At 65.6% G+C, this 55839-nt stretch carries 52 protein-coding genes, 6 tRNA genes and 1 pseudogene (2 of these 59 only partly in view); 27 read left to right on the forward strand and 32 right to left on the reverse strand.

From position 1 onward, the window contains the following. From trpA to ABT392_RS07275, 14 genes are all read left to right on the forward strand, one after another. Positions 1–171, forward strand: the final stretch of a protein-coding gene (gene trpA, locus ABT392_RS07210) for a tryptophan synthase subunit alpha (protein WP_395386183.1). It extends 630 nt beyond the left edge of the window; 171 of the gene's 801 nt are visible here — the last part of the coding sequence; the start codon falls outside the window, past its left edge; it ends in the stop codon at positions 169–171. Between the two features lie 37 nt (positions 172–208). Beyond that, on the forward strand, positions 209–1081 hold the full coding sequence (accD, locus tag ABT392_RS07215) for an acetyl-CoA carboxylase, carboxyltransferase subunit beta (protein WP_334276901.1): 873 nt from the start codon (positions 209–211) through the stop codon (positions 1079–1081). Between the two features lie 72 nt (positions 1082–1153). Beyond that, a complete protein-coding gene (gene folC / locus ABT392_RS07220; RefSeq protein WP_334276900.1) occupies positions 1154–2461 on the forward strand; it encodes a bifunctional tetrahydrofolate synthase/dihydrofolate synthase in 1308 nt (435 codons plus the stop codon). Positions 2462–2505: 44 nt separating this feature from the next. Continuing rightward, positions 2506–3300, forward strand: coding sequence for an SPOR domain-containing protein (locus ABT392_RS07225; protein WP_395386182.1), 795 nt, complete (start codon positions 2506–2508; stop codon positions 3298–3300). Positions 3301–3315: 15 nt separating this feature from the next. Continuing rightward, positions 3316–3804: a CvpA family protein gene (locus ABT392_RS07230; protein ID WP_334276898.1), complete on the forward strand. Its 489-nt coding sequence runs from the start codon at positions 3316–3318 to the stop codon at positions 3802–3804. 51 nt (positions 3805–3855) lie between these two features. Then, entirely contained in the window at positions 3856–5367 is a 1512-nt protein-coding gene (gene purF / locus ABT392_RS07235; protein WP_395386181.1) for an amidophosphoribosyltransferase, read from the forward strand. Between the two features lie 5 nt (positions 5368–5372). Beyond that, complete coding sequence (locus ABT392_RS07240) at positions 5373–6611, forward strand: O-succinylhomoserine sulfhydrylase (RefSeq protein ID WP_334276896.1); 1239 nt, start codon at positions 5373–5375, stop codon at positions 6609–6611. Further along, entirely contained in the window at positions 6611–8014 is a 1404-nt protein-coding gene (gltX, locus tag ABT392_RS07245; protein ID WP_395386180.1) for a glutamate--tRNA ligase, read from the forward strand. The genes ABT392_RS07240 and gltX overlap by 1 nt, the downstream gene beginning before the upstream one ends. Before the next feature lie 141 nt (positions 8015–8155). Next, positions 8156–8231 (forward strand) — tRNA-Ala (locus ABT392_RS07250). A gap of 46 nt (positions 8232–8277) precedes the next feature. Then, positions 8278–8353: transfer RNA gene (locus tag ABT392_RS07255), tRNA-Glu, on the forward strand. Positions 8354–8453: 100 nt separating this feature from the next. After that, a tRNA-Asp gene (locus tag ABT392_RS07260) sits at positions 8454–8530 on the forward strand. Positions 8531–8631: 101 nt separating this feature from the next. Further along, positions 8632–8707, forward strand: a tRNA-Ala gene (locus tag ABT392_RS07265). 43 nt (positions 8708–8750) lie between these two features. Beyond that, a tRNA-Glu gene (locus tag ABT392_RS07270) sits at positions 8751–8826 on the forward strand. Between the two features lie 139 nt (positions 8827–8965). Then, positions 8966–9042: transfer RNA gene (locus ABT392_RS07275), tRNA-Asp, on the forward strand. Positions 9043–9199: 157 nt separating this feature from the next. On the opposite strand, the gene ABT392_RS07280 is transcribed toward ABT392_RS07275, so the two are convergent. After that, entirely contained in the window at positions 9200–9496 is a 297-nt protein-coding gene (locus ABT392_RS07280; RefSeq protein WP_334276894.1) for a helix-hairpin-helix domain-containing protein, read from the reverse strand. A gap of 13 nt (positions 9497–9509) precedes the next feature. Then, a pseudogene (lexA, locus tag ABT392_RS07285) lies at positions 9510–10189 on the reverse strand (transcriptional repressor LexA). 118 nt (positions 10190–10307) lie between these two features. On the opposite strand from lexA, the gene ABT392_RS07290 reads away from it, so the two are divergent. Then, the gene (locus ABT392_RS07290; RefSeq protein ID WP_395386179.1) at positions 10308–11234 is read left to right on the forward strand and encodes an asparaginase; all 927 of its coding nucleotides are present in this window, start codon (positions 10308–10310) and stop codon (positions 11232–11234) included. A 77-nt stretch (positions 11235–11311) separates the two neighbouring features. Here the strand turns inward: ABT392_RS07290 and ABT392_RS07295 are convergent, their stop codons facing one another. Then, positions 11312–11737 (reverse strand): organic hydroperoxide resistance protein, encoded by a 426-nt coding sequence (locus ABT392_RS07295; protein WP_334277360.1) that lies wholly within the window; start codon positions 11735–11737, stop codon positions 11312–11314. 2 nt (positions 11738–11739) lie between these two features. Then, positions 11740–12237 carry a MarR family winged helix-turn-helix transcriptional regulator gene (locus ABT392_RS07300; protein ID WP_395386178.1) on the reverse strand — a complete coding sequence of 166 codons (498 nt, stop codon included), beginning with the start codon at positions 12235–12237 and terminating at the stop codon, positions 11740–11742. An 87-nt stretch (positions 12238–12324) separates the two neighbouring features. Here ABT392_RS07300 and ABT392_RS07305 point away from each other — a divergent pair, with 87 nt between their 5' ends. Next, the gene (locus tag ABT392_RS07305; RefSeq protein ID WP_334276890.1) at positions 12325–12675 is read left to right on the forward strand and encodes a DUF1304 domain-containing protein; all 351 of its coding nucleotides are present in this window, start codon (positions 12325–12327) and stop codon (positions 12673–12675) included. A gap of 18 nt (positions 12676–12693) precedes the next feature. On the opposite strand, the gene ABT392_RS07310 is transcribed toward ABT392_RS07305, so the two are convergent. From ABT392_RS07310 to queF, 8 genes are all read right to left on the reverse strand, one after another. Next, the gene (locus tag ABT392_RS07310; RefSeq protein ID WP_334276889.1) at positions 12694–14694 is read right to left on the reverse strand and encodes an ATP-binding cassette domain-containing protein; all 2001 of its coding nucleotides are present in this window, start codon (positions 14692–14694) and stop codon (positions 12694–12696) included. A 76-nt stretch (positions 14695–14770) separates the two neighbouring features. Next, a complete protein-coding gene (prmB, locus tag ABT392_RS07315) occupies positions 14771–15643 on the reverse strand; it encodes a 50S ribosomal protein L3 N(5)-glutamine methyltransferase (protein ID WP_334276888.1) in 873 nt (290 codons plus the stop codon). Beyond that, complete coding sequence (gene dapE / locus ABT392_RS07320; RefSeq protein ID WP_395386177.1) at positions 15640–16788, reverse strand: succinyl-diaminopimelate desuccinylase; 1149 nt, start codon at positions 16786–16788, stop codon at positions 15640–15642. Before dapE ends, prmB begins: the two co-directional genes overlap by 4 nt. Then, on the reverse strand, positions 16785–17942 hold the full coding sequence (locus ABT392_RS07325) for a PilT/PilU family type 4a pilus ATPase (RefSeq protein ID WP_334276886.1): 1158 nt from the start codon (positions 17940–17942) through the stop codon (positions 16785–16787). Before ABT392_RS07325 ends, dapE begins: the two co-directional genes overlap by 4 nt. Before the next feature lie 26 nt (positions 17943–17968). Further along, entirely contained in the window at positions 17969–18787 is an 819-nt protein-coding gene (gene dapD, locus ABT392_RS07330; protein ID WP_395386176.1) for a 2,3,4,5-tetrahydropyridine-2,6-dicarboxylate N-succinyltransferase, read from the reverse strand. Between the two features lie 12 nt (positions 18788–18799). Next, positions 18800–19993: a succinyldiaminopimelate transaminase gene (gene dapC, locus ABT392_RS07335; protein WP_395386846.1), complete on the reverse strand. Its 1194-nt coding sequence runs from the start codon at positions 19991–19993 to the stop codon at positions 18800–18802. Between the two features lie 61 nt (positions 19994–20054). After that, positions 20055–20480, reverse strand: a complete 426-nt coding sequence (locus ABT392_RS07340; protein WP_395386175.1) for an SET domain-containing protein — start codon at positions 20478–20480, stop codon at positions 20055–20057. Positions 20481–20497: 17 nt separating this feature from the next. Further along, the gene (gene queF / locus ABT392_RS07345) at positions 20498–20929 is read right to left on the reverse strand and encodes a preQ(1) synthase (RefSeq protein WP_282824921.1); all 432 of its coding nucleotides are present in this window, start codon (positions 20927–20929) and stop codon (positions 20498–20500) included. Positions 20930–21190: 261 nt separating this feature from the next. On the opposite strand from queF, the gene smc reads away from it, so the two are divergent. The 4 genes from smc (at position 21191) to ligA (ending at position 29287) form a co-directional block, all read left to right on the forward strand. Further along, positions 21191–24703 carry a chromosome segregation protein SMC gene (smc, locus tag ABT392_RS07350; RefSeq protein WP_395386174.1) on the forward strand — a complete coding sequence of 1171 codons (3513 nt, stop codon included), beginning with the start codon at positions 21191–21193 and terminating at the stop codon, positions 24701–24703. A gap of 7 nt (positions 24704–24710) precedes the next feature. Next, positions 24711–25763 carry a cell division protein FtsZ gene (locus ABT392_RS07355; protein ID WP_395386173.1) on the forward strand — a complete coding sequence of 351 codons (1053 nt, stop codon included), beginning with the start codon at positions 24711–24713 and terminating at the stop codon, positions 25761–25763. A 166-nt stretch (positions 25764–25929) separates the two neighbouring features. Next, on the forward strand, positions 25930–27225 hold the full coding sequence (paeA, locus tag ABT392_RS07360) for a polyamine export protein PaeA (RefSeq protein ID WP_334276881.1): 1296 nt from the start codon (positions 25930–25932) through the stop codon (positions 27223–27225). 13 nt (positions 27226–27238) lie between these two features. Next, positions 27239–29287 (forward strand): NAD-dependent DNA ligase LigA, encoded by a 2049-nt coding sequence (ligA, locus tag ABT392_RS07365; RefSeq protein ID WP_464970941.1) that lies wholly within the window; start codon positions 27239–27241, stop codon positions 29285–29287. A 22-nt stretch (positions 29288–29309) separates the two neighbouring features. Here ligA and ABT392_RS07370 read toward each other — a convergent pair whose 3' ends face one another. From ABT392_RS07370 to ABT392_RS07395, 6 genes are read right to left on the reverse strand one after another with little or no spacing between them, the layout of a single operon-like run. Beyond that, positions 29310–30200, reverse strand: coding sequence for a DMT family transporter (locus tag ABT392_RS07370; RefSeq protein WP_395386172.1), 891 nt, complete (start codon positions 30198–30200; stop codon positions 29310–29312). Continuing rightward, on the reverse strand, positions 30197–30676 hold the full coding sequence (locus tag ABT392_RS07375) for a methylated-DNA--[protein]-cysteine S-methyltransferase (protein WP_395386171.1): 480 nt from the start codon (positions 30674–30676) through the stop codon (positions 30197–30199). Before ABT392_RS07375 ends, ABT392_RS07370 begins: the two co-directional genes overlap by 4 nt. A 17-nt stretch (positions 30677–30693) precedes the next feature. After that, on the reverse strand, positions 30694–32139 hold the full coding sequence (locus tag ABT392_RS07380) for a DNA-3-methyladenine glycosylase 2 family protein (protein ID WP_395386170.1): 1446 nt from the start codon (positions 32137–32139) through the stop codon (positions 30694–30696). Between the two features lie 28 nt (positions 32140–32167). Beyond that, positions 32168–32950 carry a substrate-binding periplasmic protein gene (locus ABT392_RS07385; protein ID WP_395386169.1) on the reverse strand — a complete coding sequence of 261 codons (783 nt, stop codon included), beginning with the start codon at positions 32948–32950 and terminating at the stop codon, positions 32168–32170. A gap of 26 nt (positions 32951–32976) precedes the next feature. After that, the gene (locus tag ABT392_RS07390; RefSeq protein WP_334276875.1) at positions 32977–33744 is read right to left on the reverse strand and encodes a LytR/AlgR family response regulator transcription factor; all 768 of its coding nucleotides are present in this window, start codon (positions 33742–33744) and stop codon (positions 32977–32979) included. Further along, complete coding sequence (locus ABT392_RS07395) at positions 33741–34877, reverse strand: sensor histidine kinase (protein WP_395386168.1); 1137 nt, start codon at positions 34875–34877, stop codon at positions 33741–33743. Before ABT392_RS07395 ends, ABT392_RS07390 begins: the two co-directional genes overlap by 4 nt. Positions 34878–35075: 198 nt before the next feature. On the opposite strand from ABT392_RS07395, the gene ABT392_RS07400 reads away from it, so the two are divergent. Together ABT392_RS07400 and ABT392_RS07405 are read left to right on the forward strand one after the other, a co-directional pair. Then, positions 35076–36464 carry a phosphomannomutase/phosphoglucomutase gene (locus ABT392_RS07400; RefSeq protein ID WP_334276873.1) on the forward strand — a complete coding sequence of 463 codons (1389 nt, stop codon included), beginning with the start codon at positions 35076–35078 and terminating at the stop codon, positions 36462–36464. Continuing rightward, positions 36461–37729 (forward strand): 3-deoxy-D-manno-octulosonic acid transferase, encoded by a 1269-nt coding sequence (locus tag ABT392_RS07405; protein WP_395386167.1) that lies wholly within the window; start codon positions 36461–36463, stop codon positions 37727–37729. The genes ABT392_RS07400 and ABT392_RS07405 overlap by 4 nt, the downstream gene beginning before the upstream one ends. Before the next feature lie 4 nt (positions 37730–37733). On the opposite strand, the gene ABT392_RS07410 is transcribed toward ABT392_RS07405, so the two are convergent. Further along, complete coding sequence (locus ABT392_RS07410; RefSeq protein ID WP_395386166.1) at positions 37734–38876, reverse strand: sigma-54-dependent Fis family transcriptional regulator; 1143 nt, start codon at positions 38874–38876, stop codon at positions 37734–37736. Between the two features lie 108 nt (positions 38877–38984). Further along, positions 38985–41525, reverse strand: a complete 2541-nt coding sequence (locus ABT392_RS07415; protein ID WP_395386165.1) for a GspE/PulE family protein — start codon at positions 41523–41525, stop codon at positions 38985–38987. 152 nt (positions 41526–41677) lie between these two features. Here ABT392_RS07415 and ABT392_RS07420 point away from each other — a divergent pair, with 152 nt between their 5' ends. After that, on the forward strand, positions 41678–45295 hold the full coding sequence (locus ABT392_RS07420) for a hydantoinase B/oxoprolinase family protein (protein ID WP_395386164.1): 3618 nt from the start codon (positions 41678–41680) through the stop codon (positions 45293–45295). Here ABT392_RS07420 and ABT392_RS07425 read toward each other — a convergent pair. Further along, positions 45232–45522 (reverse strand): anti-sigma factor family protein, encoded by a 291-nt coding sequence (locus ABT392_RS07425; RefSeq protein WP_464970942.1) that lies wholly within the window; start codon positions 45520–45522, stop codon positions 45232–45234. The two genes, ABT392_RS07420 and ABT392_RS07425, sit on opposite strands and share 64 nt — an antisense overlap. Beyond that, positions 45468–46049: a sigma-70 family RNA polymerase sigma factor gene (locus ABT392_RS07430; RefSeq protein ID WP_395386163.1), complete on the reverse strand. Its 582-nt coding sequence runs from the start codon at positions 46047–46049 to the stop codon at positions 45468–45470. Before ABT392_RS07430 ends, ABT392_RS07425 begins: the two co-directional genes overlap by 55 nt. Positions 46050–46142: 93 nt before the next feature. Between ABT392_RS07430 and ABT392_RS07435 the strand changes: the two genes are divergently transcribed. The 4 genes from ABT392_RS07435 to ABT392_RS07450 all read left to right on the forward strand — a co-directional run bounded on the left by ABT392_RS07435 (position 46143) and on the right by ABT392_RS07450 (position 48462). Further along, positions 46143–46436, forward strand: a complete 294-nt coding sequence (locus tag ABT392_RS07435) for a BufA1 family periplasmic bufferin-type metallophore (RefSeq protein ID WP_334276867.1) — start codon at positions 46143–46145, stop codon at positions 46434–46436. A 12-nt stretch (positions 46437–46448) separates the two neighbouring features. After that, a complete protein-coding gene (gene bufB, locus ABT392_RS07440; protein ID WP_334276866.1) occupies positions 46449–47297 on the forward strand; it encodes an MNIO family bufferin maturase in 849 nt (282 codons plus the stop codon). Beyond that, on the forward strand, positions 47294–47977 hold the full coding sequence (locus ABT392_RS07445) for an HvfC/BufC N-terminal domain-containing protein (protein ID WP_395386162.1): 684 nt from the start codon (positions 47294–47296) through the stop codon (positions 47975–47977). Before bufB ends, ABT392_RS07445 begins: the two co-directional genes overlap by 4 nt. 80 nt (positions 47978–48057) lie before the next feature. Then, positions 48058–48462: a DoxX family protein gene (locus ABT392_RS07450; protein ID WP_395386845.1), complete on the forward strand. Its 405-nt coding sequence runs from the start codon at positions 48058–48060 to the stop codon at positions 48460–48462. Positions 48463–48471: 9 nt separating this feature from the next. Here ABT392_RS07450 and tolA read toward each other — a convergent pair whose 3' ends face one another. The 10 genes in view from tolA to ABT392_RS07500 are tightly spaced (at most 40 nt apart) and all read right to left on the reverse strand, a layout consistent with a single transcriptional unit that may run on beyond the window. Continuing rightward, positions 48472–49380 carry a cell envelope integrity protein TolA gene (tolA, locus tag ABT392_RS07455; RefSeq protein ID WP_395386161.1) on the reverse strand — a complete coding sequence of 303 codons (909 nt, stop codon included), beginning with the start codon at positions 49378–49380 and terminating at the stop codon, positions 48472–48474. Between the two features lie 3 nt (positions 49381–49383). Continuing rightward, positions 49384–49818 (reverse strand): protein TolR, encoded by a 435-nt coding sequence (tolR, locus tag ABT392_RS07460; RefSeq protein WP_334276863.1) that lies wholly within the window; start codon positions 49816–49818, stop codon positions 49384–49386. 3 nt (positions 49819–49821) lie between these two features. Continuing rightward, entirely contained in the window at positions 49822–50508 is a 687-nt protein-coding gene (gene tolQ, locus ABT392_RS07465) for a protein TolQ (RefSeq protein ID WP_334276862.1), read from the reverse strand. Then, positions 50505–50912: a tol-pal system-associated acyl-CoA thioesterase gene (ybgC, locus tag ABT392_RS07470; RefSeq protein WP_395386160.1), complete on the reverse strand. Its 408-nt coding sequence runs from the start codon at positions 50910–50912 to the stop codon at positions 50505–50507. The genes tolQ and ybgC overlap by 4 nt, the downstream gene beginning before the upstream one ends. Continuing rightward, the gene (locus ABT392_RS07475; protein ID WP_395386159.1) at positions 50909–52093 is read right to left on the reverse strand and encodes a pyridoxal phosphate-dependent aminotransferase; all 1185 of its coding nucleotides are present in this window, start codon (positions 52091–52093) and stop codon (positions 50909–50911) included. Before ABT392_RS07475 ends, ybgC begins: the two co-directional genes overlap by 4 nt. Beyond that, positions 52090–52572: a transcription antitermination factor NusB gene (gene nusB / locus ABT392_RS07480; protein WP_334277356.1), complete on the reverse strand. Its 483-nt coding sequence runs from the start codon at positions 52570–52572 to the stop codon at positions 52090–52092. Before nusB ends, ABT392_RS07475 begins: the two co-directional genes overlap by 4 nt. Positions 52573–52595: 23 nt before the next feature. Next, positions 52596–53060 (reverse strand): 6,7-dimethyl-8-ribityllumazine synthase, encoded by a 465-nt coding sequence (gene ribH / locus ABT392_RS07485; RefSeq protein ID WP_395386158.1) that lies wholly within the window; start codon positions 53058–53060, stop codon positions 52596–52598. A gap of 6 nt (positions 53061–53066) precedes the next feature. Then, complete coding sequence (gene ribBA / locus ABT392_RS07490; RefSeq protein ID WP_334276858.1) at positions 53067–54158, reverse strand: bifunctional 3,4-dihydroxy-2-butanone-4-phosphate synthase/GTP cyclohydrolase II; 1092 nt, start codon at positions 54156–54158, stop codon at positions 53067–53069. Between the two features lie 40 nt (positions 54159–54198). Beyond that, complete coding sequence (ribD, locus tag ABT392_RS07495) at positions 54199–55374, reverse strand: bifunctional diaminohydroxyphosphoribosylaminopyrimidine deaminase/5-amino-6-(5-phosphoribosylamino)uracil reductase RibD (protein ID WP_395386156.1); 1176 nt, start codon at positions 55372–55374, stop codon at positions 54199–54201. 25 nt (positions 55375–55399) lie between these two features. Then, a protein-coding gene (locus tag ABT392_RS07500; protein WP_395386155.1) for a type IV pilus modification PilV family protein crosses the window boundary here: on the reverse strand, positions 55400–55839 show its 3' end. The gene runs 757 nt beyond the window's last position; only the last 440 of its 1197 coding nucleotides appear in the window; the start codon falls outside the window, past its right edge — the gene reads right to left on this strand; it ends in the stop codon at positions 55400–55402.

Genomic DNA, 55839 nt, shown 5'->3' on the forward strand with positions numbered 1-55839 from the left:
GGTTTCGGCATCCGCGACGCGGCCACGGCGCAGGCGGTGGGGGCGGTTTCGGACGCCGTCGTCATCGGTTCACGCCTGGTTCAGCTGCTGGAGGTCCAGCCACGCGATAATGTGGCCTCCACTGCGGCAGCCTTCATGGCTGAAATCCGCGCGGCCCTGGACAAAATCTAGGCGCCGGCCCCAACAAGACAGAAGGAGCACGCGCATCATGAGTTGGCTTGAGAAACTGCTGCCACCCAAGATCCAGCAAACCGACCCCGCCGAGCGCCGCACGGTGCCCGAAGGTCTCTGGATCAAATGCCCGTCCTGCGAAACGGTGCTCTACAAGACCGACCTGGAGCAGAACGTCAACGTCTGCCCCAAGTGCTCGCACCACCATCGCATCGGCGCGCGTGCCCGCCTGGACGCCTTCCTCGACGGCGAAGGCCGCTACGAGATCGGTCAGGAGGTGCTGCCGACCGACGCCTTGAAGTTCAAGGACAGCAAGAAATATCCCGACCGCCTCAAGGAAGCGCTGGAAAACACCGGCGAGACCGACGCGCTCGTGGTGATTGGTGGCGCCGTGATGAGCGTGCCGGTGGTTGTGGCCTGCTTCGAGTTCGACTTCATGGGCGGTTCCATGGGTTCTGTGGTCGGCGAGCGCTTCGTGCGCGGTGTCGAAACCGCCATCGAGCAGAAGACGCCCTTCATCTGCTACACCGCCACCGGCGGTGCTCGCATGCAGGAGGGCCTGCTCTCGCTGATGCAGATGGCCAAGACCAACGCGGCCCTGACCAAGCTGGCCAAGGCCAAGTTGCCCTATATCAGCGTGCTGACCGATCCGACCATGGGCGGCGTGTCCGCCTCCTTCGCCTTTGTGGGTGACGTGGTGATCGCCGAGCCCAAGGCCCTGATCGGCTTTGCCGGCCCGCGCGTGATCGAGAACACCGTGCGCGAAAAGCTGCCGCCGGGCTTTCAGCGTGCCGAGTTCCTGATGGAGAAGGGTGCCGTCGACATGATCGTCGACCGCCGCCAGTTGCGCGAGACCATCGCCCGCCAACTGGCCATGCTGCAGCGCCAGAGCGCCGACGCTGTCGCCTGAACCTGAAAAGCTCTTGTGACACTGGCGGCCAGGCCCTCAAGCCTGGCCGTCTTCTTTTGCGAATCGAATTCTATGAACCTCGACGACTGGCTGGCCCACTGCGAGCGACTCCATCCAAAGCAGATCGACATGACGCTGGAGCGCGTTGCGCGCGTGCGCGATGCCCTGGGCTTGCGCTTCGAGGCACCGGTCATCATGGTGGCGGGCACCAATGGCAAGGGCTCGACCTGCGCGATGCTGGAGTCCATCGCCCTGCAGGCGGGCTTTCGCGTCGGGCTCTATATCAAGCCGCACCTGGTGCATTTCCAGGAGCGCTGCCGCGTGGGTGGCGCGCCAGTAGAGGCTGATTCGCTGTTGCCGCATTTCGAGGCGGTGGAGAAGGCGCGCGGCGAGGTGTCGCTGAGCTATTTCGAATTCACCACGCTGGCCATCATGCGGCGCCTGAGCCAGGAGCCGCTGGACCTGGTCATCCTCGAAGTGGGACTGGGTGGGCGCCTGGATGCCGTCAACTGCATCGATGCCGACTGCAGCATCATCACCAGCATCGATCTGGATCACACCGAATACCTGGGACCGGACCGCGAGTCGGTGGGCCGCGAGAAGGCCGGCATCATGCGATCGGGCAAGCCGGTGGTGGTGAGCGACCCCATGCCGCCTGCCTCGCTGGCTGCGCGTGCCGCCGAGATCGGCGCCGACCTGCGCCAACTGGGCCGCGATTTTTCATTCAACGGCGACCGCCAGCAATGGCAATGGGTGGGCCGCGAGAAGCGCTTCTCCGGCATGGCCTACCCCTCGCTGCGCGGCGTGAACCAACTGCTCAATGCCTCGGGCGTGCTGGCGGCCTTCGAGGCGCTGTACCAGCAACTGCCGATCAGCGCGCAGGCGGTTCGCACCGGGCTGTCGATGGTCGAGTTGCCGGGTCGTTTCCAGGTCGTGCCGGGCCAGCCGGCCCTGGTGCTGGACGTGGCGCACAACCCGCACGCGGTGTCGGCGCTGGCCCAGAACCTCGATCAGATGGGCTTCTTCCCGCGCACCCACGCGGTGTTCGGTGCCATGGCCGACAAGGACCTGGCGCAGATCTTCGAGCGCATTGCCCACCTGGTCGACGACTGGCATTTCTGCGACCTTGCGATCCCCCGGGCTGCCAAGGCTGACGCCCTGGCAGAGAGTTTTGAAGCACTGCGCCTGGCTGGGCGTTTGAAGACGCCGGGTCAGCCGGCAATTCACAGGCACGCCGACCCGCTTTCAGCCCTGGCCGCCGCGGCGGCCGAGGCGGACCCCGCTGATAGAATTCTGGTCTTCGGCTCCTTCTACACCGTCGGCGGTGTGCTCAAGAACGGAGTGCCGCGGCTGCAGTCGGCCAAGCACCTGCCGACCTGATTGCCCTCCCGATCCAGCCATTCCACCGGAACCTCTCCAAGACCATGGGTTTGATGTCTTTCTTCAAGCGCGGTACGGACAAGCCGGCGGCCAAGCCGGTGGCGGATTCGGCCGATGCGGTGCAGCAACTTCGTCTGCGCGCCCGACGCCGCCTGATCGGTGCCGCGGTGCTGGTGCTGATCGGCGTGATTGGCTTCCCGCTGGTGTTTGAAACCCAGCCGCGGCCCATTCCCGTGGACCTGCCGATCGACATTCCGCGCAAGGAATCTGCCTTGCCGCTGCAGATTCCGGCTGCGCCAGCTTCGCAACTCGTCGCTACGGCGCCCACGCACGCGCTGACACCGTCAGCGGTGGCCGAGCCGCAGTCAACCGTGCCCGCCGAAGCGCAGCCCGTGGTTGAAGACAGTCCGCCGCCTGCCAAGGCCGTTGAAAAGCCGGCGGACAGGCCAGCCGTGAAGCTCGTCGAGAAGGCGGCGGAGAAAGCCGCAGAGAAACATGCCGATCACAAGGCTGCCGACAAGGCAGCCGCAGACAAGGCAGGCCGTGAATCCGCGCGCATCCAGGCGCTGCTTGATGGCAAGCCAGCACCCAAGGCGAGTGAGGCTGCGCCTGGGCGCTTCATCGTCCAGGTCGGCGCCTATGGCGAGGCCAAGGCGGCGCAAGAGGCTCGCATGAAGGTCGAGAAGCTCGGCCTGAAGACCTATACCCAGGCGGTTGAAACTGCGGACGGCAAGCGCATCCGCGTTCGTGTCGGCCCCTACGGTGATCGTGCCGAGGCTGACAAGGTCGCTGCCAAGGTTCGCAGCGCCGGCCTGTCGGTGGTCGTGTTGACGCTTTGAGTCTGTAAGCACCGCATGAGCACGCTCGACTGGATCCTCATCGGCCTCTTGGCCATTTCGGTCGCGGTGGGGCTGTGGCGCGGCCTCGTGTTCGAGATCCTGTCCATCGTCGGCTGGTTCGTCGCCTACTTCGCTGCACCCTATGTGTCGCCCTTCGTCGTGCAGTGGCTGCCCGAAGAGCGCATGAGCCCGGCAACGCTGCAGGTGGCCGGCTTCGTCATCGCCTTTCTGATCGTGCTGCTGGTCTGGAGCCTTGGCGCCAAGCTGGTGCGCATGCTGATCCATGCCACACCGCTGAGCCTGATCGACCGGGTCGGCGGTGCCGGGTTCGGTGTGCTGCGGGGCGTTCTGTTCGCCTTGCTGGCCGTGCTGCTGGTTGGCCTCACGCCGGTGCGCGAGACACCATCCTGGCAGGATTCTGTGCTGGCGCCGCCCCTGCTGGCGCTTCTGCAGGGCATCAAGCCGGTATTGCCGGAGCAACTCGTCAAATTCATCCCGGCCTGAGCGTCACGAGCGCGCGGGCCTGCAAGCTATCCAGGAACAAGGACTTCAATCATGTGCGGCATCGTTGGTGTGCTCTCCAAGCAGCCGGTCAATCAGCTGATCTACGACGCCTTGCTGCTCTTGCAGCATCGTGGCCAGGACGCCGCCGGCATCGTCACGATGCAGGGCAACAAGTGCTTCATGCACAAGGCGCGCGGCATGGTGCGCGACGTGTTCCGCACCCGCAACATGCGTGCCTTGCCCGGCACGGTGGGCCTGGGCCAGGTGCGCTACCCGACGGCCGGCAATGCCTACAACGAAGAGGAGGCGCAGCCCTTCTACGTCAATGCGCCGTTCGGCCTGGTGCTGGTGCACAACGGCAATCTCACGAACGCCCATGCGCTGAAGGATGAGCTGTTCCAGAATGACCGCCGCCACATCAACACCGAAAGCGACACCGAGGTCCTGATCAATGTGCTGGCGCATGAGATCGAGCGCGTGGCGCGCGACCTGCCTCTGACGCCGGACTCGATCTTCGAAGCCGTGCGCGCGGTACAGAAGCGCATCAAGGGCTCCTATGCCGTGATCGCCCTGATTGCCGGCCATGGCCTCCTGGCCTTCCGCGACCCCTTCGGCATCCGGCCTCTGTGCTTCGGCCAGGCTGAAGACGGCGAGTTCATGGTGGCCAGCGAAAGCGTGGCGCTCGAGGGCACGGGCCACAAGCTAGTTCGCGACGTGGCGCCCGGCGAGGCCTTGTTCATCGACACGGCCGGCAGGGTGCATACGCAGCAATGCAATGACAACCCGACGCTGAATCCCTGCATGTTCGAGTTCGTCTACCTGGCCCGTCCGGACTCGGTGATGGACGGCATCTCGGTCTACCAGGCCCGCCTGAACATGGGCGAGACCCTGGCCCAGCGCCTGATCTCGACCATGCCGCCCAGCGACATCGACGTGGTGATCCCGATTCCTGAATCGAGCCGTCCCTCGGCCATGCAATTGGCCCACCGCATCGGCAAGCCCTATCGGGAAGGCTTTGTGAAGAACCGCTATGTTGGCCGTACTTTCATCATGCCGGGGCAGGGCGCGCGCAAAAAGTCGGTGCGCCAGAAGCTGAACGCCATCGGCCTGGAGTTCAAGGGCCGCAATGTGCTGCTGGTGGACGACTCCATCGTGCGCGGCACCACGTCCAAGGAAATCGTGCAGATGGCGCGCGAAGCCGGCGCCCGCAAGGTCTACCTGGCTTCGGCCGCACCGCCGGTGCGCTACCCGAATGTCTACGGCATCGACATGCCCACCAGCGAAGAGCTGATCGCCCACAACCGCACCATCGAAGAGATTCGTGCCTACATCGGTGCCGATGCCCTGATCTATCAGGACGTGGATGCCATGAAGCGCGTGGTGGCTGCGCTGCGCCCGGGTCTCAACGGCTTCGAGGCCTCCTGCTTCGATGGCCAGTACGTGACCGGTGACGTGTCGGTGGAGGACTTCGCCACCATCCAGGCGCAGCGCAAGTCGCAAGGCGACGAGGATGAGGACTCCGCGCGCAGCCGCCTGGCGTTGCAGAGTCGAGCGGAAGGCTGATGGGCATGAGTGACGAAGAACGCCGAATCGCCCGCGCCAAGTTGCCCGAAGGCCTGCGCCCGGAAACTCTGGCCGTGCGCACGGCGCTGGCCCCCAGCCAGCATGGCGAAAACTCCGAAGCGCTGTTCCTGACGAGTGCCTACGTGCAGCCGGATGCGCAGACCTCGGCCGAGCGTTTTGCCGCGTCCGAAGACTTCACCTACTCGCGCACCAGCAACCCGACGGTGCGCAGCCTTGAAGCGCGCCTGGCCGCGATGGAAGGCACGGAAGCAGCGGTTGCCACGGCCAGCGGCATGGGCGCCATCCTGCTGCTCTGCATGGGCCTCTTGAAGGCCGGCGACCATGTGGTCTGCTCGCGCTCGGTGTTCGGCTCGACCATCAACCTGTTTGCCAAGGAGTTCGGCAAGTTCGGAGTCGAGACGACTTTCGTCTCGCAGACCGATCTTCAGGAATGGCGCGACGCAATCAAGCCGACGACCAAGCTCTTCTTCGCCGAGACACCCACCAATCCCCTGACCGAGGTCTGCGATATCGGCGCGCTGGCCGACATCGCTCATGCCGCGGGTGCGCTGCTGGTGGTGGACAACACCTATTCAACGCCTTGCCTGCAACGGCCCACCGAGTTCGGTGCCGACCTGATCATGCATTCGGCCACCAAGTACATGGATGGCCAGGGTCGCGTGATGGCGGGCGCGCTGTGCGGCCCGAGCCGCATCATCAAGGACGTGTTCGGCCCGGTGGTCCGCACGGCCGGCATGGTGTTGTCGCCTTTCAATGCCTGGGTCGTGCTGAAGGGCCTCGAGACACTGAGCCTGCGCATGCGGGCACAAAGCGAGCAGGCACTGGCTGTGGCGAGCTGGCTGGAAGCGCGCCCGGAAGTTGCCCGCGTCCACTACCCATCACTCGCGTCGCATCCTCAGCACGAGCTGGCCATGCGTCAGCAATCGGGGCAGGGCGGTGCCGTCTTGTCCTTTGAACTGCACGGTGCAACACCCGAGGCTGCGCGCGCCGCGGCCTTCCACGTCATCGACAGCACTCGCGTCCTGAGCATCGCGACGAACCTGGGCGATACCAAGTCCATCATCACGCATCCGGCCACGACCTCGCATGGCCGCCTGAGCGAAGAGCAACGTCGCGCAGCCGGCATCAGCCAGGGCTTGATCCGCCTGTCCGTCGGCCTCGAGCATGTCGACGACATCACCGACGATCTGCTGCGCGGCCTTTCCACATTGTTGAAGAACTGATGAGCCAACAAGCTTCCACCACCGTGCGCACCCGCATTGCGCCTTCGCCCACCGGCTTCCTGCACCTGGGTACCGCGCGCACTGCGCTGTATTCCTGGGCCTACGCCCGCCACCACGGTGGCCAGTTCGTGCTGCGCATCGAAGACACCGATGTGGCCCGCTCGACGCAGGATTCGGTCGAGCAGATCCTTGCCTCGATGAAGTGGCTGGGCCTTGAGTACGACGAAGGCCCGATCTATCAGATGCAGCGTCTGGAGCGCTATCAGGCGGTGGTCGATCAGCTGATCGCCGAGGGCAAGGCCTACCGCTGCTACTGCACTCCCGAGCAGCTCGAATCGATGAAGGCGGCGCAAGATGCACGCGGCGAGAAGCGGCGCTACGACGGCACCTGGCGCCCCGAGGCAGGCAAGGAGTTGCCCGCCGTACCTGAAGGTGTGCAGCCGGTCGTGCGCTTCAAGAATCCCGTGGATGGCGACGTGACCTGGAACGATCTGGTCAAGGGTCCGATCACGATCAACAACCGCGAGATCGACGACCTGATCATCGTTCGCCCGGATGGCGTGCCGACCTACAACTTCGCGGTGGTCGTGGACGACTGGGATATGTCGATCACCCATGTCTTCCGTGGTGACGAGCACATCAACAACACGCCCTGGCAGATCAACATCTTCCATGCGTTGGGCGCCAAGCTGCCAGTATTCGGCCATCTGCCCATCATCCTGGGCGACGATGGCCAGAAGCTCTCGAAGCGCCGCGGTGCGGTCAGCGTGACGGCCTATGAAGACGACGGCTACCTGCCCGAGGCGATGCTCAACTACCTCTCGCGCCTGGGCTGGAGTCATGGCGACGACGAGCTGTTCTCCAGCGAACAAATGGTCAGCTGGTTCGACGGCACGCACTTGTCCAAGAGCCCGTCGCAATGGGATCCGGCCAAGTTGGAGTGGGTCAACGGCCAGTACATCAAGCAGATCGACGAAGCTCGCCTGGCATCGTTGGTCTCGGCTCAACTGGCCAAGCGCGGCATTCAGGCCGAAGCGGCGCAGCTGCAGCCGATGTGTGCTCTGTTCAAGGATCGTTGCGCGACCACGGTCGCGCTCGCCGACTGGTTGAGCATGTACTTTGCTGCGGTGACGCCGTCAGCGGAAGAGTTGACCGCTCACGTAACCGACACGGTCAAGCCGGCCTTGACCGCGCTGGCCGACAAGTTCGCCGGCATCGAGTGGCACAAGGCTACCATCCAGGCAGCGATCAAGGAGGTCATTGGTGCCCATGCCCTGAAGATGCCGCAACTCGCGATTCCGGTGCGGGTGCTGGTGTGTGGCCGCGCGCAAACGCCATCGCTCGATGCCGTGCTCGAACTGTTCAGCAAAGAAAAAGTCATCGAACGCTTGCGTGGGGCCTAAAAAACGGTCTATACTCTTGGTCTTGCTTGAACAGCGCGATACATTGAATTGCAAGCGGCGGCTGAGTTTAGATACTCGCGGTAGCTTGAGAATCAAAGTAACCAAGGCTGAACACGAAAGTGCGCAGTCGGCCGTGAAAACGGGGGTATAGCTCAGCTGGGAGAGCGCTTGCATGGCATGCAAGAGGTCAGCGGTTCGATCCCGCTTACCTCCACCAAGTTTCAAAGCTTGAGTGGCGCGCAGTTCAAGTGACAGAAGGATTTGTCCCCTTCGTCTAGAGGCCTAGGACACCACCCTTTCACGGTGGCTACAGGGGTTCGAATCCCCTAGGGGACGCCAGATTTATCTGGTCAATCCGTCGCAAGACGGGCAAGTTTGGTAATACTTGGCAGTCTTTTTGAACGCGAGTTTGAAGAGGTTGTTCAAAATTACCCCACGCGGAGTGGTAGTTCAGTTGGTTAGAATACCGGCCTGTCACGCCGGGGGTCGCGGGTTCGAGCCCCGTCCACTCCGCCAAGGTTTGCTAATATCAGCGGCCATTCAGTTGGCCGCTTGTATTTTGATGGTATAGTTAGTGACACGCTTGAACAGCGCGCCCTGATTGAAGAAATTCAAAAGGGGGTATAGCTCAGCTGGGAGAGCGCTTGCATGGCATGCAAGAGGTCAGCGGTTCGATCCCGCTTACCTCCACCAAGTTTCAAGGCTTGAGTGGCGCGCGTTCAGGTGCAGAAGTTTTGTCCCCTTCGTCTAGAGGCCTAGGACACCACCCTTTCACGGTGGCTACAGGGGTTCGAATCCCCTAGGGGACGCCAGATTTATCTGGGTAATCCCGTCGCATGATGGGAGATTTTGACAATCCCGTCGCAAGACGGGCGAGTTTGGTGAGCTTGGTTGGATTCAAGAAATTGAATTCGGCTTAAATTACCCGGTGATTGAAATATATCCCCGAATGGAGTGGTAGTTCAGTTGGTTAGAATACCGGCCTGTCACGCCGGGGGTCGCGGGTTCGAGCCCCGTCCACTCCGCCAACATTCAAAAGCCCTGGTTGCGAAAGCAGCCGGGGCTTTTTCTTTGGCGCAGTTGTCGGACTCGCCATGCTCGTCAAAATTCCAGCTGGCCCATTAGATTGAACTTGTTCCCGGTAGGGCCTGGTCAATACTCAGCGAGCGCCTGATTCAATGCTGATTAGATAGTTCCGTAAAGTGCCTTGCGTTGCGCCGTGTAATGCCACCACGGGCTGGCAGCAGCGCCGCCCATGAAATCAACGGCCGCCATGAAGGTATCGAGCACGCAGGGGTCATGACGCTGTTCGGTTACTGCGCAAAGCTGCTGATAAAGAACGAAGGCGTCGCGGCCGCGCAGTTCACGCGGCTTCTTGATACCCAGCAGCCTCAAATCGGCCGCAGCGGCCGGACCGATGTTTGGAATCTGCTCCAGCTCCTCGCACTCGTCACGATGCTGAGCCTTGGTCGACTGCGTCATCAAGCGGCCCCGTTCAGAATTGCGAACGGATCAGCCCGACGGCGAGACCCTCCAGGGCAAAGCTCTCATCGTCATTGCTGACGATGATGGGTTCGAAATCCGGGTTCTCTGGCAGTAGCTCGATGCCAGCGCGGCCGCGCTTGAAGCGCTTGACCGTGACTTCATCTCCAAGCCTGGCCACCACGATCTGACCGTTCCTGGCCTCGCTGGCGCGTTGCACGGCCAGCAGGTCGCCATCGACGATGCCGATGTCGCGCATGCTCATGCCCTTGACTCGCAGCAGGTAGTCCGGCTTGCGGGCGAAGAGCGAGGGCTCCACGCTGTAATGCTGCTCGATATGCTCTTGCGCGAGGATCGGGCTGCCGGCCGCCACACGGCCCACCAGGGGCAGGCTCAATTGCGCGATGCCCGGCATGGGCAGTGAAAACTGGCGCTCGCGAGCTTCTCTTGCCTCGTGTAACGCGCGCAATGTGTCAGACTTCAGGCGGATACCTCGCGAGGTGCCGCCCACCAGTTCGATTACGCCCTTGCGGGCCAGTGCTTGCAGGTGCTCCTCGGCCGCATTGGCCGAGCGGTAGCCGAGCTCGTTGGCGATTTCGGCACGGGTGGGGGGGAGCCTGTCTTCGCGATGGACTCGCGCACCAGGTCGAGGATTTGCTGTTGGCGGGCAGTGAGTTTCGGGCTGTCGTCCACAAGATCCTCTTTGTGTTGTTGCGCCAGGCTTGTCGAATGAACTGCAAGCCAGAGCGCAGGATCAGCCGGCGGCTGAGTATTTATCCAGTGGCTGTATTTTCATCCAGGAATTTCCAAATTGCAAAACAAACCTGAGCGCATCGTCATTCTGGGTACCGGCGGCACCATTGCTGGCAAGGCTGCTGATGCGGCCGACAACGTCGGCTACGTGGCCGGGCAGGTGTCGATCGAGCAGCTGGTGGCTGCGGCGCCGCCCTTGGCTGCCTATGAGCTCGAGACGGAGCAGGTCGCGCAGCTGGACAGCAAGGACATGGATTTCGCTACCTGGCAACGCCTGGCGCAGATCGTGGACAGGCATCTCGCACGTCCGGAGGTGGCTGCAGTCGTCATCACGCATGGCACTGACACTCTCGAGGAAAGTGCGTTCTTCCTGCAGCGTGTGCTGGCGCCGGGCAAACCGGTCGTCTTCACGGCTGCCATGCGGCCTTCAACAGCATTGGCGCCGGATGGCCCGCAGAACCTGCTCGATGCAGTGGTGGTGGCGTCGCAAGCGAAATCCGGCGTGCTGGCGGTGATGAGCGGCAAGGTTCACGGCGCTGATCGTCTGCGCAAGGTGCATAGCTATGCGGTCGAGGCCTTCGCGTCTGTCGAGGGCGGGCCATTGGGTGTGGTGGAGGAGGGCAGGCTGCGCTGGCTTGGCGCGCCGCCTGTGCAAGCAGATGCGCTTGGCCTTGCGCGCATCAAAATAGATGCGGATGCCTGGCCCTGGGTCGAGGTGATCCAGAACCACGCTGGAGCAGATGGCCGCGTGGTCGACGCGATGCTGTCGCAAGGCGTGCAAGGCATTGTTGTGGCCGGAACAGGCAACGGCACCTTGTCGGAGCGCCTGACGGCTGCTTTGGTGCGCGCCCAGGCTCAGGGCGTGCGGGTGCTGCGAAGCACACGCTGCGACGCCGGCCCAGTCATTGGCGGCGCTCTGCCCAGCGCGGGAGCGCTGAGCCCGGTCAAGGCGCGGGTCGAGCTGCTGCTGCAGTTGCTGGCCTGAGAAACCAAGAAACCCCGCCGCGGCGGGGTTCAGCGAGAACCGCCGGCGGCGGGTTCACGTGCCTCAGTGCAGTTGTCTCAGACGACGGTCAGTGCCACGTCGATATTGCCGCGCGTGGCGTTCGAGTAAGGGCAGACCTGGTGGGCGGCAGCCACCAGGGCTTCGGCCTGAGCGCGCTCCATGCCTGGCAGGCTGATTGCCATGGCGACCTGAATGCCAAAGCCGGCGGGAATCGGGCCGATGCCGACATCGGCAGTGATCGACAGGTCGGCCGGCAGTGCCAGCTTCATCTTGCCAGCAACGGCCTTCATCGCGCCGATGAAGCAGGCCGAATAGCCGGCAGCAAACAGCTGCTCCGGGTTGGTGCCCGGGCCGCCGGCGCCGCCGAGCTCCTTGGGCGTGGACAGCGCGACGCTCAATGCGCCATCGCTGGATGCAGACTTGCCTTCGCGGCCGCCGGTCGAAGTGGCGCGTGCGGTGTAGAGGACCTTGTCGAGTGCCATATTCATTCCTGTTGAGGTGAGGTGGGGTTTGCAACGGCGTCGCTGAGCTGCTTTCGCAACTCATGCAGGCGCCGGGTGAGGGAACTCAGTTCTTCCAGTGAGCAGGCCGAGGCGCAGGCCAGCTGTGGCGGGATGTCCTGGGCCTGGCGCTTCAGGGCCTGGCCTTCAGGATTCAAGAAGATCTCGACGCGGCGCTCATCGTCGCTGGCGCGCTGGCGCTTGATCAGCCCGGCCGCTTCAAGTCGCTTGAGCAGGGGGGTCAGGGTGCCCGAATCCAGCGACAGCCGCTGGCCCAAGGTGGAAACGCTGATGCCGTCCTGCTCCCAAAGCACCAACATCACGAGGTACTGCGGATAGGTCAGGCCCAGCGGTTCCAGCAAGGGCTTGTAGAGCTTGGTCATGGCCAGCGAGCTGGAATACAGCGCAAAGCAGAGCTGCTGGTCGAGCCTCAGCCAATCTGCTGGAGTGCTTTGTTTGCCGGGAGTGTTGCTGCGTGCCATGGGTGATAATGTAGTTCGCAATTCAATTGCACACAATTGAAATGGTTATTCCGCGAGCCTTGGCTCGCTTCGACGGAGATCAAAGAGATGACGATGCTCGCCAATGTGCTGGTCGGCCTGGTGGCCGCCCTGCATCTGTACTTCCTGGTGCTGGAGATGTTCTTCTGGACCAAGCCGCTGGGTCGCAAGGTCTTCAGGCTGGAGCCGGAGTTCGCTGAAGCCAGCAAGACGCTGGCGGCGAATCAGGGCCTGTACAACGGCTTCCTCGCCGCTGGCCTGGCCTGGGGCCTGGTTGCGGGCAAGGTGGACGTGCAGCTGTTCTTCCTGGGCTGCGTCGTCGTCGCTGGCGTGTATGGCGCAGCGACGGTCGGCAAGAAAATTCTCTACGTGCAGGCGTTGCCGGCAGCCTTGGCAATGGCCGCCGTCTTGGCGAGCTAGGCCCGCATCAAGCCGGAATCAGGCGGCTGCCGCGTGCATCGCGTCGACCTGGCCGCTGAGTTCCAGCCAACGCAGCTCGGCGGCTTCCAGTTCGTCGTGGATGGCCTTCAGTCGCTTGCCCACCTCGGCAATCTGCGGCGGGGTGGCTGAGCCGTTGGCCAGCTGCGCCTCCAATGCCGTGCGCTCGTCCGCCAGCTTGTTCAGCCTGGCGTCGATGCCTTCCATTTCCTTGCGCAAGGGCCTGGTCTGCTCGGCCAGCTTCTGACGGGCCTGGCCGCTGGCCTTGCGGTCCTCGCGCGAGGCGATGGGAGCAGGCGGCGGAGGTGCCGCGACAGCGGGCGCAGGCGCAGGCGCAGCGACCGCAGCGGACGATGTCTTCCTGCTCGCCTCCTTCGCCGCTTCCTTTGCCAGCTTGGCCGCTTCCTTGGACTGGTCGAGCAGCCACTTCTGGTAGTCATCCAGGTCGCCGTCAAACGGCCCCACGCCGCCCTTGGTGACCAGCCAGAACTCATCGCAGACCTCCCGCAGAAGCGCGCGATCATGGCTGACCAGCATCACCGTGCCTTCGAACTCGTTCAAGGCCATCGATAGCGCCTCGCGGGTTTGCAGATCCAGATGGTTGGTCGGCTCGTCCAGCAGCAGCAGGTTGGGGCGCTGCCAGACCAGCATGGCCAGCACCAGGCGCGCCTTCTCGCCACCGGAGAGGCTGCCCACCTGCTGGTTGACCATGTCGCCGACAAAGCGGAACTGGCCCAGGAAGTCGCGCAGCTCCTGCTCGCGTGCCGATGGGCTGACCTCCTTGGCCAGGCGCACCATGTGCATCAGCGGGCCTTCGTCAGGGCGCAAGACATCCATTTCCTGCTGGGCAAAGTAGCCGATCGACAGGCCCTTGCCCTCGGTGATCTTTCCGCCCATGGCGCGCTGCATGCGGGCCACGGTCTTCACCACGGTTGACTTGCCCTGGCCGTTGGCGCCAAGGATGCCGATGCGCTGGCCGGCCAGCACGGAACGGTCGATACCGCGCACGATGATCTTTTCGCCTTCGTCGGTGTCGTAGCCGCAGGCGACTTCGTCGAACATCAGCATTGGATTTGGAAGACTGACTGGCTCGCGGAACTCGAACGAGAAGTCCGAAGCCGTGAGAACGGGCGCCAAGCGTTCCATCCGCTCCAGCGCCTTCACGCGGCTCTGCGCCTGCTTGGCCTTGCTGGCCTTGGCCTTGAAGCGGTCGATGAACTTCTGCAGGTGCGCCATGCGGTCCTGCTGCTTTTCAAAGGCTGCCTGCTGCAAGACCATGCGCTCGGCGCGCATCGCCTCGAAGGCCGTGTAGTTGCCGCCGTAGCGCATCAGCTTGGCTTCATCAAGGTGCAAGGTCACCTTGGTGATCGCATCGAGGAATTCGCGGTCATGGCTGATGATGATCAGCGTGCCTTCATAGCGCTGCAGCCAGGCTTCCAGCCAGACCAGGGCGTCCAGGTCCAAGTGGTTGGTCGGCTCGTCCAGCAGCATCAGGTCAGCCGGGCACATCAGCGCACGAGCGAGTTGCAGACGCATGCGCCAGCCGCCGGAGAAGCTGTTCACTGGCGCATCGACCTGCGCGCCCTTGAAGCCCAGACCCATGAGCAGCGCCTGCGCGCGCGGGCGAGCATCAAAGGCGCCGGCATCCATAAGCAGGCCATGAGCATCAGCCATCGCATGGCCGTCTTCGGCCGCTTCGGCTTCTTCCAGCGCCTTGCGGGCAGCCATCAGGCGGGTGTCGCCTTCCAGCACGAACTCGGTGGCCGGCATGTCGGTTTCGGGCATGTTCTGCGCGACCTCGCCCACCGCCCACTGGCGCGGAATCTCGACCTCGCCCTTGTCGCTTTGCAGCCGGTCGGTCAGCAGCGAAAAGAGGCTGGACTTGCCAGCGCCATTGCGGCCCACCAGGCCGACCTTTTCACCGGGTTGCAGGGTGACGCTGGCGTCGTCGAGGACGACCTTGGTGCCGCGGCGCAGCGTGATATTGCGTAGAGTAATCATTGTGTCGCCTGCAGGGCCGCCCCAAAGGCGACAGCGCCCCCTCGGGGGGCAGCGAGTAAAAGGAGCGTGGGGGTTGTCAACATGCCTGAAGGGCCTCTTTCGTGACCAGCAATACCTGGTCGTCTCCGGCCGATGTCTCCATCCAAGCCACTTCCAGCTGCGGGAATGCAGCCTCGAAAAATTCTCTCTCGTTGCCGATCTCGAGCACCAGCACACCGTGCTCGCTCAAATGTCGCGGTGCGGCAGCCAGCAACTGGCGGACAAAGTCCATGCCATCGCTGCCGCCAGCCAGCGCGAGCTCAGGCTCGGCCAGATATTCGGCCGGCAATCTGGCCATCGAGCCGCTGTTCACATAAGGCGGGTTGCAAAGAATCAGGTCGTACTCGCCGTCGGCAGGCGCCAGGCCATCGCCTTGCAGCAGCCGGATGCGCTCTTGCAGGCCATGCCTGTCCACATTGATGCGGGCAACTTCCAGCGCCTCGGTGCTCAGGTCGATGGCATCCACCTTCACGTCGGGCCAGGCCATCGCGGCCAGCACGGCCAGGCTGCCGTTGCCAGTGCACAAGTCCAGCACGCGCGACGTGTCTTCGGACAACCAGCCGTCGATGCTGGCATCGGCAATCAGCTCGGCGATGAAGCTGCGCGGCACGATGGCGCGCTCGTCCACATAGAAGGGCACGCCTTGAAGCCAGGCTTCGCGGGTCAGGTAGGCGGCAGGCTTGCGGCTGGCAATGCGCTCGCCCACCAGGGCTTCGATCTCGGCCAGCTGCTGCTGGGTCAGGTCTTGCTGGGCGTGCTCATCCAGTGCATCGAGCGGCAGCTGCAGGCGCCACAGCACCAGCCAGGCGGCTTCGTCAAAGGCATTGGTCGTGCCATGCCCAAATGAAACGCCCGCCGTACTCAGGCGGGCGGCTTGTGCCTCGATGCAGGCAATCAGGGTGCTTGTCACAGCAGCAGATTCTCCAGGGTGCGCCGGTAGATGGCGGTCAGCGGTTCGATGTCGGCCACCGGCACGAATTCGTCGATCTTGTGGATGCTTGCGTTGATGGGCCCGAACTCGATCACCTGCGGGCAGATCTTGGCGATGAAACGGCCGTCCGACGTGCCACCGGTCGTCGAGAGTTCCGGCTTGCGGCCGGTTTCAGCCTCGATTGCCGCGGCGAGCGCTTCCGAGAGGCTGCCCACCGGCGTCAGGAAGGGCTCGCCGCCCAAGGTCCATTCCAGGCGGTAGTCCAGGCCATGGCGGTCCAGCAGCGCGTGCACGCGTTGCTTCAGGCTCTCCGGCGTCGATTCGGTCGAGAAGCGGAAATTGAAGTCCAGCACGCAGTCGCCCGGGATCACATTGCCCGCGCCGGTGCCGGATGCGATGTTCGATATCTGGAAGCTCGTGGCCGGGAAATACGCGTTGCCAGCGTCCCATTCGGTGCCCACCAACTCTGCCAAGGCCGGTGCTGCCTGATGAATCGGATTGCGCGCCAATTGGGGATAGGCCACGTGGCCTTGGATGCCGATCACGCGCAGCTTGCCGCTGAGCGTGCCGCGGCGGCCGTTCTTGGCCACATCACCCAATTGCTTCACCGATGTCGGCTCGCCAACGACGCAGAAGTCCAGGCGCTGGCCGCGCTCGCGCAGCTTGGCGCAGCAGACCACGGTGCCATCGCGCGCCGGGCCTTCTTCATCGCTGGTCAACAAGAGTGCGATGCTGCCGCGATGCTTGGGATGCGCCGCGGCAAACTGCTCCGCCGCGACCACCATCGCCGCGACCGAAGTCTTCATGTCAGCCGCGCCACGGCCATACAGGCGGCCATCGCGATAGCTGGGGACGAATGGTGGCGACTGCCAGTCGGCGAGACGCCCAGGCGGCACCACGTCGGTATGGCCGGCCAGCACCAGCACCGGCCCGTCGCTCGCGCTGCCGCGCCGGATCGCCCAGAGATTGCTGACGCGAAAGTCGGCCGGTCCGCTGTCCATGCGCTCGCACTCGAAGCCCGCCGCTGTGAGTCGCGCAGCGATCAGCTCTTGGCAGCCGCCGTCGTCCGGCGTCACCGAAGGCCGCGCGATCAGCGCTTCGACGAGGGCGGCAGTTGAGCTCATTCGCCCCGCACGTCCAACTGGATTTCAGTGAAGCTGGCCTGGTCGCTGGCCGGCTCTTCCTTCTTGGCCACCGGTTTGCCGCCAGGCGCGCTTTCGTTCTGCAGGCGCCAGATCAGGTTGGTCGGCGAATCGGCGTAGAGCAGGCCTTCCTCGCGCGTGATCACGCCGTCGCGGATCAGCTTGGCGAAGTGCTCTTCAAAGGCCTGCGAGCCTTCGGCAATGGACTTCTCCATCGCTTCCTTGACACCGTTGAAGTCGGACTTCTCGATCAGCTCGGACACCAGCTTGGTGTTGAGCAGGATCTCGACAACAGGCACGCGGCCACCTGCGGTGGCGCGCACCAGGCGCTGCGAGACGATGGCTTTCAGGCCTGCGGACAAGTCGTTCAGCAGGGCCGGGCGAGATTCCGGCGTGTAGAAGGAAAGGATGCGGTTCAGCGCGTGATAGCTGTTGTTGCCGTGCAGGGTGGCCAGCACCAGGTGGCCCGAGAGCGCGTACGAGATCGCAGCCGTCATCGTCTCGCGGTCGCGGATTTCGCCGATCAGGATGCAGTCCGGCGACTGGCGCAAGGCATTCTTCAGCGCTACCTGCAGGGAGGCCGTGTCGCGGCCCACCTCGCGCTGGTTGACCACCGAACGCTTGTTGCTGAACAAGAACTCGACCGGGTCCTCGATGGTGAGGATGTGGCCGGCCATGTTCTGGTTGCGCTGCTCCAGCATCGCGGCAAGCGTCGTGCTCTTGCCGGTGCCGGTGGCGCCGACCATCAGGATCAGGCCGCGCTTTTCCTGCACCAGCTTGGCCAGGATGGGCGGCAGGTTGAGGCTGTCCAGCGAAGGGATCTGGTGCGGAATATGGCGGAACACGGCGGCGATCGAGCCGCGCTGGCGGAAGCCCGAAAGCCGGAAGCTGCCGACCTTGGGGACAGACACCGCCATGTTCAGCTCACCGGTCTTGTCCAGCTCTTCCAGCGCTTCCTCGCCCACCACTTCGGCGATCAGCTGCCGCGGCTGCGAGGGCGTCAATTGCTGGTCGGAGAGCTGCAGCATCTGGCCGTTGATGCGGATCAGCACCGGCATGGCCGCCGACAGATAGGCGTCAGAAGCGCCTTTCTCGGCCATCAGGCGCAGGATGCGCTCCATGTTCCCACCACTCATGCGGACTCCCTGTTGCTGGAAGAAATTCAGGCGCGCAGCAGCTCGTTGATCGAGGTCTTGGCGCGGGTGCCGGCGTCGACCTTCTTCACGATGATGGCTGCATAGAGGCTGTACTTGTCGCTCTTGGGCAGCGAACCGCTGATCACCACCGAGCCGGCCGGCACGCGGCCGTAGCTCACCGTGTCGGTTTCGCGGTCATAGATCGGCGTGCTCTGGCCGATGTAGACGCCCATCGAGATGACCGAGTTCTCTTCGACGATCACGCCCTCGACGACTTCCGAGCGGGCGCCGATGAAGCAGTTGTCTTCGATGATGGTCGGGTTGGCCTGCAGGGGCTCGAGCACGCCGCCGATGCCGACGCCTCCACTCAGATGCACATTCTTGCCAATCTGGGCGCAGGAGCCGACGGTGGCCCAGGTGTCGACCATGGCTCCGTCATCCACGTAGGCGCCGATGTTCACGTACGAAGGCATCAAGACCACGTTCTTGCCCTGGAAGCTGCCGCGGCGGGCCACGGCGGGCGGCACCACGCGCACACCCATGGCGCGGATCTCTTCGTCGGACAGGCCTGCGAACTTGGTCGGCACCTTGTCGAAGAAGGTCATGTCGCCCGAGCCCATGATGCGGTTGTCGTTCAGGCGGAACGACAGCAGCACGGCCTTCTTGATCCACTGGTGCACAGTCCACTGGCCCACGCCATGGCGTTCGGCCACGCGCAGGCGGCCGCTGTCGAGCTCATTGATCACATGCTCGACAGCCTCGCGCACTTCTGGTGCATTGGCGGGGTTGAGCGAGGCGCGACCTTCCCAGGCGAGGTCGATGACGGATTGCAGTTCGTGGCTCATGATCGGGGTGGGCTAGAGATAGGTTTCGGTGAAGCGGACGATGCGTTCGGCCGCTTCCAGACATTCGGCTTGATCGGCCACCAGGGCAAGGCGGACCCGTCCGGCGCCCGGGTTGTGCCCGTGCGCCTCGCGGGCCAGAAGGCTGCCCGGCAGGACCGCGACATTGTATTGAGCCAGCAGGCCCTGGGCGAACGCAACATCATCCCCGCCCGGCACGCCTGCCCACAGGTAGAAACCTGCATCCGGCAAGGCCACGTCCAGCACCTGGGCCAGCATCGGCGTGACGGCAGCGAACTTGGCCCGGTACTCGTCGCGATTGGCGCGCACATGGGCCTCGTCATTCCAGGCCGCGATGCTGGCAGCCTGCACCATGGGGCTCATCGCGCTGCCGTGATAGGTGCGGTAGAGCAGGAATTTCTTCAGGATGTCCGCATCGCCCGCCACAAAGCCCGAGCGCATGCCCGGCACATTGCTGCGCTTGGAGAGACTGCTGAACACCACGAGATTGCGGAAATCGCCCCGGCCCAGCTTTTGTGCCGCTTCCAGCGCGCCCAGCGGGGCTTCCTCGCGGAAGTAGATCTCCGAATAGCACTCATCCGAGGCGATCACGAAGCCATGCCGGTCGCTCAGCTCGAACAGCTCGCGCCATTCGTCCAGCGGCATCACCGCGCCGGTCGGGTTGCCCGGTGAGCAGACGTAGAGCAGCTGGGTGCGGGCCCAGGTGGCTCCATCGATCTGGCCCCAGTTGGCGGCGAAGTTGCGCGCCGGGTCGCTGTTGGCAAACGCGGGCTGCGCGCCGGCCAGCAGGGCTGCTCCTTCGTAGATTTGATAGAAGGGGTTCGGGCAGACGACGGTGGCGCCGGGGCGCGTCGGTTCGATCACGGTCTGCGCAAAGGCAAACAAGGCTTCGCGTGAGCCATTGACCGGCAGCACTTGCGTTGCCGCGTCAATCTGAACCCCGTAGCGGCGCCCGACCCAGCCGGCAATGGCGGCTCGCAGCGCCGGGTCGCCGGCCGTCAGCGGATAGCTGGACAGGCCCTTGAGATTGGCCATCAGTGCCTGCTCGACCACAGCCGGCGCAGGATGCTTGGGCTCGCCCATGCCCAGCGAGATGTGCCGCAGCTCGGGGTTGGGCGTGATGCCGGCTGTCAGTGCGCGCAGGCGTTCGAAGGGGTAGGGGTTCAGCCGCTCCAGCAGCGGATTCACAGGGAAATTCATGCCGCGATGATAGGTGAGCAACGGCGGCTTGCCGGGTTCGAAAGTGGCTTCAAAGCCAGCCCGCGCAGGCCGCTGAGCCGCAGCGGCAGGCCAGGCGCCCCTCGTGATGGCTGCTGCCGTAGTCAACCGTCAGTTCCTCGCCAACCGAGATTTCGCGCAAGGCGAAGAACTCGATCTCGCCGCCTTCGACCTGCAGCCGCGCGTTGGGGCTGCAGCCGTGGTTGGTGAAGCGCATCGGGTCGCTGGAGCGCGTGGCGTCGATCGCGCGGCTGGCCGAGATCTCGACCAGCATCAGGCGCTGCCGGCCTTCGGCGCGGCGGCGCGCCTCGGCCACCGTGATGGTCTCTCCGGTCAGCGCGCCGATCTTGGCCGCTGCCGGTATGCCCTCGGCCGCGAACACGCCAAAGCCGTCGATGCGGCTGCGCCGCACGGCAACTTCGTAGTGCTGGTGATCGGAGTTCGAGGCGAAGGCCAAGCGCGGCTCAGAGCGTCTCAGCGCAAGAGGCCCGATTCGAAACCATGCGTCGGCAGGTCGACGCGCGGCTCCGGCTTCCAGCCCTTCTTGCGGTGCTCGACCACCACGTTGGTGTAGATGCCGCCGCGCACGTACCACTTGGCCGTGATGCGGATGAAGCGCGGCTTCGTGACCTTGACGATGTCTTCGAGGATGGTGTTGGTGACCTTCTCGTGGAAGGCGCCTTCATCGCGGTAGCTCCAGAAGTACATTTTCAGGCTCTTCAGCTCGACGCAGTACTGGTCCGCGATCATGTCGATCGTGAAGTGGGCGAAGTCGGGCTGGCCGGTCAGCGGGCAGTGGCAGGTGAACTCGGGCACCTGGAACTGGATCACATAGTCGCGCTCGGGCGCCGGGTTGGGGAAGGCGTGCAACTCCTTGCTGGGGCGCGAGGGCGGGTTGGGCGGCATCTCGCGTTGCTTGGGCGCGGCCGCGGTGCGGGGCTTCTTGGCGGCCGCTTTGACAGCGGGCTTGGCGGCAGTCTTCACTGCGGCGGCGGAGGTGTTCTTGGCCATGGGGGTCAATGCTTGCGCCCGGGTCTTCATGGAGACGCCAAGGCATTTTTGGGGAAGGCCCGATGGTATCATCCCGACCCGAGATCAAGCCCCGCGAAGGGGCTTTTCTTTCGATAAATCAACGGCTTAGCTTCACCCGATTGGTCCAAGACACCGATGCGCCTGAACTCGATCAAGCTCTCGGGCTTCAAGTCCTTTGCCGACCCGACCAACTTCCAGCTGCCCGGGCAGCTGGTCGGCGTGGTCGGACCCAACGGCTGCGGCAAATCCAACATCATGGATGCGGTGCGCTGGGTGCTGGGTGAGAGCAAGGCCAGCGAGCTGCGCGGCGAGTCCATGCAGGACGTGATCTTCAACGGCTCAGGCAACCGCAAGCCGGCCAGCCGTGCCAGCGTGGAGCTGGTGTTCAGCAACGAAGATGCGCGTGCCGGCGGCCAGTGGAACCAGTTCACCGAGATCGCGGTCAAGCGTGTGCTGACCCGCGACGGCACCAGCAGCTACTTCATCAACAACCAGCCGGTGCGCCGCCGTGATGTGCAGGACGTGTTCCTCGGCACGGGCCTCGGGCCGCGCGCCTACGCCATCATCGGCCAGGGCACGATCTCCCGCATCATCGAATCCAAGCCGGAAGAGATGCGCATGTTCCTGGAAGAGGCCGCTGGCGTCTCCAAGTACAAGGAGCGCCGCCGCGAGACCGAGAACCGGCTCAAGGACACGCGCGAGAACCTGACCCGCGTCGAAGACATCCTGCGCGAGCTGAACAACAACCTCGAGAAGCTGGAGCGCCAGGCCGAGGTGGCCGCGAGCTACCGGTCCCTGCAGGAGCAGGGCACGCTGAAGTTGCACCAGCTCTGGTTCCTCAAGCACCGCGATGCGGCCGGAGAGGAGGCGCGGGTCAAGACGGCGCAATCCGAAGCGGTGAATGCACTGGAAGCCCGCATGGCCGAGCTGCGCCATGTGGAAGCCGAGCTGGAAACGGTTCGTCAGGCCCACTACGCCGCTGGCGACGAGCTGCATGCTTCGCAAGGCCGCATGGCCGAAGCCCAGCTGGAGGTGAGCCGCCTGGAAGAGCGCATCCGCTATGTGGTCGAAGGCCGCAACCGTGTTGAGCAGCGCATCGCAGAATTGAAGGCGCAAGATCAGCAATGGCAGGAACGCTCGGCCCTGGCTGCCGAGGAGCTGGACAACATCGCCGCCCAGATTGCGATGGCCGAGGAGCAGAGCGAGATCCTGGCGGCACAGGCCGAGGAGCAATCGCTCAACCTGCCGACGATTGAAGACGGTCTGCGTGCAGCGCAAGGCAAGGCGAACGAACAGCGCGTGCATGTCACGCAGGTGCAGCAGCAGATCCAGGTGCTGGCCGCCGACAGCCGCAACATCGAAGAACAGTCGCGCACCTTGCGCACCCGGCGCGAGCGCCTTGCGACCGAGCGTGCCGGCCTCGCCGCGCCGGATACCGAAAAGCTCGCCGAGCTGAAGACGCAAAGCGCCGCCGCCGACGAGCAACGCGAGCTGGCCGACGCCCGCCTGCATGAGCTCTCCGAGCAAGTGCCGGCGCTGGACGAAGCGCGGGCCGCTGCGCAGTCGGACAGCAATACGCAGCTTGCGCGACAGGCCGACCTTTCGGCTCGCCTGGAAGCCTTGCGCGCCTTGCAAGAGAAGGTGCAGACCGAGGGCAAGTTGAAGCCCTGGCTGGCCAAGCATGGGCTCGATGGCCTGGCTGGTTTGTGGACCAGGCTGCACATCGAAACCGGCTGGGAAAACGCCCTGGAAGCCGCGCTGCGCGAACGCATGGGCGCACTGGAGGTTGGCCGTCTCGACACGGTGCGCGCCTTCGCCGCCGATGCGCCGCCGGCCCGAATGGCCTTCTATTCGCCGCCGCCGGCCGGCATCGCCAACACGCATGAAACGCTGCCCCGTTTGTCGGAGCTGCTGCGCTTGAATGACGCCGGTCTGAAGGCGCTGCTGAACGACTGGCTGGAAGGTGTCTACACGGCTTCCAGCATCGAGGAGGCCCTGGCCGGCCGGTCCAAGCTGACGCACGGCGAGGTCATCATGACCCGCGAGGGCCATGCAGTCAGCCAGTTCGCCGTGGCCTTCTATGCGCCCGATTCCGAGCAGGCCGGCCTGCTGGCCCGCGCCCAGGAAATCGAGAACCTGGAGCGCGAGCTGCGCGCCCAGGGCCTGATCACGGAAGACGCCAAGACCCGCGTCGTGCGGGCAGAAGCGGCCTATTCCGAAGCCGCTCAGCGCCTTGCAGGCGTGCGCCGCGAAGCCAGCGAAGCGCAGACTCGCGCTCATCAACTCCACGTGGAGCTCTTGCGTCTGAGCCAACAGGCCGAAGCCGCCAGCAACCGGCGCAACCAGCTCGAGGAAGAGCTGGCCGAGATCGACGCGCAGGAAGAAGAACTGCAAGAGCGCCGCATGACCGGTGAAGCGCGCTTCGAAGAGCTGGACATGCAGCTCGCCAGCACGCAGGAAAAGCATGCGGAGCTGGAAGAGGGCGTGATCAACGCCGAGCGCAAGCTCGCCGAGGCCCGCGAGCAGTTGCGGGCCCTGGAGCGCCGTTCGCAGGAAGCGCAGTTCAGCGCCCGCGCGCTGGCCGCGCGCCGTGGCGAGTTGCAGCGTTCGATCGAGACGGCTCAAGCGCAAGTCCAGCAGAACCAGGCATCCAGCGAAAGCCTGCAGAACGAGCTGACAACGCTGAACGACGCTGCCGCCCAGGCCGGCCTGCAAGATGCACTGGCCTTGAAGGCCGAGCGCGAGCAGGCTCTCGCTGCCGTGCGCAGCAACTACGACGACCTGAGCCTGCGCCTGCGCAAGGCGGACGAGCAGCGACTCGAGTTCGAACGCAGCCTGGACCCGCTGCGCGAGCGCATCACCAAGCTTCAGCTCGAAGAGCAGGCCGCGCAGCTCGGGGGTGCTCAATACATGGAGCAGCTCACGGCCGCCAATGTGGACATGGCGCTGCTGGCTCAGTCCATCGAAGAAGGCCAGGTCAAGCTCTACGGCCTGCAGGGTGAGATCGACCGAATCAATCGCGAGATCGCAGCACTCGGCGCCGTGAACCTGGCGGCGCTGGACGAGCTGACCTCGGCTCGCGAGCGCAAGACTTTCCTCGATGCGCAGAACGCCGACCTGCAGTCGGCAATGAAGACACTGGAAGACGCGATCCACAAGATCGACCTCGAAACCCGCGACCTGCTGGGCGCGACCTTCGAGCAGGTCAATATGCATTTCGGCCGCATGTTCCCGACCCTGTTCGGTGGCGGCCAGGCTCGGCTCGTGATGACGGGCGACGAGATCCTGGACGCTGGCGTGCAGGTCATGGCACAACCGCCGGGCAAGAAGAACTCGACCATCCACCTGCTCTCCGGTGGCGAGAAGGCGCTCACCGCGATTGCGCTGGTGTTCGCCATCTTCCAGCTGAACCCGGCGCCGTTCTGCCTGCTGGACGAGGTGGATGCGCCGCTGGACGATGCCAATACCGAGCGCTATGCCAAGCTCGTTTCCGAGATGAGTGCGGGCACGCAGTTCCTCTTCATCTCCCACAACAAGATCGCCATGGAAATGGCCAAGCAGCTGATCGGCGTGACGATGCAGGAGCAGGGCGTCTCGCGCATCGTCGCGGTCGACATGGAAGCTGCACTGACCATGGCCGAGGCCTGAGCACCCTATGACCCTCACCGCATTGCTGGCCATTCTCGGTGGCCTGATCCTGGCCGGCGTCATCGCCCATGGTGCCTGGAGCGCCCGCAAGGCCGGCCCGCGCCGCGCCGACCCGCCGATCGAGCCGCAACTGGGTGAAGGCCGCCAGGAACCCAGCCTGGGTGAGGCCCGTGAAGCGGTTGCATCGGAGCTTGACAACACCCTGCCCGCCGCGGCCCGCCTGTTGCCGCGCAAGCCTTCGGCACGTATCGATGCCTTGATCGACATGATCGCCACGATGAGCCTGGAAGCGCCCGTGAGTGGCGAGATGGCTGCTTCGCACCTCCCGCCCAGCCGCCGCGCCGGCACCAAGCCTTTCCATATCGAAGGGCTGAATGCAGGAAGCGGTGAATGGGAGCTGCCTATGCCTGGTCAGCGCTACGGCGAGTTCCAGGCCGGCGTGCAACTGGCCAATCGAAGCGGTGCCCTGAACGAGATCGAGTACTCCGAGTTCGTGCAGAAGGTGCAGGCCTTTGCCGACGGCATCAATGCCTCGGTCGACTTCCCCGACATGCTGGAAGTCGTGGCCCGCGCCCGCGAGCTCGACCAGTTCGCCAGTGCCCATGACGCGCAGCTGGCCGTGCTGCTGCGCGCACGCAATGCCGCCTGGACGCTCGGCTTCGTACAGCAGCTTGCGCTGCGCAACGGCTTTGTGCCGGGCGCCATCCCTGGCCGCCTGGTGCTGTCGGCCGAAGAGGAGGGCGCGCCGCCCATCCTGACCCTGAGCTTCGAATCTCAGGCGGCCCTGGCCGAAGACCCGCAGGCCAGCTCGCTGCGAGAGCTGACGCTGGCGCTGGATGTGCCGCAGACGCCCGAATCGCAAGAACCCTTCGCTGCCTGGCAGGAAGCCGCGCGTGGCCTGGCCCGCGACATCGAGGCCGACATCTGCGACGACCGCGGCCAGATCCTCAATCTGCATGCCTTCGCAGCCATCGACCAGGAACTGGCCACGCTCTACCGCGCGCTGGCGTCGCGCGACCTGGCGGCGGGCTCGCCGGTGGCGCGGCGGCTTTTCAGCTGAACAAGAGGCTCAGTCAGCTTTCTCCATCAGTGCGGCGATTCGTCGCGTCTCGACTCTGCTGTGTTCACTGAGCATGCCGAAACCGCGCAGGTCGTGGGAGTTCATCTTGATCTCGCCAGGGCTGCAGGTCGCCTGAGCGAGCGGGCTCGCAGCTACACTGCCGCGCATGAGCACCAGTCTCCTGCTGATCGCGCTGCTGATCGCGGCCAGCGCCTTCTTCTCCATCGCCGAAATTTCGCTGGCCTCGGCCCGCCGGCTCAAGCTGCAGCAGCTGATCGAAGACGGTGATCCTCGTGCGGCCCGGGTGCTCGCCACGCAGGAGCGGCCTGGCCACTACTTCACGGTCGTGCAGATCGGCGTCAACACCCTGGCCATCCTGGCCGGCATCGTCGGCGAGGGGGTGCTCTCGCCGCACTACGAGGCCGCCATGAAGCTGGTGTTTGGCGACCCCGAGCGTGCCGCTGCCCTGGGTTTTGCCGCCTCGTTTGCCACCATCACCAGCCTCTTCATCGTGCTGGCCGACCTGCTGCCCAAGCGCCTGGGCATGAACGAGCCCGAGCGCATGGCCATGGCCGTGATCGCGCCCATGCTGGCCCTGGTCACAGTGCTCAAGCCGCTGGCCTGGGCCTTCAGTGCCTTGTCTGATCTGCTGACCCGCCTGCTGGGCCTGCCCGCCGGGCGCGATGACAGCATCACCTACAACGACATCCTGGCCCTGACCGAGGCCGGCAACCAGGCCGGCGTGGTGGCCGATGCCGAACAGCAGGTGATTGCCAATGTGTTCGAGCTCGACACCCGCCGGGTTGAAAGCGCGATGACCACGCGCGAACGCATCGTCTACCTCTCGCTCGATGATGAAGAGGCGCTGATACGCACGCGCATCGCCGAGAGCCCGCACTCCACCTACCTGGTCTGCGATGGCGAGATCGATGCCGTGGTCGGCTATGTGGACGCCACCGACCTGTTTCAGCGCGTGCTGCGCGACGAGGGCCTGACGCTGCGCGGCAGCGCCATGGTCAAGAAGGTGCTGATCGTGCCGGACCGGCTGACGCTGTCCGAAGTGCTGATCCAGTTCCGAGAGAAGCTCGAGGACTTTGCCGTCATCGTCAATGAGTACAGCCTGGTCGTCGGTGTGATCACCCTGAACGACGTGATGAGCACGGTGATGGGCAGCCTCGTGGCCTCGCACGACGAGGAACAGATCGTCCGCCGGGACGACGGCAGCTACCTGGCCGACGGCATCACGCCCATCCCCGATGTGCAGCGCGCGCTGGAGCTGGAAGCCTGGCCGCATGCCGGCCAGTACGACACACTCGCCGGCTTCCTGATGGTGATGCTGCGCCGCATACCGAAGCGCACGGACCAGGTCGTCTGGGAAGGTTGGCGCTTCGAGGTGGTGGACGTGGACAGCCACCGGGTCGACCAGGTGATGATCACGCGGCAGCCTGCCGCGTCCGACTGAATTTCGAGTTTCCATGAACGACATTGAATCCGCGCGCCGCCGGGCCGCCGAGCTGCGTGCCACGCTCAACCACCACGCCCATCTCTATTACGTGCTGGATGCGCCGACGCTGCCGGATGCGGAGTACGACAAGCTCTACCAGGAGCTGCAAGCGCTGGAGAGGGCGCACCCGGAACTGCTGACGCCGGACTCGCCGACGCAGCGTGTGATCGGCAAGGTGCTGGACGGTTTCACGCCGGTGCGCCATGCGGTGCCGATGCTGTCGATCTATACCGAGACCGATACCGAAGACAGCGGCGCCGTTGCCTTTGACGAGCGCGTGCGCAAGCGGCTGGAGCTGGACGAATCGGCGCCGCCGCTCGAGTACGCGGCCGAACTGAAGTTCGACGGCCTGGCACTGAACCTGCGCTACGAACACGGACTTCTGGTGCAAGCCGCGACACGCGGTGATGGCGAAACCGGCGAGGACGTGACCCAGAACATCCGCACCATCGGCCAGATCCCCTTGCGGCTGAAGGGCACCGAGGCCGAGGTGATCGAGGTGCGCGGCGAGGTGTACATGCGCCGCGATGATTTCGAGACGCTCAATGAACGCCAGCGCGAGAAGGGTGAGAAGACCTTCGTCAACCCGCGCAATACCGCGGCGGGCGCCGTGCGCCAGCTCGACCCGGCACTGGCCAGGCAGCGGCCCTTGAGTTTCTATGCCTACGGTCTGGGCGAGGTGAAGGGCTGGGCTGAACCTGAAACTCACGCGGGCCTGATGGATGCGCTCGCAGCCATGGACCTGCCCGTCTGCGAGCACCGCGTGGTCACGCAAGGCGCGGCCGGCCTGGTCGCCTTTCATCAGAAGATCGCCGCGCTGCGCGACAGCCTGCCCTTCGACATCGACGGCGTGGTCTACAAGGTCAACAAGCGCGCCTTGCAGCAGCGCCTGGGCTTCATCAGCCGCGAACCGCGCTGGGCGGTGGCGCACAAGTATCCGGCGCAGGAGCAGCTGACGCGCCTGAACGGCATCGAGATCCAGGTCGGCCGCACCGGCAAGCTCACGCCGGTGGCCAAGCTGGAGCCGGTCTTCGTGGGCGGCACGACAGTCAGCAATGCCACCTTGCACAACCTGTTCGAGCTGCGCCGCAAGGGCGTGCGCATCGGCGACCAGGTGATCGTGCGCCGTGCCGGTGACGTGATTCCCGAAGTGGTGGGCGTGCTGGCGGCCCAGCGGCCGGCCTATGTGCCGAACTTCCGCATGCCGCGCGAATGCCCGGTCTGTGGCAGCGCTACGGCGCGCGAGAAGGGAGGCATGGACTACCGCTGCACCGGCGGCCTGTTCTGCCCGGCGCAGCGCAAGCAGGCGCTGCTGCACTTCGCCGGCCGCCGTGCGATGGACGTTGAAGGCCTGGGCGACAAGCTTGTGGACCAACTGGTGGATGGCGGCATCGTCGACAGCCTGCCCGCGCTCTACAAGCTCGGCGTGGCCAAGCTCGCAGCGCTGGAACGCATGGCCGAGAAGAGCGCGCAGAACATCGTCGATGCGCTGGAGAAGAGCAAGAGCACCACGCTACCGCGCTTCCTGTTTGCGCTGGGCATTCGGCAAATTGGCGAAACCACGGCCAAGGACCTGGCCCGACATTTCGGCAATATCGATGCCTTGATGAATGCCTCCATCGAGCAGCTTCTGCAGGTGCGCGATGTGGGGCCCATCGTGGCCCAGAGTATCCACACCTTCTTCGCGCAGCCGCACAACCGCGAGGTCGTAGAACAGCTGCGCGCTGCCGGCGTGACTTGGCCCGAAGGCGAGGGTGCGTCAGCGGCGCAAGGGCCGCAGCCACTGCTGGGCAAGACGCTGGTGTTGACCGGCACGCTGCCTACGCTGGGTCGCGACGCGGCCAAGGACCTGATCGAGGCGGCAGGCGGCAAGGTCAGCGGCTCGGTCTCCAAGAAGACTCACTACGTCGTGGCCGGCGCGGAAGCGGGTTCCAAGCTCGACAAGGCGCGCGAGCTGGGCGTGCCGGTGCTGGATGAAGCCGCACTGCAAGCGCTGCTGGCCGGCGAAACAGCGCCATGACCTGAGGCGCGGCCGCCGCCCCTCAGGGGGCTGCCGTGCTGCCGCGCTGCGCCCGCTTGATCAGGCCCACGACCAACGCCGTGCCCAGAAACACGATGGCGCAGCCCGCCAGCATGTGCATCGTCAGGGCCTCGCCGAGGAAGAGCCCGCCCCACAAGAGCGCGAACACCGGTATCAGAAAGGTCACCGCCAGCGCATTGGTCGGGCCGACCCGCTGCAGCAGCCGGAAATAGAGGATGTAGGCCAGGCCCGAGCACAGCAGGGCCAGGCCGGCCACGCTGATCCAGGCACGGGTCTCAGGCATCTGGCTGGGCCAGAACCAGAGTGCAAACGGCATCAGCCAGACGGCGGCAGCGAGCTGGCTGCCCGCAGCCTGGGTCATCGCCGAAACGCCGCTCAGGTAGCGCTTGGTGAAGCTGGCCGACATGCCATAGCTCAGCGTGGCCGCCAGGCAGGCCAGGATGGCCCAGCCGCTACCGCCGGGCTTGAACGATGCCTGGTCCCAGGCCAGGAAGACCACGCCGCCAAAACCGATGACCAGCCCCAGCAAGCGTATGGCATCCAGCCGCTGACTCAGCCACACGAAGGCCACGAGCGCGCCCCACAGCGGCGTCGTGGCATTGAGGATGCTCGACAGACCAGCCGTGATCGACAGCGCGGCGTACGAGAACAGCACGAAAGGGATGGCGCTGGTCAGGAGGCCCAAACCCATCATCTGCCGCCAGACGCCGCGCAATTCGCCGAGGCCTTGCCGATGCATGAGGATGGGCAAGAGGAACAGCGCGGCACCCAGCACGCGCAGGCCGGCCAGCGTCATCGGGCCAAAGGCCGGGGCGCCCCAGCGCAGGAACAGAAAGCTGGCGCCCCAGACGGCCGCCAGCAGCACCAGCTCGGCAAGGTCAGAGGCCTTCAAGGGCGGTGTCCTTCCAATCTCAGGAGCGCTTCCTTGCGCTCCAGGCCCCCCGCGTAGCCGGTCAGCGAGCCATTGGCACCCAGTACGCGGTGGCAGGGAATCAGGATCGTGACCGGGTTCCGCCCGACGGCAGCACCCACGGCCCGAGCGCTGCCGGGCTTGCCCAGCTGCGCCGCCAGTTCTCCATAGCTGCGGCTCTGGCCAGCGGGAATGGCCAGCAGGGCCTGCCAGACGGCGCGCTGGAAGGGCGTGCCTTGCGGATCAAGAGGCAAGTCCCGAGGCAAGACCTGTCCCTTGAAATAGCCTTGCAGGCATTGCTCGATCTGCATGAACAGCGGGTCCGCCTCGACTTCAGGCGCATCGAGCGTGCCGGGATGGTGCTTCTGGCCGTCGAACCACAGGCCCACGAGGCCCTCGTCATTGCGCAGGGCTGTCAGAGGGCCCAGCGGTGTGTTGATGCGTTGTTGTGCAAGCATGGTGCCTCTTTCATTCCTCACTTGGGTGCGGTGGCGGCTTCGCGCCACAGCTGCAGCACGGCATAGCTGCGGTAGGGCTGCCAGGCGGTGGTATCGGGTACCGGGTCTTTGCTGGCGAGCATTTTCTTCAGGACCACATCGCCCGGCGGAAATGCATCCGGCCAGCTCCAGCCGCGCATCAGCATGTAGCTGGCGGTCCAGGGGCCGATTCCGGGCAGGGCCTCCAGACCGGCCAGGGCCTCGGCCACCCCGCCTTCGCCCTGGGCAAACGCGAGCGTGGGCCAGGCCTGGCCGAGCGCAATCAAGGACTCGGCGCGGCGCCGGATGATGCCCAGCTCGGCGATGGATTCCACGCTCGCCTGGGCGATGCGTTCGGGCCTCGGGAACAAGCGGTCCATGCCGGGTGCCGCTTGCGCTTCGTCCAGCGGCTCGCCAAAGCGTTCGACAAAACGACCGCCTATGGTGCGCGCCGCCGCAACGGTGATCTGCTGCCCGAGCACGGCACGCACCGCGAGTTCGAAGCGGTCGGTGCAGCCTGGCAGGCGCAGCCCCGGCGTGGCTGCGGACAGCGGGCCCAGTTTTTCGTCGATGGCGGCGGGCTCGGCATCCAGGTCCAGCCAGCGGCGCACGATGGGTATCAAGGCTGCGACACCCGACCAGACCGATGAACAGGGCGAGAGCAGGACGACCGGCTGCTTGGCGTCGAAGCGCACGACGATGCGGCCAGCCAGGTCGCGGCCGCCATGGCGCAGTCTCAAGGTACGGCTGACTGTGCGCTCGGCAAAGTCCACGGTCTCGATACCCGGCAGTGCGCGGGCGGCGATGAACTGCAGGATCGCGTCCACGGCGTAGGGCGGCCGGTAGCCCAGGCGCAAGGCGGGCTCGCCGCATGCCGAGACCGGCAATCCGCGCCGCAGGGAAGAGGGCTGCATGCGGTAGTGCTCGACAAAGGCGGCGTTGAAGCGGCGCAAGCTGCCAAAGCCCGAGGCGGCAGCCACTTCGGTGATGGGCATGCTGCTGTCGGCCAGCAGTTGCTTGGCCAGCAGCAGCCGGCGTGTCTGCAGGTATTGCAGGGGGCTCACGCCATGCTCGGCAGCGAAGATGCGTCGCAGGTGGCGGTCGGTGATGCCCAGGCGCTGGGCCAGGGCGTCTACGTTCTCCATCTCGCCTTTGTCCATCAGCTCGGCCGCCTGGCGCGCCAGGGTGCTGGAGGCGTCCATCACGCTCCAGGCCTGCCCTGGCGCCAGCTCGGGCCGGCACTTCAGGCAGGGACGGAAGCGTTGGGCCTCGGCCTGGGCCGCGCTGGCGAAGAATCGGCAGTTGGCGGCCTTGGGCGTGCGCACCCGGCAGACCGGCCGGCAGTAGATGCCGGTGGACGTGACACCGACGAAGAAGCGGCCGTCAAAGCGCGCATCGCGGGCCAGGAGGGCGGGGTAGCAGTGCAAGGCGTCTAGCGTGGACATGCAGCCATCTTAGGCTGCTGCCGGGAACTTACTCGCCGTTTCCGGACATGTGCCCACCAGCTCGCGAGAGCTGATATTTCTTTTGCAGGCGGGCGACGATGCCGTCCTGCTCCAGGGTGCGGTAGGCCTCGATCCAGAGCTGCGCCTCGCCCAGGTCCAGGCGCAGCGAGGTGCCCATGTAGAGGTCGGCATTACCCAGCGTGGCCACCAGCTTGTAGTCGCTCGCCTTGAAGCCAAACTCCTGCATGGCCGACTGCATCATCGGCGCGCCTGCGTAGGCCGCCACGACGACGCCGATGCTGACCATGCGCAGCATGTCGCGGTAGTCCTTGGCCTCGATGATTTGGGTGAAGCCTTGCGCCTGCAGGTTCTTGATGATGGGCGAGCCGCGCAGCACGACGATCTTTTGCGTGCGCAATTGCTCCAGTCCCAGCGGCCCGGTGGTCGAGCTGGCGGCAAAGAAGCTGTAGTGCACATGGGCCAGCGGAATCAGCCAGCGGAATTGGGCCTCGCGGTCCGGCGTGCGGGCCAGCGGGAAAACGCCGTAGTTGTCGCCTTCCATGGTCTGCTTGACCGCGCGCGCCCAGGGGTAGAAGGCCACGTCGGGCTTGCGCCCCAGCTTTTGCGCCATCAGCGTCAGCAACTCATGGGCGTAGCCCTGGGGGCCGTTGCTGGACTGCCAGACAAAGGGCGGCAGGTCGCCGCCCAGCCAGCGCAGTCGCTCATTGCCCTGAGCCTGCGCCGAGCCGCCCAGTGACACGGCGGCGCAGAGGCCAGATACGGCGAGAACAGCAAGAATCGACCGGCGCATGGGCCAACTCTAGCAGCGCCGGCCGGCTACATCGCCTTGAACAGGTGGACGTAAGCCCGGCTGACCGGCAGTTCGCGATCAAAGCCCTTGATGCGCAGGAACAGGCGACTGGCTTCATCCCGCCGCGTGCCGGCCAGGTGGGCGAGGTTGATGACGGTGGAGCGATGGACCTGCCAGAACTCCTCCGGGTCGAGTTGCGACACCAGCTCGGCGATCGGCGTGCGGATCAGGTACTCGGCGTCGGCCGTCTGCACACAGGTGTACTTGTCGTCGGCATGGAAGAATCGCACCTCGCGCACATCGATCTGGTGCATCAGCTCGCCCTGGCTGGCGCGCACGTAGCGCAAGCGATTGACGCTGGGGGCAAGTGTGGCCGGCGTCGAGCTGAGCTTGCGCAAAGCCTCGGCCAGGCCGGCGTCGGGCTCGGGTTCGGGGGCTGCCAGCGCGGCGCGGACACGCTCCACGGTCTTGGCCAGGCGATCGGTCTTGATGGGCTTGAGAACATAGTCGAGTGCCGCATGCTCGAAGGCCTCGACCGCGTACTCGTCGAACGCGGTCACGAAGACCACCCGGGTCGGGCCCTCGATGCCTTCGGCCACCTCGAGACCGGTGAGACCTGGCATCTGGATGTCGAGGAAGGCAATGTCGGGGGACAGCTCTGCGATGCGGGCGGCGGCTTCGGTGCCGTTGCGGGCCAGTGCCACGACCTCGAGCTCGGGCCACAGGGCTTTCAGTTGCTGGCGCAGGTAGTCGGCCAGGTGAACTTCGTCGTCGGCAATCAGGGCGCGTGTCATGGGGTCTTCTTGTCGTCCAGGGGCAGGATGAGCTCGGCCACGCAGCCTTGCTCGCTCGGGGTGACGCTCAGACGGGCTTCCTCGCCATGGCGGGCGGCCAGTCGTTCACGGATGTTCTTCAGGGCGAGGCCATGGCCCGGTCGAGCGCGGCGTTGGCTGGCAGCGAGGCCCAGGCCGTCGTCGACGACGCGCAGGCGCAAGCAACCGTCCACCAGCGCGCCCTCGATGCGCACGTGACCGCCCTCGGCCTTGGCTTCGAGGCCGTGCATCACGGCGTTCTCGACCAGCGGCTGCAGCAGCAGCGGCGGCAGCTTCAGCTTTGCCAGAGCAGCCGGCACCTCGATGCTGAACTGCAGCCTTTCCTCGCCCATGCGAATCTGCATGAGCATGAGATAGCTCTGCACTGCCTGCAGCTCCTGCTCAAGCTGGCAGGTCTCCAGCCGCAGCGTGGCAAGGCTGGCGCGCAGGTAGTCGGTGAAGCATTCCAGCATCTGCTTGGCACGCTCTGGCGCCGGGTCGATCAGGCTTTGCACGGCGGCCAGGCTGTTGAAAAGGAAGTGCGGTTCGATCTGGGCCTGCAGGCGCAGCAACTGGGCCTCGGTGGCCTGCAGTTGCAGGGCCTTGCGCTTGTTGCTCTGCCAGGCCACGTAGATGCTTGCCAGGGCGAACATCAGGCTGATGAACAAAAACTGGCTGGCCGCACGCACCGAGTCGAACGGCGATCCCCGGACCTCGATGTCGGCCACGACGCGCAGCAGCCAGGTGAAGACCGAGAAACTGAGCGCCATGATCACCATGGGCACGCCGGCAAAGAACAGGCTGCCGCCCCAGCCACCCGCGTTGAGCCGGGCCAGTCGCTTTTCAGAGGCCAGCAGTTCGACGGTGCGGTAGGCACCGTGGATCGAGAAGGCGATGAAGAAGCCGAGCAGGAAGGAGACCAGCACGGAGGCAAGGCTGAGCTGCGCCCGGCCGAACACCACGCCGAGGCTCATGAAGAAGCTGGGGAAAAACAGCGCAAAGGCACTGCTGATCAGCAAGCGGGCCCACAGCTTCTCGTCGCGGTGTTTATGCAACTTGAAGTAGCGGCTGCGGGCATAGCCGAAGTCCTGCAGCAGGGAGGTCAGAGGAGGCATGGCGCGAGAGTGTCCGTGTGACGATGGGCGAAGCCTAGAGGGATGGCCCCAGGGCAGAGGCGCCGTTGGCGACGAATCGACAGCCGGCCCGACGAATCGCCAGTTACCAGCCGGGCACAGAAGGGCTCGGTCGGCCTGCCTACAATCCGCGCCTGTCGTATTGTTCACGTCTGCGTTTCACGTCAGAGGAAAGCCTCCATGAAAGTTCAAGCGTCCGCCTTCAAGGCCTATGACATCCGCGGCATCGTCGGCGAGAGTCTGAACGAGGAAATGGCCGAGCACCTGGGCCGGGCCTTCGGCACCGAAGCCAAGCTGATCGGTGAAAAGGCGGTCGCGGTTGGCCGCGATGGTCGCCTGTCGGGCCCCTCCCTGGTGGCAGCCCTGATCCGCGGCCTGGCCTCGACCGGCCTGGACGTGGTAGACATCGGCGCGGTCACGACCCCGATGCTGTACTACGTGGCTGCCACGCGCGGCAAGCATGGCTGCAACTCCGGCATCATGGTCACCGGCAGCCACAACCCCAAGGACTACAACGGCTTCAAGATGGTGCTGGGCGGCGCGGCTGTCTATGGCGAGCAGATCCAGGGCATCCGCCGCCGCATCGAAGCCGAGGACTATGCGACAGGCAAAGGTCGGGTCGGAAAGATGGACGTCGGCGCCGAATACCAGCACCGCGTGGTCTCGGACTGCAAGCTTTCGCGCCCGATGAAGATCGTGGTCGACTCCGGCAACGGCATTCCCGGTGCCAATGCCCCCGCCATCCTGCGCGCGCTGGGTTGCGAGGTGATCGACATCTTCAGCAAGGTCGATGGCGACTTCCCCAACCACCATCCCGATCCTTCGCGGCCCGAGAACCTCGAAGACCTGAAGCGCATCGTGCACGCCTGTGACGCCGAGCTGGGCCTCGCCTTCGACGGCGATGGCGACCGTCTGGGCATTGTTACCAAGGACGGCAAGATGATCATGCCGGACCGCCAGATCATGCTGCTGGCCGCCGACATCCTCAAGCGCAACAAGGGCGCGCAGATCATCTTCGACGTGAAGTGCACGCAGCGCCTGGCGCCGTGGATCCGCGAGCACGGCGGCCAGCCGCTGATGTGGCTGACCGGCCACTCGCTGGCCAAGGCCAAGCTGAAGGAAACCGGCGCACCGATGGCTGGCGAGCTGTCGGGCCACATCTTCTTCAATGAGCGCTGGTATGGCTTCGACGATGCCATGTACACCGCCGGCCGCATGCTGGAGATCCTCTCGCGCTCCAAGGACCCGAGCGCCGTCTTGAACGGCCTGCCGGATAGCTTTGCCACGCCGGAGATCAACGTGCCTTGCGCCGAGGGAGAGCACCATGAGGTCGTGAAGAAGCTCAAGGAGATCGCCGAGTTCCCCGGCTCGCTCGAGGTGATCACCATCGATGGGCTGCGCGTCGAGTACGCCGACGGCTTCGGCCTGATCCGGCCGTCCAACACCACGCCGGTGCTGGTCTTGCGCTTCGAAGGCCACACGCCCGAAGCGCTGGAGCGCATCCAGCATGACGTGGTGGCGCAGCTCAAGCGCGTCAAGCCGGACGCTGTCTTCGCGGCGGGCCATTGAAAGAGCTGATCAGCCGCTGGCTCTATGCGAGCCTTCTGCGGCTGGCCACGCCGCTGTACCTGCTGCGCCTGTGGCGCCGCGGGGCGGCGGAGGCACCGTACCGGCAACACCTGGGCGAGCGCCTGGGCTTGTACGACAAGGCGAGCGAAGCAGGGTGGGTCTGGGTGCATGCCGTGTCGCTCGGTGAGACGCTGGCAGCCAAGGCCCTGGTTCATGAGCTTCGCCTCCTGAAGCCCGGCCTTCGCCTGCTCCTGACCCACAGCACCGCCACCGGTCGCGAGGCCGGTGCGGCACTCCTGCAGGAAGGCGATGCGCAGGCCTGGCTGCCCTACGACACGCCAGGCGCCGTGCGCCGTTTCCTCCGTCATTGGCAGCCCTCGATGGGCGTGCTGATGGAGACCGAGATCTGGCCCGTGCTGCAGCATGAGTCCGCACGGGTCAGGTTGCCATTGGTGCTGGCCAATGCGCGGCTGTCCGAGAAAAGCTTCCGCCAGGGGCGGCGCCTGCGCTGGTTGATGGAACCGGCCGCTGCCGCGCTGAAGATGGCGCTGGCGCAGACCGAAGCCGATGCGCGCCGCTTGCGTGATAGCGGCGTGCGCAACGTCCAGGTCTGCGGCAATCTGAAGTTCGACCTGCATCCTGATGAGAGCTTGCTGGCCCGGGGGCGGGCCTGGCATGCGGCGCTGAAGCGGCCGGTGCTGCTCTTCGCCGTCAGCCGTGAGGGCGAAGAGGCGATGCTCCTGAGCGCATTCACTGCACTGCCGCCAGCCAGCCGCCCGCTGCTCCTGATCGTGCCCCGCCATCCGCAGCGGTTTGACGAAGTGGCGGGCCTGATCGAAGCCGCCGGCCTGAAGCTTGCGCGACGCAGCAGCTTCGGTGGAGAGCCGACTGCAGAGGCCTTGTCAGCCGACGCCTGGCTCGGCGACAGCCTGCGCGAGATGGCGCTCTATTACGGCATGGCCGACGCGGCGTTGCTGGGCGGCAGCTTCCTGCCGCTCGGCGGCCAGAACCTGATCGAGGCTGCCGCATGCGGCTGCCCACTGCTGATGGGACCTCACACCTTCAACTTTGCCCAGGCGGCAGAGCTGGCGCTGGAGGCAGGTGCTGCGCTGAGAGTGGTCGACATGAGTGAGGGGCTCGGTCAGGCCCGGGCCCTGATTGCCGACACCTCCCGACGCGAGGCCATGGCAGGGCGAGCCGAACTTTTCGCCGCAGTCCATCGCGGCGCGGCCAGGCGTATGGCTCAGGCCCTGATGAGTCGCTGAAGGCTCAGGCGTTCATCGCCCGCAGCTTGCGATACAGCGTGCTTCGGCCAATGCCCAGGGCCCGCGCGGCCAGTGAGAGGTTGCCGCCGCTGGCTTGCACGGCCGCCTGGATGGCCTGGCTTTCGGTCTGGCGCAGGCTGTGCAGGGCCACAGTGGGCGGCGCAATGAGCGGCCCGGACGGCATCAGGGGCTCGCTGCTGGTCTGGCGATGCATGCCCGGCTCGCTCAAGGCGGTGCGGTGGGACAAGGGCTGGTTCAGTTGCACGCTCAGCTTGGCATGCAGCACGCGTTCACCGCGCAGCACTTGCAAGGTGGCGTCGCCGCGCGAGCGGTCCACCGCGTCTGCATAAGCCAGGCCGAAGAGACTTGCCAGGTTTTCGCGCCTCAGCACCGTGGCGGGCAGGCCGAGCAGCTCCAGCGCGCGGCGGTTGGCGCCCAGCACATGGCCCTCTTCGTCGAGCGCCAGCTGGCCTTCGTTGAGTGTGCCCAGGCCGGCAATGCTGGTGTGGAACTGCAGGCGCGTGCTGTGGCGGAAGCGGTCGCCAAACCATTGGTCCTCGATCAGCCGTGCCGACATCGTGGCCAGCGCGAGCGTATGAGGATGGTACGAGCGGCGGTCGCCCGAGACGTCGATGACGCCCAGCAGAGCGCCCTTGTGGTCAAAGATGGGCGCGGCCGAGCAGGTCAGGAACTGCATGCTGCGCAGGAAATGCTCCTGGCCGTGAACCACCGTCGGCGCCTCGGTCATCAGTGCGGTGCCGACGGCGTTCGTGCCCTTGTCGGCCTCGGACCACAGTGCACCTGGCGCCAGCGCGACATGCTGCGCGCGCTGCAGAAAGCCCGGGTCGCCCAGCGAATGCAGGATCACGCCACTGGCGTCGGTGAGCAGCACCATGCTTTGCGCATGGGTCAGTTGCTCATAGAGCATCTCCATCACCGGCAGGGCCTGGGCGCAGAGCCGGGCATTGCGGTGTTGCAGGTCTTGCAGGCCGGCGGTGGAGAGCAGGCCCAGGTCCGCCTCGGCGCTCGCATTCAGGCCGAAGGCGACGCAGCGCTCATGCGAGCTGGCGATGTCTTGCGCATGCTTGGCATCCGCCGTCGCGCGGGGCTGCCCCACCAAGCCCTGCAGACCCTGCGCTTGCGCCATCGGAATACCCCTGCTGCAAATTTAAGCAGCATCGACTATCGCCGAAGACCGCGCTCGCGCAAGCAGGACAAGCCCCAGCGCCCGGGCGCAGCTTCTGACAGCCTGGTGTCAGCTATTGCTGGTGGCGCGCACCTCTGCCATGTTGGTCACGCCGGCCAGCACCTTGGCAATGCCGTCCTGGCGCAGCGTGCGCAAGCCCTCCGCCAGGGCCGCATGCTGGATCTCTTCGGCGCGGGCGCCGGTCTGGATCAGGCGGCGCACATTGCGCGAGACCATCAAGAGTTCATGCAGGCCGGCGCGGCCCTTGAAACCAGTGTGCTCGCACTGACCGCAGCCAGGGCTGTGATAGTGCTGCAGCTGACCTTTGACGCCGTGCTGCGAGACCCATTCCTTCAGCAGCGTCGCGCGCGACAGGCGTTGATCAACCGGGAAGACATGCAGGTAGTCGTCCAGCCATTCCTGCTGGTCGGCTTCGCTCAAGGGCTCGGCAATCCGGCAGCTGGGGCAGAGGCGGCGCACCAGGCGCTGGGCCAGCACAGCCAGCAGCGAATCGGCGAAGTTGAACGGGTCGCAACCCATGTCCAGCAGGCGGGTGATCGTTTCTGCGGCGCTGTTGGTGTGCAGCGTGGACATCACCATGTGGCCGGTCAGCGAGGCCTCGATGGCGATCTGCGCCGTCTCCTGGTCGCGGATTTCGCCGACCATGATCACGTCCGGGTCGGCGCGCAGGAAGGCGCGCAGGGCTTTCGCAAACGTCCAGTCGATCTTGGGGTTCACCTGCACCTGGCGCAGGCCGTTCTGGGTGATTTCGATCGGGTCCTCGGCAGTCCAGATCTTGCGCTCGGCGGTGTTGATGTGCGCCAGTGCCGAGTGCAGGGTGGTGGTCTTGCCGGAGCCTGTCGGGCCCACGCACAGCACCATGCCGTAGGGCCGCGCCACTGCTTCGCTCAGTTGGCTCAGATTGCTGGCCGAGAGGCCCAGCTTGGCCAGCGGAATCGGCTTTGCGGAAGACAGGATGCGCATCACCACATCCTCGAGACCATTGTTGGTCGGGATCGTGGCCACGCGCAGCTCCAGCCGGTGCTGGGCCGAGAAGCGCGCGAAATTGATCTTGCCGTCCTGGGGCTTGCGGCGCTCGGAGATGTCGAGGTCGCACATGATCTTGATGCGCGCGATCATGGCGTTGCGATAAGTGTGCGGAAGCTCCAGGTAAGGCCTCAGTTGCCCGTCCTTGCGGAAGCGGATCTTGAGCTTCTCGCGGCCAGGCAAGGTCTCGATATGGATGTCGGAGACGTTCTGGCTGTGCGCCTCGATGATCATGGTGTTGATCAGGCGCACCAGCGAGTTGTCGCTCTGCTCGATCTGCGATTCATCGTCGCGGCTGCTGCCACGCTCCAGGCCCTCGCGCTCCAGCGTCTCGATCAGCTTGTCGGCGTTGTCGAGCTCGAAGTCGGGCTGGAAGGAGGGCAGGTTCAGGTCGCCCCGCGGCACCGAGTCGCCACCGAAGCGGTCATAGACGCCGGGCAGCGCGAACTGCAGGCTGCCGACCTTGGCCAGCGTCGGCACCACCTTGACCTGGGTGATGAACTCGGCCTCGTCGATGGCGTCGCGCCGGGTCGGGTCTTCCATGGCCACGACCAGGCGACTCTCGCGCATCATCAGCGGCATCATTTCGAGCCGCTTGGCGATGGCGAAGGGCAGCTTGCGCACCGCGTCGGGCTCGACCGGGAAGTTCTCCACATCCACCAGCGGATAGCCCATCTTGCGCGCCAGTGCTGATTGCAGGGCCTGGCGATTCACCACGCGCTTGCGCACCAGCAGTTCGCCCAGCGGCACCGAGCGGTCCTGGCGTTGCTGGATCAGCGCCTCCTCGAGCTGCTCGGGCGTGACCAGTTCCAGCGCCAGCAGTGCTTCGCCGATGCGCACCATTGGCATCTTGGCCTGCTGTTCGATGGCCAGCAGCAACTGTTCGGGCGTGACGATCTGCTTGGCGACCAGGATTTCGCCGACGCGGCGCGAGCGCAGGTCTTCCTGCTCGCGCGCAACGGCCTCGACCTGTTCCAGCGTGGCGGCCTGCGCGCTGACCAGCAGGTCGCCAATGCGCTCGCCGACGTCGAACTCCGCCAGCGCCTCGCGCGGCACAAAGAGGCGCTGCACCTCGTCGGTGTCCTCGCTCAGCGGTACGAACAGGAAAAGGCCCAGGCCGTCATGGTGATGGCCTATGGTCAGGCCGTTGAGGTCGCCGCCGCCAACGAACTGCAGGCGAAAGGGCGCGCGCGGCCGGTGGTCCAGCGACAGCGGGTTGTGTATCGAAGACGGGTCGCGCGGCGCGGCCGGCAGAGGCGCCAGCAACTTGAGCACCCGGAACTGGCCGAACTTCAAGGGCATGGCAGCGCGGGCCGGCGGCACCTTGATCTGCAGCAAGCGGTCGGCGCCGGAGAAGCGGATCAGATGGCCATTGCTGCGGCTGTTGTTGAGGCCCTGGATCTCGCAGGCCTCCGGCACCTTCTGCGGCACCGGCTGCGGATAGGCCGCATAGGGCGGCGTGGGCCAGATGAAGGGCGGTTGCGCCGAAGCGCTGGCCATCTCCTCAAGATCGGACCTGACCGTGTCGTGGGGCCAGGGAATCGAGGCGGACGGATCGGACATGCGAGGGGTCTCCAGCGGGCTACTACTTCTTTTGGCGGTAGGCTGAATGCTAAGCGCAAAGCGGGGCCAGGGCAGTTCGAATGAACGTCGGGCAGGTCGCTGATGAAAGCCACAATGGCGCCGAGCCAACACAAGAGCAAACGCGACAGGCAATGACCCCGGCACGCTGGCAGTTCTGGATCGATCGAGGCGGCACCTTCACCGACGTGGTGGCGCGTGCGCCCGATGGCGCTGTGCGAACGCTGAAGCTGCTCAGCGAATGTCCCGAACAGTACGAGGACGCGGCGCTGGCAGGCATGCGCCGCCTCTTGGGCCTGGGGCCGCAAGAGCGCATCACGCTGTCCCTGGTCGAGTGCGTGCGCATGGGCACGACGGTGGCTACCAATGCCTTGCTGGAGCGCAAGGGCGAGCCCTTGCTGCTGGTGACGACGCGCGGTTTTCGCGATGCGCTGCGCATTGCCTACCAGGCCCGGCCGCGGCTGTTCGACCGGGAGATCGTGCTGCCGGAGCAGCTGTATGCCCGGGTGATCGAGGCGCAGGAACGGATGGCGGCGGACGGCAGCCTGGTCGAGGCCCTGGACCTGCAGGCCCTGGAGGGCGAGATGCGCACGGCGTTGGCGAGCGGCTTGCGCGCCTGCGCCATCGTCTTCATGCACGGCTGGCGCTATCCAGCGCATGAGCTCGCGGCGGCGGCGCTGGCACGGCGCATCGGCTACACCCAGGTGTCGGTCTCGCATCAGGTTAGCCCCTTGATGAAGCTGGTCGGCCGCGGCGACACCACGGTGGTGGACGCCTACCTTTCGCCCATCCTGCGCCGTTATGTAGACCGGCTTTCACACCACATGCCCGGCGTGCCCTTGCTCTTCATGCAGTCCGGCGGCGGTCTGGCGGAGGGCGTTCGCTTCCAGGGCAAGGATGCGGTGCTCTCCGGCCCGGCCGGTGGCATTGTCGGCATGGCGCGCACCGGCGAAGCGTCGGGATGCAGCAAGCTGATCGGCTTCGACATGGGCGGTACCTCCACCGACGTCTCTCACTATGCCGGCGAGCTGGAGCGCCAGTTCGACACCCAGGTGGCCGGCGTGCGCCTGCGCGCGCCAATGCTGGCCATCCATACGGTGGCAGCCGGCGGTGGCTCCATCATCCGCTTCGATGGCGAGCGGCTGCGCGTCGGCCCCGAAAGCGCTGGCGCCAAGCCGGGGCCGGCCAGCTACCGGCGTGGCGGGCCCCTGACGGTGACCGATGCGAATGTGCTGCTCGGCCGCCTGTCACCGGCTCACTTCCCGCACCTGTTCGGGCCCGAAGGCAATCAGCCGCTGGACAAGTCGGTCGTCGAGGCAGGCTTTGTGGCACTGGCCCAGCAGGCCGGCATGGCTTCTGCGCACGCGGCTGCCGAGGGCGCGCTGCAAATCGCCGTGGCCCACATGGCGCATGCCATCAAGAAGATCTCGGTGGCGCGTGGCCATGACCTGTCGAACTACACCTTGCAATGCTTTGGCGGCGCTGGCGGCCAGCATGCCTGCCAGGTGGCGGATGCGCTGGGCATGGACGAAGTGCTGATCCATCCGCTGGCAGGGCTCTTGAGCGCCTACGGCATGGGCCTGGCGGAACGCACCGCTTCGCGAGAGCGTGCGCTTGAAGCGGTGCTTGATGGGCAGGGCCTGTTGCAGGCAAGGGATTGCCTGGCTGAACTCGCTGAAGCCGCGAGGCAGGAGCTGATCGAGCAGGGCCTCCCGGCGCAAACGCTGAGGCTCGAGCCCAGCCTGCAGCTGCGCTACCAGGGCAGCGGCACCGCCCTGTCGCTGCCGTGCCCGCTGCGGCCGATGCTGGCCGCGCTGCAAGCAGACTTCGAGGCCGCCTACCGCCGTCGCTTTGCGTTCCTGATGCCGGGCCGGCCTTTGGTGATCGAATCAGCCAGCGTGCAGGCCGTGGCAGCCGGAGCGGCCTTGCCCATGGCAAGGCCGGCTGGTACAGCGCACCCGGCCGAGCCCGAGCGGTCAATGCCGCTCTACGCCGAGGGCCGCTGGCAGGACGCGGCGATCTATCGGCGAGAGCGCCTGCAAAGCGGCGCCTGGCTGCAAGGCCCGGCCCTGATCACCGAGGCCAATGCCTGCACGGTGCTGGAGCCGGGCTGGCGCGCCAGCGTCGATGGCGATGGCTCTCTGCGCCTGCGTCGGTTCGAACCTCGTTCAGCGGCCATTGAGGAGAGTGCAGGCGTGGACCCGGTGCGTCTGGAGCTCTACAACCGCCAGTTCATGAACATCGCCGAGCAGATGGGCCTGCGCCTGCAGAACACGGCGCATTCGGTGAACATCAAGGAGCGGCTGGACTTTTCCTGCGCGATCTTCGACGCCGAGGGCGCGCTGATCGCCAATGCGCCGCACATGCCGGTGCACCTGGGCTCGATGAGCGAGTCGATACGGACGGTGATCGAGCGAAATCCGGAGATGCGGCCGGGCGATGTGTTCATGCTCAATGATCCGTACCACGGCGGCACGCATCTGCCGGATGTGACCGTCACCACACCGGTCTTTCTTGGAGGCCACGCGCGGCCCGCATTCTTCGTGGCCTCACGGGGCCACCATGCCGACATCGGCGGCATCACGCCCGGTTCGATGCCGCCGTTCTCGCGGCACATCGAAGAGGAGGGCGTGCTGTTCGACAACTTCCTGCTTTGCCGTGACGGCCGGATGCACGAAGCCGAGCTGCGCGAATGCCTGGCTGAAGGCCCCTGGCCGGCGCGCCAGCCAGACCAGAACATCGCCGACCTGCGGGCCCAAGTCGCAGCGAACGAAAAGGGTGCGCAGGAGCTGCAAGCCCTGGTGGCAGAGCGTGGCCTGGCCGAAGTGCAGGCCTATATGAGCCATGTGCAGGCCAACGCGGAAAGCGCGGTGCGTCGCGCCATCGGGCAGCTGCGCGATGGCAGCTTCAGCCTCGACCTGGACAACGGCGCGCGCATCGAAGTGGCGGTGCGTGTGGATGCCGCGAGCCGCAGCGCGGTGATCGACTTCACGGGCAGCAGTGCGCAGCAGACGACGAACAACTTCAACGCGCCGCGTTCGGTGACGATGGCCGCCGTGCTCTATGTCTTTCGCACGCTGGTGGATGACGACATACCGCTCAATGCTGGCTGCCTGCGACCTTTGCAGATCATCGTGCCCGAGGGCAGCCTCCTGAATCCGCGGTCGCCGGCCGCCGTGGTGGCCGGCAATGTCGAGACCTCCAGCTGCGTGACCAATGCGCTCTATGGCGCGCTGGGCGTGATGGCCGCCGGCCAGTGCACAATGAACAACCTGAGCTTTGGCAACGAGCGACACCAGTACTACGAAACGATTTCGGGTGGCTCAGGCGCCGGGCCGGGTTTCCATGGCACGGCCGTGGTCCAGACCCACATGACCAATTCGCGGCTGACCGATCCCGAGGTGCTGGAATGGCGCTTCCCGGTGCGGCTGGAGAGCTACGAGATCGCCGCTGGCACCGGTGGTTCCGGTCAATGGCGCGGCGGTGATGGCGGCCTGCGCCGCATCCGTTTTCTTGAGCCGATGAGCGCGAGCATCCTGAGCAATGGCCGCGCAGTCCCTGCCTTCGGGCTGGCCGGCGGCGAGGCTGGCGCACCGGGCCGGAACTGGCTGCAGCGAGCGGACGGCAGCGTCGAGACACTGGGCCATCTGGGCACGGTGCTGATGGCGCCAGGCGACCAGATCTGCATTCAGACGCCGGGCGGCGGCGGCTTTGGTGCCCGGGCTCCGTCGCCCGAAGAGTCGTCGCCGTAGTGGCGCCAGCGGGCCGTGGCCTGCCGCATCAGCCTGACCTGGGATGAGAAGCGGGTGCAGGCCGTGCAGGCCCACAGGTGCAGGCGCAGGGCCAGCTTTTCCTTGATCGGCAGTACTGTGTCCTCCGCCTGGAGGACCAGGTGGCTTGCCTGCTTGCAGGTTCGTCTCAGTATCAAGCCTTGCTCCCCGTCAACTTGTTGCCACCAAACCAGTTCAGCTCCAGACATTCGCGCAGCCGCAGCCGGGCGCGGTGCAACATCACCCAGAGGTTGGTCGGGCTGATCTCCAAAGTCTTACAGATCTCGTCCGTGTCCAGCTCCAGCCACTCACGCATCATGAAGAGGCGGCCCTGCTGACCGGGCAGCTTGTCTACACAGACTTCGAGCACCTTCATGAACTCAACCTGGCGCAGCGTGTGCTCCGGGTCGCCCCAGTCGGGTGGGGCATCGCGCCAATGGCCGTCGGCCTGAAACAGATCGTCTTCGATGTTCTGCTCGTCGTCGTCCGTGGTGGTCGACAACTCCTTGCAGTTGCGTCGGATCTGGTCGACCAGCTTGTGCTTCAGGATGCCGATCAGCCAGGTCTTCAACTGGCTTTGCCGGTCGAAAGCTTGCGGCTTTTCCAGGGCAGCGAGCAGGGTTTCAGAGACCGCATCCTCCGCCCAGGCGGCATTGCGGAGCTGCAAGAGCGCAAACTTGATCAGCTGCGGGCGCAGCTTCTCCAGGCTCGGGGCGATGTCGGATGCTTCAGTCATTACGACGCGCAGTGTAAGGACTTGGCCAGGTCTTGCGACACTAGGGCTGTGGCGCCAACCGGCCCATGAGCAAACCCCTAGACGGAGCAAGCAATGCAGACCAAGCAAATCCTGTCCTCGGCCCTGGCCGCCGCCTTGAGCCTCGGCCTGGCTCAAACCGCCTCGGCCCATGATGCCAAGGACACCAAGACCAAGGAGAAGTGCTACGGCATCGCCAAGGCCGGCCAGAACGACTGTGCCAACCTGAGCGGCAGCCACTCCTGCGCCGGCCTGGCCAAGGCCGATGCTTCGACCGAGGAGTGGATCTACGTCGACAAGGGCAGTTGCAAGGGCAAGGGCGGCCTGAGCGCCGACGAGGCCAAGGCCAAGGTCAAGGGCAAGAAGTAATTCAAGCGCCCCATGAAACCCGACGCCATCGGCATCGGCTGGCGCCAGCCGCACTATGCGAGCCTGATGGAACGCCGGCCTGAGCTGGACTTCTTGGAGGTCCACTCGGAGAACTTCTTTGCCGATGGCGGCGCGGCCTTGCAACTGCTGGCTGAAGCCCGCGAGCATTACCCGATCAGCCTGCATGGCGTCGGGCTCTCGCTGGGCTCGGCCGCCGGGCTGGATGCCTGGCATCTGGACCGGCTGGCTCGGCTGGTCGAACGGGTCGATCCGGTGCTGGTGTCGGACCACGCCAGCTTTGCGCGTGCGCCGACGCCGGGTGGCGTGCTCATGCATGCGAACGATCTGCTGCCGGTCGCCTTCAACGAGGCCAGTCTCGCCTTGATGGTGGCCCATGTGCAGCGGGTGCAGGAGCGGCTCAAGCGCGCCATCGCGGTCGAAAACCTCAGCGCCTATCTGGGCTGGCAGGGCCAGGCCGGCGACCTGGCCGAACCAGAGTTCCTGATGGAACTCTGCCGTCGCAGCGGCTGTTCGCTGCTGCTGGACGTGAACAACCTGATGGTCAACGCCTTGAACAGCGAAGCGGATGAATCTGCAGCGCTGGAGCAGGCGATTGACTGGATCCGCAGCATCGCGCCGGGCCAGGTGGCCGAGATCCATCTGGCCGGGCATGCGGACCTGGGCGACATCGTCATCGACGACCATGGCAGCCGCGTCAGCCCGACGGTCTGGCGTCTGTATGAAGAGGCCCTGAACCACTGCGGCCCGGTGCCGACGCTGATCGAATGGGACACCGACATTCCGGCACTCGACGTGCTGCTGGACGAGGCCGCGCAAGCCCGTGCGCGGATGCGGCAATGAGCGAACTGGAACGCCAAACGGCGCTGCTGCAATCGCTGATCAGTGGCGCAGCCGCCGAGGGCCTTGCGGCCGCAACACATGGCGTGGCGCGCGGCTTGCAGGCCTACCGGGTCAACGCCCAGGCCGTCGCTGAGCGCGCCTTGGCAGCGGTCTATGCGCCGCTGCAGGATGAATTGGGCGAAGCGCAGTTTGCCGCCATGGCCTGGGCCTTCTGGCGCCGCCATCCACCCGAACGTGGCGATCTGGCTTGCTGGGGCGCAGGGCTGCCGGACTTCATGGCAGATCAGGCGCAGATGCCGCGCAGCCTCATCGAGCTGGCCCGTCTGCAATGGGCGCTGCATGAGGCTGAACGTGCGGCCGACGCAGCGTTGGATGCCGATTCCTTGCAACTGCTCGATGGCCGGCATGACGCCGCCTTGCTTTTGCTTCGGCTGATGCCGGGCCTGAGCCTCGTCAGTGCAGGGACTGACGTGATTGCCGTGTGGCGCAATGGCTGGCGTGCCGTCAGCGAACCACTGGCGGAGGACTGGGCATTCTTCATGGCCGCACTGCTCAATGGGCAGGCACTTGGTCCGGCGCTTGAAGCCAGCCTGGCAAGACACCCGAGCTTTGATTTTTCTGCCTGGTTGCAGCGCGCCTTGCGCGAGCCCTGGCTGCAATCCGCAGGAGTGATCCGATGAACATCCCGACACCGGTCCGCACGCTGCTGTGCTTCTTGAGCGACCCCGGCCAGCCGCCCACAGGAGCCGCCTGGTATCAAATGCCGCTGGGCTGGCTGCAGTCGCTGGCCCTGTTGGCCGCGCGCCTGTATGTGGCCCAGGTGTTCTTCCAGTCGGGCCTGAGCAAATTGCGGGACTGGTCCAGCACGCTGGCCCTGTTCCAGGACGAGTACCACGTGCCGCTGTTGCCGCCCGAGCTGGCCGCCTACATGGGCACAGGCGGCGAGCTGGTGCTGCCCGTGCTGTTGGTGCTGGGTCTCGGTGGGCGCTTCGCAGCGTTGGGCCTCACGATGGTGAACATCATGGCGGTGCTGAGCCTCGAAGAAATCGCGCCGGCCGCCCTGGCGGGCCATCAGCTCTGGGGTGCGCTGCTGGTGCTGGTGGTCCTTTGGGGCGCCGGCAGCATGTCGGCCGACGCCTGGTGGCGCCGGCGGTCCTCGCGCTGAGTCTTCAGGCTACTCGCGAGGCCTGAGGCTCAACACGATCACCGGAGGCACGCTGCCGTCGGTATCGCGGGGCAGGCGTTCGGTCTTGTCGATGGCGCGCTCCACCGCACGGTCCCAATCCGCGTCGCCGCTGGACTTGAGCAGGCGCTTGGAGATGATCCGGCCATCGGGTGCCAGGCGCACCTCGATCTCGGCCACCGGGTTGGTGGCACCGACCTCGAAGATGATGTTGGGCCGGATCTGCGCCTTGATGCGGCCGGCGTATCCCGCAGAGGGGCCGCTGCTCTTGAGCGCCGTGCCGGTGGACTCGGCGCTGCCGCTGCCGCCTGCCAGGCCCTGGAGGCGCTTCAAGGCGTCCTTGCGGGCATTCTCCTGCCGTGCCTGGGCTTCCCGGGCGGCCTTGTCCTTCTGCGCCTTGTCCTGCTTCTCCTGCTGCCTAGCCTTGTCGAGCTTGTCCTGCTTTTCCTTCTCGGCTTTTTCCTTGGCCAGCTGCTTGTCGCGTTCGATCTTTTCCTTCAGCTGCTTGAGCTTGAGTTCCTTCTCGCGGATCTCGGCCAGCCGCAGCTCTTCCTTCTTTTCTTCGGCCCGCTTCTTGGCCCGGGCGATAGCGATGTCGGCCTCGCGCTGGGCCTGCAACTCCTCGGCACTGGGCTGCGGCGGCTGTGGCTTCTCCTCGACCACCGGCTTCGGAGCTTCCGGTTCCGGCTCGACAGCCGCGGGCGCCGCGGCCTGAGGCACGGCTGACCACAGCTCGGCCTCGAATGCCTCCGGTGTGGCGCTGTGCCACTGCACATTGAGCGTGAGGGCCACCAGCAGCAGGGCGTGCGCCAACAGGGCCACGGCAAAGCCACGGCCCATGGCTATCGGCTGCGGCGGTCGCAGCGAAAGACCGGGCATCTGCAGCGTGCTGTTCTGCATCGATCAGTTCTCGCTCGTAGATCCTTGGCGCACCGCCAGGCCCACGCGCTGCACGCCGGCGGCCTGCAGCTTGTCCATGGCCTTGACCACAGCCTCGTAGCGCACCGCCTTGTCGGCCGAAATCACGACCGGTGTCTTCGGGTCACCATCCTGGGCCTGCTTGACGCGCTCTGCGAGCCCACTCAGCGAGATGGGTTGCGGCTCCTGGCTGTCGACACGGACCTTCAGTTTCTCGTCGGCACCGACGATCACATGCACCACATGCTGCGGCTGCTGGCTGGAGCGGCCGACACTGGGCAGGTCCACGACGCCCGTGGTGATCAGCGGCGCGCTGACCATGAAGATGATCAGGAGCACCAGCATCACGTCAATGAAGGGCACCATATTGATCTCGTTGATCGTGCGGCGGCGGCCGCCACGCGAGCTCATCGCGGGCATGGCTTACTTCCCCGCGACCGGCTGGCCGGCATTGCGCTGCAGGATGTTGGAGAACTCCTCGATGAAGGTCTCCAGCGTGATCGCGCTGCGGTCGATCTGGCGCGCGAAACGGTTGTAGGCCAGCACGGCAGGGATGGCGGCGAACAAGCCGATGGCCGTGGCGACCAGTGCTTCGGCAATGCCGGGGGCGACGGTGGCCAGCGTCACCTGCGTGAGGTTGGAGAGGCCGACGAAGGCATGCATGATCCCCCAGATCGTGCCGAACAGGCCCACATAGGGCGAGACCGAACCGACAGAGGCCAGAAAGCTCAAGTGCGATTCCATCGCGTCGAGCTCGCGCTGGAAGCTGGCCCGCATCGCGCGGCGGGCGCCGTCCAGCAGCGCGCTGGGCTCGGCCACACGGCGCTCGCGCAGCTTCAGGAACTCGCGCATGCCGGCCACGAAGATGCGCTCCAGCGGCGCGCCGTTCTGCTTGGCCGAGACGGTGGAGAAGAGCTCGTTCAGGTTCTTGCCCGACCAGAACTCCTGCTCGAAGGCTTCATTGCTGGTCTTGATCTTGGACAGCGAGATCAGCTTGCTGAAGATGACGCTCCAGCTGGCCAGCGAGACCGCCAGCAAGGCCGCGATCACCAGCTTGACCGTGAAGCTGGCGTGGAGGATCAGGGAGACGATGGACAGGTCTTGATTCATTGCTTTTGCAGGGCCTGCAGGAGGAAAGAAGGAATTCTTGAGGGACGGAAAGTGGCGGCATCCACGCAGCCGATGCGGATCTCACCTTCGGCCAGCAACCGCTCGCCACAGCGCGCCTGCTGGAACAACGTCATGCTGGCGCGGCCGCTCTCGCGCAGCTCGACCGACACGTCGAGCCAGTCATCAAGACGGGCAGGCGAGAGGTAGCGGATGCGCGTTTCGCTGACGACGAAGATCAGCCCTTGCTCGTCGCGCAGCGCCTGCTGCTCCACGCCCAGCTTGCGCAGCCATTCGGTGCGCGCGCGTTCGAAGAACTTCAGGTAGTTCGCATAGAAGACGATACCGCCGGCATCGGTGTCTTCCCAGTAGATGCGCAGGCCGAGCTGAAACAATGTGTCTCTCATGGTCTGAGCAGCGCCTTCAGTCGCGCCAGCGCTTCGCGCAGGTCGGCCTCGCTGCTGGCGAACGAGAGGCGCAGCCAGCGCTCGGGGTCGGCGCGGCCGAAGTCGCGACCCGGCGTCAGCGCCACTTGTGCCTCGCGCATCAGGCGGTGGGCGAAGTCCCAGCTGTCTGCGGAGTACGCCGAGCAATCGATCCAGGCGTAGAAGGCGCCATCGGGTTCGACCGGCACCGTGAGGCCCATGTCGTTCAATGCCGGGACCACGAAGTCGCGGCGGGCCTTGAAGGCCGCGCGGCGGCGCTCGTATTCATCAATCACGGCCGGCTCGAAGCAGGCGAGCGCCGCGTGCTGGGCCACAGTTGAGGCGCAGATGAAGAGGTTCTGCGCGAGCTTTTCAACCGCGCCCACCATGGCGGCCGGCAGCACCAGCCAACCCAGGCGCCAGCCGGTCATGCCGAAGTACTTGCTGAAGCTGTTGACCGAGATGACGTCGTCGCCACAGGCCAGCGCGCTGTGGCCATAGCGCGCCTCGAAGCTCAGCCCCAGATAGATCTCGTCCACGATGCTGACGCCGCCGCGGGTGCGCACGGTCTCGACCAGCGCCTGCATCTCGGCAGGGTCGATCGAGGTGCCCGTCGGGTTGCTTGGGGAAGCCAGCACGATGCCACGGGTGTGCTCGTTCCAGGCCGCGGCCACTTGAGCCGCGGTGAGCTGATAGCGGCTCGCCGCGTCGGTGGTCAAGAGCACGGCTTGCGCATCCGCTGCCGCCACGAAATGGCGGTTGCAGGGGTAGCTGGGATCAGGCATCAGCACCTGGTCGCCGCGCTGGAACAAGGCCAGGCAGGCCAGTTGCAAGGCTGCCGAAGCGCCCGCCGTGATGACGATGCGCTCCGGTGCAATCTCGAGGCCGAAGCGCTGCTGATACCAGCCACTCAGCTTCTGTCGCAGCGCGAGCAGGCCGGTGGCTTGCGTGTACTGCGTGCGGCCGCTTTCGATGCAGGCTTGCGCCGCCTGCTGCACCGCGGCCGGCGCCACGAAGTCGGGTTCGCCGATGTTCAGGTAGATCATGCGCCGACCGCCAGCGGCCGGGTCGCACAACGGGCCACGGGCGATTTCGTCCGCGGCCTTGGCGCATTCCATGACGTAGAAGGGCTCGATGTGATCGAGCCGATCAGCGAGTCTCATCGCGCGGCGCGTACCGCCGTGACTTCGGTGGGGCGCAGGTCCACGGCGGCGCGGTCCAGCACGCCGTTGACGTACTTGTGGCCGTCGGTGCCGCCGAAGCCCTTGGCCAGTTCAACGGCTTCGTTGATGGCGACCTTGTAGGGGATGTCGACGCAGTGCTTGAGCTCGTAGGCGCCGATCATCAGCACGGCATGCTCGATGGGCGAGAGCTCGGTGGTTTCGCGGTCCACATGGCGGGAGAGCACGGCGTCCAGGTCGGCGGCTTCAAGAATGCAGCCATGCAGCAAGGCGTCGTAGTGCGCGCGGTCGGCCTTGTCGAAGCCGTCCTGCTCGCGCATGTGGGCGTCGATGGCGCCGGCGTCATCGCCGGTCAGCAGCCATTGATACAGGCCCTGCAAGGCGGCCTCGCGCGAGCGGCGGCGAGCCGACTTGGCACCCGGCTTCTTGACCAGGTTCTTCGGCTTGCCCGGCTTGGGCAGAGGTTTTTCGTTGCTGGGGGTGCTCACTGCAGTTCTTTCAAAAGTAGGGCCATCTCGACGGCCACACGGCCGGCATCGCGGCCTTTTTCTTCGGCACGGGCCCAGGCCTGGGCCTCGTTCTCAACGGTCAGGATCGCGTTGGCGATGGGGATCTGGTGGTCCAGCGAGATGCGCGTCACGCCAGCGCCGCTCTCGTTGGCGACCAGCTCGAAGTGATAGGTCTCGCCGCGGATGATGCAGCCCAGCGCAACCAGCGCTTCGTAGTCGCCGCTGTCGGCCATCGCTTGCAGGGCGATAGGCACCTCCAGCGCGCCAGGCACGGTGACGTGGCGGATGTGGCGTTCGGTCACCCCCAGCGCCAGCAGCTCGGTCTTGCAGGATTCAGCCAGCTTGTCGGTCAGCGCCGCGTTGAAGCGCGCTTGCACGATGCCCACCCGAAGGTACGTGCCGTCCAGCTTCAGCTCGGTGCCCTTGTCAGCGTCTTGCATCTGCTCTTACTCCTTGGCGGCCACGAAGCCGGTGACTTCGAGGCCGTAGCCGGTCATGCTGGGCATGCGGCGCGGGCTGCCCAGCAGCTTCATCTTGTGGATGCCGAGCTCGCGCAGGATCTGGGCGCCAACGCCGTAGGTGCGCAGGTCCATGGCCGAGGCCGGCGGTGTATTGCGCTCGCCTTGCAGGCGGCCCAGCAGCGCTTCGGCTTCTTCACCGCAGTTCAGGAGGAGCAGGGCGCCGTGCGACTCGGCCTTGATCGCGGCCAGGGCCGAGGGCAGGGGCCAGGAATGGCTGCAGGGGCCGGCATCAAGAAGGTCGAGCACCGATAACGGCTCGTGCACGCGCACCAGCACTTCGTCGCTCGGGCTCCAACGGCCGTGGCTCAGCGCCAGATGGACTGCACCGGTACGGTCCCGGAACACGCGGCAATCGAATTCACCTTGAGCCGTGTTGAGCTTGCGCTCGGCCACTTGCTTGACCAGTGATTCATTGCGGCTGCGGTACTCGATCAGGTCGGCGATGGTGCCGATCTTCAGGCCGTGCTCCTGGGCGAAGAGCTCCAGGTCCGGCAAGCGCGCCATGGTGCCGTCATCCTTCATGATCTCGCAGATCACGGAGGCCGGGCTCAGGCCGGCCATCTGCGACAGGTCGCAGCCAGCTTCGGTATGGCCTGCGCGCATCAGCACGCCGCCGTCCTGCGCCTGCAAGGGGAAGATGTGGCCTGGCTGGACCAGGTCGCTGGACTTGGCGCCCTTGGCGACAGCAGCCTGAACGGTGCGCGCGCGGTCTGCCGCCGAGATGCCGGTGGTGACGCCAGTGGCAGCCTCGATGGAGACGGTGAAGGCCGTGCCGTGCTTGGTGCCATTGCGCGGCGCCATGGGCGGCAGTTGCAAGGCTTCGCAACGCTCGCGAGTGAGGGTCAGGCAGATCAGTCCACGGCCGAACTTGGCCATGAAATTGATTGCTTCGGGCGTCACGTGGTCGGCGGCCAGGACGAGGTCACCCTCGTTCTCACGATCTTCTTCGTCAACCAGGATGACCATGCGGCCGGCGGCCAGCTCGGCGACCAGCTCGGGAACAGGAGATATGGGCATGGGCGCGATTGTAGGCGGGCAGGGCCCACCCTCGAACCGCTCAGGCCTTGTCGGAAGGCAACCAGGAGCCCAGTCGGCCCTGGGGCCTCGCACGCAGGCGCAGGTCGGCGCCCATTGGCACGTGGTCCAGCCAATCGAGCTGCACCGCCTGGTCAAGGCTTGCCAGCGGGCCAAACGTGGCGATCTCGCGGCCCAGGCCCAGCAGCTTGGGCGCCAGGTAGAGCAGCAGTTCGTCGACCAGGCCCTCGCGAATGAAGGAACCGTTGAGCTTGTGGCCGGCCTCGACGTGCAGTTCATTGATGCCGCGCCGGCCCAGGTCGTCCAGTACCGCAGCCAGGTCCACCTTGCCGTCCGGGTTGGGCAGCAGGGCGATCTCCGCACCCTTCTGGCGCAGTGCGGCGGCCTTGGTCTCGTCGGCTTGGGCCGCATAGATGAGAACCTGGCCGGGTGGCTGCAAGAGCTTGGCGCCAGGTGGCGTTTGAAGGCGCGAATCGATCACGACGCGCAGCGGCTGCATCGCCGTATCGACCAGGCGCACATCAAGGCGCGGATCATCGTCCAGCAAGGTGCCGATGCCGGTCAACACTGCACCAGAGCGCTTGCGCCAGGCGTGGCCATCGCGGCGGGCTGCCTCGGCCGTGATCCATTGGCTGCTGCCATCGGGCAGGGCGGTGCGGCCGTCCAGCGAGGCGGCAGCCTTCATTCGCACATAGGGCCGGCCGCGCAGCATGCGGGAGAAAAAGCCGATATTCAGTTCCCGGGCCTGATCACCGAGACCACCAGAATCGAGGAGCTCGGCCTTGATGCCCGCGGCACGCAGGCGCGCCAGGCCTTGGCCGCTGACGACAGGGTTGGGGTCCACACAGGCCGCCACGACGCGCGCGATGCCCGCGGCGATCAAGGCTTCGCAGCAGGGGGGCGTCCGGCCATGGTGGGAGCAGGGCTCCAGCGTCACGTAAGCGGTGGCGCCCTGTACCTGCTCGCCGTGTTCAGCCGCATCACGCAAGGCCATGACCTCGGCGTGAGCCTGGCCGGCGGCTTGCGTGTGGCCCCGGCCCAGCAGCCTGCCGTTGGCATCTACGATCACGCAGCCGACGCGGGGGTTGGGGTCGGACAGGCCGACGGCGAAATGCGCCAGATCAAGCGCCTGGCGCATCGCGCTCAAGTCATCTGTAAAGGGCTCGGTGGCCAGGGGCCGGGCAGGCAGTGCAGGCATGGCAGCAGTCTAGCCGCCTGTCTCATCACGGCAGGGGCTGATGCAGAACGGTGGCCGTGTTGGTGAACACACCGGTGCTGGGCGATGCCGCGTGGCCGGCCGGGCAACTGTCGATTGCACGAATCACCAGGAAGTTCTGCCGGGTCAGGGCACCGCCCACCTTGGTGTAGCTGGCAGGATGCTCGCCATTGGAGATGCTGCCATTGCCGTCGTAGTCGGCTGAATAGCGGCAGACCTTGTAGGAGGACAACGAGATGCCGCTCAGCTCCAGGCGCCCGCCCCAGGTGTTGAGCGGCCGACTCGTGGCGTCGCCTGTGCCGCTGCGGGGGTAGACGACGCAGTAGTAGCTACCCACGGTAGCGGTGGGCAAGCGGCTGAAGCATTGGTAGGTGGGGGTGAGCAGGTACTCGGCCGCAACGTCAACCGTCAGGTCCAGGCCAAAGCTCAGGGCGCCGCTGCTCGGCA

This window comes from Paucibacter sp. JuS9 (assembly GCF_044043925.2).
In the GTDB taxonomy this organism is placed as follows: Bacteria; Pseudomonadota; Gammaproteobacteria; order Burkholderiales; family Burkholderiaceae_C; genus JAUASW01.

Coding starts and splice junctions, on each gene's coding strand:
- accD (WP_334276901.1), top strand. CDS start 209: ATGAGTTGGCTTGAGAAACTGCTGCCACCCAAGATCCAGCAAACCGAC.
- folC (WP_334276900.1), top strand. CDS start 1,154: ATGAACCTCGACGACTGGCTGGCCCACTGCGAGCGACTCCATCCAAAG.
- ABT392_RS07225 (WP_395386182.1), top strand. CDS start 2,506: ATGGGTTTGATGTCTTTCTTCAAGCGCGGTACGGACAAGCCGGCGGCC.
- ABT392_RS07230 (WP_334276898.1), top strand. CDS start 3,316: ATGAGCACGCTCGACTGGATCCTCATCGGCCTCTTGGCCATTTCGGTC.
- purF (WP_395386181.1), top strand. CDS start 3,856: ATGTGCGGCATCGTTGGTGTGCTCTCCAAGCAGCCGGTCAATCAGCTG.
- ABT392_RS07240 (WP_334276896.1), top strand. CDS start 5,373: ATGAGTGACGAAGAACGCCGAATCGCCCGCGCCAAGTTGCCCGAAGGC.
- gltX (WP_395386180.1), top strand. CDS start 6,611: ATGAGCCAACAAGCTTCCACCACCGTGCGCACCCGCATTGCGCCTTCG.
- ABT392_RS07280 (WP_334276894.1), bottom strand. CDS start 9,496: ATGACGCAGTCGACCAAGGCTCAGCATCGTGACGAGTGCGAGGAGCTG.
- ABT392_RS07295 (WP_334277360.1), bottom strand. CDS start 11,737: ATGGCACTCGACAAGGTCCTCTACACCGCACGCGCCACTTCGACCGGC.
- ABT392_RS07300 (WP_395386178.1), bottom strand. CDS start 12,237: ATGGCACGCAGCAACACTCCCGGCAAACAAAGCACTCCAGCAGATTGG.
- ABT392_RS07305 (WP_334276890.1), top strand. CDS start 12,325: ATGACGATGCTCGCCAATGTGCTGGTCGGCCTGGTGGCCGCCCTGCAT.
- ABT392_RS07310 (WP_334276889.1), bottom strand. CDS start 14,694: ATGATTACTCTACGCAATATCACGCTGCGCCGCGGCACCAAGGTCGTC.
- dapE (WP_395386177.1), bottom strand. CDS start 16,788: ATGAGCTCAACTGCCGCCCTCGTCGAAGCGCTGATCGCGCGGCCTTCG.
- ABT392_RS07325 (WP_334276886.1), bottom strand. CDS start 17,942: ATGAGTGGTGGGAACATGGAGCGCATCCTGCGCCTGATGGCCGAGAAA.
- dapD (WP_395386176.1), bottom strand. CDS start 18,787: ATGAGCCACGAACTGCAATCCGTCATCGACCTCGCCTGGGAAGGTCGC.
- queF (WP_282824921.1), bottom strand. CDS start 20,929: ATGCCGCCCAACCCGCCCTCGCGCCCCAGCAAGGAGTTGCACGCCTTC.
- smc (WP_395386174.1), top strand. CDS start 21,191: ATGCGCCTGAACTCGATCAAGCTCTCGGGCTTCAAGTCCTTTGCCGAC.
- ABT392_RS07355 (WP_395386173.1), top strand. CDS start 24,711: ATGACCCTCACCGCATTGCTGGCCATTCTCGGTGGCCTGATCCTGGCC.
- paeA (WP_334276881.1), top strand. CDS start 25,930: ATGAGCACCAGTCTCCTGCTGATCGCGCTGCTGATCGCGGCCAGCGCC.
- ligA (WP_464970941.1), top strand. CDS start 27,239: ATGAACGACATTGAATCCGCGCGCCGCCGGGCCGCCGAGCTGCGTGCC.
- ABT392_RS07375 (WP_395386171.1), bottom strand. CDS start 30,676: ATGCTTGCACAACAACGCATCAACACACCGCTGGGCCCTCTGACAGCC.
- ABT392_RS07380 (WP_395386170.1), bottom strand. CDS start 32,139: ATGTCCACGCTAGACGCCTTGCACTGCTACCCCGCCCTCCTGGCCCGC.
- ABT392_RS07385 (WP_395386169.1), bottom strand. CDS start 32,950: ATGCGCCGGTCGATTCTTGCTGTTCTCGCCGTATCTGGCCTCTGCGCC.
- ABT392_RS07390 (WP_334276875.1), bottom strand. CDS start 33,744: ATGACACGCGCCCTGATTGCCGACGACGAAGTTCACCTGGCCGACTAC.
- ABT392_RS07395 (WP_395386168.1), bottom strand. CDS start 34,877: ATGCCTCCTCTGACCTCCCTGCTGCAGGACTTCGGCTATGCCCGCAGC.
- ABT392_RS07400 (WP_334276873.1), top strand. CDS start 35,076: ATGAAAGTTCAAGCGTCCGCCTTCAAGGCCTATGACATCCGCGGCATC.
- ABT392_RS07410 (WP_395386166.1), bottom strand. CDS start 38,876: ATGGCGCAAGCGCAGGGTCTGCAGGGCTTGGTGGGGCAGCCCCGCGCG.
- ABT392_RS07415 (WP_395386165.1), bottom strand. CDS start 41,525: ATGTCCGATCCGTCCGCCTCGATTCCCTGGCCCCACGACACGGTCAGG.
- ABT392_RS07420 (WP_395386164.1), top strand. CDS start 41,678: ATGACCCCGGCACGCTGGCAGTTCTGGATCGATCGAGGCGGCACCTTC.
- ABT392_RS07425 (WP_464970942.1), bottom strand. CDS start 45,522: ATGTCTGGAGCTGAACTGGTTTGGTGGCAACAAGTTGACGGGGAGCAA.
- ABT392_RS07430 (WP_395386163.1), bottom strand. CDS start 46,049: ATGACTGAAGCATCCGACATCGCCCCGAGCCTGGAGAAGCTGCGCCCG.
- ABT392_RS07435 (WP_334276867.1), top strand. CDS start 46,143: ATGCAGACCAAGCAAATCCTGTCCTCGGCCCTGGCCGCCGCCTTGAGC.
- bufB (WP_334276866.1), top strand. CDS start 46,449: ATGAAACCCGACGCCATCGGCATCGGCTGGCGCCAGCCGCACTATGCG.
- ABT392_RS07445 (WP_395386162.1), top strand. CDS start 47,294: ATGAGCGAACTGGAACGCCAAACGGCGCTGCTGCAATCGCTGATCAGT.
- ABT392_RS07450 (WP_395386845.1), top strand. CDS start 48,058: ATGCCGCTGGGCTGGCTGCAGTCGCTGGCCCTGTTGGCCGCGCGCCTG.
- tolA (WP_395386161.1), bottom strand. CDS start 49,380: ATGCAGAACAGCACGCTGCAGATGCCCGGTCTTTCGCTGCGACCGCCG.
- tolR (WP_334276863.1), bottom strand. CDS start 49,818: ATGCCCGCGATGAGCTCGCGTGGCGGCCGCCGCCGCACGATCAACGAG.
- tolQ (WP_334276862.1), bottom strand. CDS start 50,508: ATGAATCAAGACCTGTCCATCGTCTCCCTGATCCTCCACGCCAGCTTC.
- ybgC (WP_395386160.1), bottom strand. CDS start 50,912: ATGAGAGACACATTGTTTCAGCTCGGCCTGCGCATCTACTGGGAAGAC.
- ABT392_RS07475 (WP_395386159.1), bottom strand. CDS start 52,093: ATGAGACTCGCTGATCGGCTCGATCACATCGAGCCCTTCTACGTCATG.
- ribH (WP_395386158.1), bottom strand. CDS start 53,060: ATGCAAGACGCTGACAAGGGCACCGAGCTGAAGCTGGACGGCACGTAC.
- ribBA (WP_334276858.1), bottom strand. CDS start 54,158: ATGCCCATATCTCCTGTTCCCGAGCTGGTCGCCGAGCTGGCCGCCGGC.
- ribD (WP_395386156.1), bottom strand. CDS start 55,374: ATGCCTGCACTGCCTGCCCGGCCCCTGGCCACCGAGCCCTTTACAGAT.